We start from the raw sequence: 57,671 nt of genomic DNA, 5'->3' as shown, positions 1-57,671 counted from the left end.
CTACTTCAGTTAGTGTTCCAAATAAAGGATTCACACCAAAAAAAGGAGTTAAGAATAAAGCCATTATGATAAGAGGGATTCCCCACTGCATGAAGCTCATATTCCATGAATATATAAATTGAGGAATCGCTTGAGTTTCTTTAATTCTCTTAAAGTTTATATTAATTCCAATTAGCATCGGTGCAAAAACGATAGCGATAAGAATACTAGCATAAGCTGACCAAGTATCCATCATTTCAACGGGCAAAAAGCCAAGCACATGGGGACCAATTAATAAGCCAATTACACCCGCAATTAAAGATGCAGGTATAATGAATTTCTTAAATATTTTAAGTTTAATACGTATAACTATTCCAATAAGCAATAGTATTCCAAGACAGGCTGAATAAAAAAGAAGGGATTCTAGGCTTTCAGATTCGATGGTTTCTAATGGAAACATAAAATCACTCCTTTAGATCAAACAATATATTCTTATACTGGTAGTAACAGCATACCTGCTCATGATAACCAACTACACCTAGAATCACGTTTTTATAAAACTTATCCTTTACTTATTTCCTTGGATTCTATAACACTCCACATATCTCTATACGCACGAGCTTTGGATTCAATATTCGAAGTTTTTTACAAGTTAGTGTCCCCACCATACATTTAAACTTCTATCCCGAGTTTGCCGACATATTTTTCTAAATACCGTAATGGCAGGATTCAGAGCATTTGTCTTCAAAATATGTAGTCACAAATTTTGAAATCACACTTCAGAAGTAGCATTGTAATAGGGTTATTAAAATCTTTTTTCATTTGTGACTACAAAGGTTATCCACAAACCCTAAAACCTTGCCTTTTATTGTAAAAAATTAGCTCCAAAATTGGCGATCATTTGTTTATATTCAGGTAGTTTAACTACTTTAGGTAGTTTAACTATTGATTTACATGAATATTTTGGTATTCCCCCATAGTTCAATCTTTTGACCCAACCCCTTTGCTTTTGCCTCTTCATAGATTATCTTTGCTACAGCTATGTCCTGTATACCTAGTCCAACACTATGAAATACTATAGTTTCATCATCACTCTCCCTTGCTTTTTTATTTCCATTCACAAGCTCACCTAAATTAGCAGAAATATCACTTTCCTGAAGATCCCCTTCCTGATGCATTATAGCGGAAGTTGCTTCACCTCTACTTTTAATTTTTTTCCAATCATCAACTATGAACTTGTCTGCTAATTGAACAACCTTAAATTCACATTCATGCGCCCCAACATGAAGATAAAGAGACCCTGGGTTTATCCACTCCTGTTTAACAATAGGCTCTGTTGTTACAGTTGCTGTTACAAACACGTCTGATCCTTCAACAGCATCCTTAGCTGATTCACTAATACTCATTTTTACTGACGGTACATAAGGCAACATCTCATCAATAAATTTCTGAGACCTTTCTGAGTTTAAATCAAAAAGCTTAACTTTCTCTAATTTTGGAAGCGCTTCATATAAAGCTAATAATATAGTGCGATTTAGAACTCCTGCCCCAATTAGTCCAATAACCTTAGTATCGTTTTTTGCAAGATACTTAGCAGCAAGTCCGTTGTTAGCAGCCGTTCTCATAGAGCTAATGAGAGTTCCATCCATAATTGCTTCAGGAAGATAAGTAGCTGAATTGTTTAAGATGATCATCCCCGCTGCACGAGGAATATTAAACTTAAAAGGGTTGCTAGGGTTACTTGAAATCCATTTTATCCCTGAAGCATTAAATTTCCCTCCAATATACCCTGGCATGCCATTTATACGCCCTTTCGTTGCTTCAGTACCTTCTCCCCACCTTAATACAGTTTTATCAGGCATGACATAATCACCTTTTTGATGTAAAGAAAAAACGTCCTCGACAACGTCCATTGTTTTTTTCATATTAGAGCCACCGCTTTGTTTCACTTCTTCTTGATTTAGAAAAACTACTGGTGCGTCCATTCCAGAATTCTCCTCTCTATAATTATAATCCAAATAAAAGTAAATGTTATATTTTCATTTATCATTATATTGGATTCAACAATCTTTAATTAATATATATAGGATTGTTAAATCCAATTATAATAATATAATGAAATTTGTCAATAGGTTTAATGTGGTTATTCAATCATAATTTATAAGTAGTAATATTATTTTACATTGTTTTCGTTATTGTAAGCGTTTTTTGATAACCTTAATAGCACCAAATTTTAATTTATAATGGCACCAGCGCAAGGAATTCGAGTTAGAAGAAATTCAGAGAATTCGAACCTTCCAGATTGAAAATACCGACTACAAGTATTGAGATTCTGAATGTATGCAGCCATCATTCGCAGGTCATTTTCTGTTTTGAACACATCCTCATCATTAACCCGTCATGCTGTCGCTGTAACTACGACACCCGCTTTTTACATTTAAAAGCCACCTTAGTGGTGGCTCTTATACTATAGCGTTGTGTTGTTAAAGGGAAGAACGAGCAGAATGTTCTTCCCTTACATTAGAGTTAGCTTTTTGCTATGAACGTTAAGTTCTGTTTGCATCCCTTTTTTTCTATACATTGAAATAGTTCTTATTTTGTTTTTTGTGCAGCCTAATCTTGCTCCCGCCTTTTTTTCATAGCAATTAAAGAAATCATTTCAAACATGACTGAAGATGCAGCAATGGCAGTAATTTCACCGCTGTCATAAGCAGGAAGCACTTCTACAAGGTCAAACCCAACCAAGTTGATACCGTCCAATCCTCTGACAAACTCCAAACCTTCATAACTGGTAGGGCCACCTGCTTCCGGCGTTCCCGTCCCGGGTGCGTAAGCTGGGTCAAGGAAATCGATATCATAAGTAACAAATACCGGTCGATCTCCTACCCTTTGATGAATTTGTTTTATCACTTCGTCATAACCTAACTGCCGCGCTTCCCTCATTGGAATTACCTGAAAACCGAGATCCCTGGCACCTTGAATATCCTCAGGACCGTACAGAGGACCACGCATTCCAATTTGTATGGAGTGATCAACATCTAGCAAGCCTTCTTCAACAGCTCTGCGAAAAGGTGTCCCGTGCATATATTTTTCTCCGAAGTAGTCATCCCAAGCATCACCGTGGGAATCAAAGTGCACGAGAGCAACGGGGCCATAATGTTTAGCAAACGCTCGCAAATGCCCGAGCGTAATAGAATGATCCCCGCCCATCAATACTGGGGTAATTGATTTTTCAAGAATTTCATCGAGTTGTTCAACGATATTGTCATACGTTCTGTGAATGTTCCCTGGAATGATATCGATATCGCCATAATCCACTCCGGAACAATAGTTAAAAATATTGATGTCCTGATCCGGATTGTAAGGTCGAAGCAATACTGAAAAATCCCGTATATGCTGAGGACCATAACGTTGACCTGTCCTATTTGAAGCAGCCGTGTCAAATGGAACCCCTGCAACTATAAAATCAACATCATCTGTCGTTCGGATATTCTCCAGTCTCATAAAAGTTCTTGGTCCGACATAACGCGGTGACCTGGATGAATCTTTTGGTTGGTACATCAATATTCCTCCCTCGTAAGAAGATACAGGCATTTAAACCTGCACCTCCTTGTGCTTCATTTTCATAAACAACTCATTTTTCTTTTTTATAGCTCAAACCTACATACTCTTCTCGCAAGGATTTAAAGAAGGAAACACACATACCTATTACAATTAAAGAAAAAGGTAAACCAGCCGCAGCTGATATGGATTGTAAAGCAGTTAGCGTGCCACTTAATAATAAAGCGATTGCCAACCCAGCAATGACCATCCCCCATAATATTTTACTCCTATTGGTGGGTGTTGTCGTCCCCTCACTATACATCCCAAGTACGTAAACAGTTGAATCTGCAGATGTAACAAAGAAAATAACCAATGAAACAAGTACCAGCACAATAATTATTGACCCTAACGGAAAAAGATCCAAGAAGTAAAACAAAGCAGTGTCCATATCTGCTAATATTTGATTAGCCAATTCATTATTACCCAAGTTAACAATGTTGTAGAGGGCACTTCCGCCAAAAGTAGAGTACCAAACCATTGTAGCTATTGATGGCACTACCATGGCTCCGAGAATAAATTCTTTGATAGTTCTCCCTTTTGAAATTCTAGCCATGAAAAGTCCGACAAAAACGCCAAAGCTGATAGCCCAGCCCCAGTAAAAGAAATCCCAACCTGCTTGCCAATCATAACCTTCAATAAATGGTTCCATATGAAAACTCATGTTTATGAAGTTTTGTAGATAATTACCTGTAGTGCTCACAAATGTTTCCAAAATATTTGTAGTCGGGCCTAATATGAAAATTAAAACCAAAACCGTCAAAGCTATTACAATGTTGATATTAGACAACCATTTAATACCTCTTTGTATACCCGAGCTTGCAGAAATGATAAACAAGACCGTTAGGATTAGAATCATAAATATTTGCGTAGTAGGTGTATTGTCAATCCCCCAAGCATAATCAAAACCGGCCCCCATTTGCATAACACCTAGACCAAGCGAAGTTGTAATCCCGCCAATCACTGCAAATATCGCTATTATATTAATGATCTGGCCTATTGGACCATGAATTCGGTCCCCTAATAAAGGCTGAAAAGCATAATTGATCAAGGGCGGGGCATTTTTCCTATATTGGAAATAAGCCATAAACAGTCCGGTTATCGTATAAGCTCCAAAGCTGTGCAACGCCCAATGAAAAAAGGAATACTGCATCGCTAAATCTGCTGCTTCTTTTGTCTCACCTTCCCCGACAGCAGGCTCCATGTACATTAATACAGGTTCCGCTACTCCCCAAAAATAAAGGCTTATCGCGAGTCCTGCACTATACAACATCGCAATCCAAGTAAACTTATTGAACTCTGGTCGATCCGAATCTTTACCAAGTTTGATGGATCCATATTTCGAAAAAGCTGTATATAAACAAATCACTACAATGAAAAAAGCAACCAGCATATAGTACCAACCAAAATATCCACCAATCAAATCGTTTAGAAGATATTCAGAGAAAACACTTAATCCTTCAGAATTTATAACGCCGATAATTACCAATAGAAAAGTGATCATAAGAGCACCAACTAAGACAATATATCTTTTCAATGTGATCCTCCTTTCCATATGAATGTATCACTAATTAATGTCATTACACTATAAGTCAAAATGTTGCGGATCATTGATCGCCCTTTGCCGGAATTACCCAATGGTCCTCTCCACGAGGGGTAGTGACATATTCAGGCCAACGGTAATCAATAGGAGGATCATAATCGCAAAGCGGGGGTATCCACTGGGTGCCTTTAATACCACCACCGGTACGCTCATTAAACTCTTGTTTTGCTTCTTCAAGTAGGTGATCATCAGTTAGCAGATCAATGATCGTCAAACCTACTGTTTTAGAAGCACTAAATATCATTGGGTTGATACATTCAGGGATTCCCCCCATTGCATTCATTACCCAATCAGGATAAACATAACCTGACTTCGGTGATTTTAGTGCCGGTCTACCTATATAGAGTCTAACCGTGGGAGCATGCCAGCAATACTCTGTGTAGTCGTCAGAGGTAAAATGTTGTTGCCAAGCAGGTAACATTTCACGCATTTTCTCCTCTGCTTCTTGTGGAGGGATTAGGGTTTCAATCTCATCCAAGTAAGGATCCTCCAACGGTTGCAGTCCAAGATTTTCTTGAATTTCTTGTGCCTTTTTAATGGCGTTCCCTTCAAATTTAGGGGCGCCCACAAGTTCAAGATTTTGATAAGTTGCTTCTGCCAACGTGTGATTCGCAAGGCCTGCCCGTGATTTTGTAATCCATTCTCGTTTCCAATTACAATGAGCAGCTGAAGCAGCGCTTTCTGCATTTTGATCGAGTACTTGAATCACCTGTTCAGCTTTTTCAATATCCGGAACCCGAATAAAATAGTAAATTTGCGACATTTGCGCTGGGATATTATCAGCAGTCGCCTGTCCAGTATTTAAAATTGTTTCATTGACAGACCATCCCATATTGTTTGATAGCATGTGTTCCTTATACATTTTGGACAACGAATACATAGTAACAACAGCATCCGTTGCGCCTGGGGCGCGTGCAGCCGCATGTGCAGCAGGAATAGGAGAGTCTTTTCCTGAGGATAGCCATGTTTCCGGTTCATCACAAGTGAACGTATACATGACAGAATATGCGACCGCACAATGCGTATCCCATCTGGTCGTATTACATAGAGGCAGCATATAAAAAGGGTGAAAGCTTATTGCAGCATCGAGGTCATCATAATAACCTTTCGCTGCATGAATAGGCTTTGAGCCTCGTAATTTTTCTGCAGGTTCGCCAAAAAACTTTAATGTCCCCTTAATGTCATGCTTTTCCATCATTGCTTTCGCCGCTAAAAACCCTCCAAGGGAACCTATGCCTAGTGCAGAATGAGGGTCCGTATGCCCACCGGCATATGGACTTAATCCCTCCCTGGGTCTTTTGACAGTATCAGCTGCCTGGTTATTCCCGGGGACAGCATCATACTCCGCATAGCCGCCAATGACAGGCCCTGTGCCGTTTTTCCAAGTTGCGCAAAAAGCGGTAGGCATGTCGCCACTTTGCTCTTCAACCTCAAACCCCTCTTCCCTTAAGCGATGGACATACCAAGCTGATGATTTGTATTCTCGCCAAGCTGGTTCTGCATAGTTCCAGATCGTCTGATTCCAATCAGATAATGTTTTTTTATTTCCGTTAACCCATTCTATGATGTCCTTCTTTTCATTTGTCAGCATAAAATGAATAACCTCGTTTCTTTAATAAACTTGCTCTCCCGAAATCCATGTCTCACTTACTTCAATATTAGGGATCTCTTCTACTGATGTGTCATACGGGTTTTTATCCAATACGACAAAATCAGCTAGTTTGCCTTTTTCGATGGATCCAATAGAATCTTCACGATGTATGGCTTTAGCCGCTTCAATCGTATAGCCTTTTAAAGCTTCAGTAAGAGAGATTCGATGTTCAGCACCTACAACGTTTCCTTGTAATGTGGACCGCGTGACGGCTGCATAAATAGCCTGCAATGGGTTTGGAGGAGCGACCGGCGCATCTGAGGACAATACGAGAGGTATATTTTGATCTTTAAACCACCCATACGGTGAATAGTTTTCACCATGGTCACCGACTGCTCGTACAACCCCTTCACCAAACTGATACACGTGTTGTGGTTGGGGAACAGGCCACATTTTTAATTCAGAAATATCCTGGATCTGAGCCGGATCCGGTAATCCACAATGTTCAATTCGATGTCGCACATCACTCCGTGGTGATTGCTCTTGTGACGCTTTCACACCATCAATGACTAATTGAATTGCCCCATCGCCCTGAGCATGTGTAATGGTCTGAAAACCTTGTCTATGCGCTTTCACAAGTATTTCTTTAAAACGTTCCGGTTCATGATATAGATATCCTTGTTTACGGCTGCTGTCTAGATAACCAGAAGACAAGTATGCGGTACCGGAATTTAGGGAGCCATCTGCGTACAATTTAATGGAACCAATCGAAAGTTGGTCATCACCAAAGCCGGATCTAAATCCAAGTTGAGTCAATTCATCCAAGTACGTAGATAGAAAAGACATCACAATACGCATTTTTAGCAGGTCATTATTTCGAGCTTCCTGAAAAGATTCCATCTCCTGTTTTGTAACCTGAGGATCATTGATTGTTGTCACACCCGCTAAAAAGCATTGTTCTTGACCAACAGCAACAAGGTTTTGTAAATTTTCAGGTGTATCCGGCATATGAATGTTAGGACCGTTGCTTCCAATCACGACACCAGATTTTTTAGCAAAATGATCATTGGCACTATCGAACAGCTGACCATTTGGAAGTCCGTTCTCATATCTTCCTATGGCTCCACCTACAGGATCCTCTACATTCTTATTAACTCCTAGTTCTTGAAGTAAATAATTATTAACCACATTATTGTGCCCGCTTACATGCATAATTTGAACAGGGCAATCTTCAGCAACTTCATCCAGCTCATCAGCTGTCGGATATCGTTTTTCCTCAAGGTTTCTCTGATCGAGTCCAAATCCACGAATAATACTACCCGCAGGTGTTTTCTCCTTTTGTTCCCTTAAAACAGCAATGATATCAGCGATACTTTTAACTTTAGGGTAACTAATATCTGCCCAACTATAAGCCATACCCAACATCATTAAGTGCGCGTGAGGATCAACAAATCCAGGGAGCAGAGATTTACCCTTTAAATTTATTTCTTTTATTTCTCCTTGTAAAGAAGCTTTACACTCTTGGTATGAGCCTACAAAAAAAATTTCATTTCCTTTCACAGCTACTGCTTCCGCACTTTCTGTTCCATCGCTCATTGTTAGTATTTTTCCGCCATAAAATAATAGTGACTGTTTACTCATGGTTACTCCTCCATTAATCTATAACCTGCCATATCTTTTAGGCACTTATACTCCCAAAGAAATATATTTCACTTCCAAATACTCCTCAATCCCATGGTGTCCGCCTTCTCGTCCTATACCGCTTTCTTTCATTCCTCCGAATGGCGCCTGTGGTACAGAAGGAAGCCCGTCATTAACACCTACAATGCCGTATTCCAAAGCTTCGCTTACACGGACAGCTCTCCCGATGTTTTCCGAGAAAACATATGCCGCTAAGCCATAAGGGGAATTGTTCGCGCGTTGGATAACTTCTTCTTCTGTTTCGAAAGAAGCAATGGGTGCGACGGGGCCGAAGGTTTCTTCATTCATGCAGAGCATATCGTCGGTAGCGCCGGTTATAATGGTCGGTTCAAAATATTGGCCTCCGTTTTTCACGAAGCTATTTCCGCCGATTGATACCTCTCCGCCTTTTGCTGTCGCGTCATCGAGATGGCTCTGGACTTTTTCAATGGCTTGGTCGTTAATCAATGGTCCCAGATCAACATTTTCTTCTAATCCATTTCCGGTCTTTAACTCCGCAACAGCCGCTTTGAATTTTTCGCTGAAGGCTTCCAGAATCGTTGCTTGTACGTACACGCGGTTCGTACAGATGCATGTTTGTCCGGAATTACGGAATTTAGAGCCGATTAACTGTTCCACGGCTTTGTCTAAATCCGCATCTTCCATGACGATAAACGGGGCGTGTCCGCCGAGTTCAAGCGACACCTTTTTAACCGTTTCAGCAGCCCCTTTCATCAACTGTTTTCCTACTTCAGTGGAGCCTGTAAAAGTAATTTTTCGTACGCGGTCGTCCTGAAGCCATGCATCTCCAATTTCTTTAGGTTTCCCGGTAATGACATTGACGACCCCTGCCGGAATGCCTGCTTCCTCTGCAAGCTCCGCCAATTTCAGAGCCGTCAGCGGTGTTTCCTCAGCCGATTTAATGACGGCTGTACACCCCGCTGCGAGGGCCGGCGCGACTTTACGGGTAATCATCGCGGCCGGGAAGTTCCAAGGGGTAATGGCTGATACCACACCGACCGGTTGTTTTTGGACGAATATTCGTTTATTCGTTTGAGAAGCGGGGATGGTATCGCCGTAAATTCGTTTGGCTTCTTCGGCATACCAAGAGATAAAACCGTTGGCGTAACCGACTTCCCCGATCGCCTCTTTTAAAGGTTTCCCTTGTTCCATCGTCATGATTTTTCCAATTTCTTCCTTGTTTTCTTCGATTAATTGATGCCATTTAGCCAAAAACCCGCTGCGTTCTTGAGCCGTAAATCCGGACCACATTTCAAATGCGGTATGAGCAGCCTCTACGGCTTGTTCGGCTTCGTTCTTGCCGCCGTTAGACACCGCCGCGATCACCTGCTTCGTTGCCGGATTTACAACGTCGAACTGATCATGTTCTTCCCCTTGCCATTTACCATTTATATACAATTTTTTTCTCATGGAATCTCCCCTCACTGCTGTTTCAATACGTCTTCAAGGATTTGAAACCCTTTCTCCAATTCTTCATAGGTGATCACGAGCGGCGTGAGAAAGCGAATCACGTTGCCATACACACCGGACGACAACAACAATAATCCCGATGCATTAGCCGCCTTCAAGATAGAAGCTGTTTTTTCCGGAGCCGGTGTCTTCCCGTCTTCTTTAACTACTTCAAAAGCGACCATGGCTCCCAATCGGCGAAATCCTTGAATAAAGCCAAGTTCTTGTTGCCACTCGTGTACTTGATTTTCCAATTGCTGGCCTATAACTTCCGCTCGCTCATTCAAGTTCTCTTCCTCAATAACATCCAGGACGGCAAGGGCTGCTTTGCAGGCAACGGCGTTTCCGGCAAAAGTACCCCCTATTTCACCAGGATTAGCTGCGTCCATCACGTCAGCTGTTCCTACCACAGCGCTTAAAGGGAATCCGGCCGCTAGCGATTTCGACAACGTCATTAAATCAGGCGTGATGCCGAAATGTTCGCTGGCAAACCAAGCACCGGTGCGTGCGAATCCGGTTTGAATTTCATCGGCAACGAAAAGAATGCCGTGTTCTTTGCAACGCTCGGCAACGTGTTCAACGAACGCCTTCGGCGGTACAACGAAACCACCCTCACCTTGAACCGGCTCCATGACCACACACGCAATTTGTTCCGGTGCGACTTCGGTTTTAAAAAACAGATCAAATTCATCAATAACAGACTGTACATAAGCCTCGTCACTTTGTTCTTCCGGCTTACGAAACACATACGGATATGGGGCGTGATAGACTTCCGGAGCAAAAGGACCAAACTCATACTTATAAGGTTTCACTTTCCCTGTCATCGCCATCGTCATATTCGTCCGGCCGTGAAATCCGCGGGTAAATGTAACGACCGCTTGTCTGCCTGTCGCCTTCCTCGCGATTTTCACCGCGTTCTCGATGGCTTCGGCGCCGCTATTTAACAAAAGTGTTTTCTTGTCAAAATCACCCGGGGTAAGCTTACTAAGACGCTCAGCCAGTTCAATATAACTATCATACATGACGACGTTAAAGCCCGGGTGCGTCACTTTATCCATTTGCTCTTTGGCAGCTTCCACGACTTTTGGATGCGAATGCCCCACGTTCATGACGCCGATCGCACCGGCGAAATCAATATAGGCATTGTCATTTTCATCATATATGGTGGCCCCTTCACCACGATCGGCAATTGCCCGATTGCCGTTCCCCAATCCTCTCGGAACATAGCGATCCCTTTTTTCTTGCCAATTGGTTATTGCCAACATAAAAACCTCCCTTTGTTTTAGTCATTGTAAGCGTTTTATGATATGCTTAATAGGCCCAATATAAAAATAATAATGGTACCAGTTGGAGGTTCACATGCTTCATATTCCCATTGATCGAGGAGGTTCACTCCCTGTCTATAAGCAAATCTATCAGTGGATTAAAAATGAAATTTTGCAAGGAAAGTTGGAGGCGGAAACGAAGATTCCTTCAAAAAGAACACTGTCTACGTATCTTAATGTCAGTCAGAATAGTGTTTTATCCGCTTATAACCAACTCATCGCAGAAGGATATATATACACAAAAGAACGTAGCGGTTATTTTGTAGAAACGATTCATCCGATCAAGCCACGAAAAGTACAGAAAAAGCTTGACGCTCATTTAGAGGAAGGCACTCCCAAAAAATATCGCTACTCCTTCTCGCATATGAGTGTGGATGCTTCGCTTTTCCCCTTTCAAATTTGGCGACATTGTGAGCAAAGAGCCATCCTTGAAGAAGGAGAATTACTTTCAGATATTAACCATTCCCAGGGGATATACAAGTTGCGAGAGATACTTGCTAATAAAATTCGACATACTCGCGGAGTCATCTGTGAACCCGAGCAGATTGTGATCGGCGCGAGTACCCAATGGCTCTTGCAGCTATTCTTGCTGGCAATCTCGAATAATAAACATTTTGCCATGGAAGAACCAGGTTATTATCGTCTGAGTTTAATGTTAGAAGCGATGAATCATACTGTTTATCATGTTCCTGTGGATCACCTTGGAATGCAAGTTGAATCTTTACGGGAAACACCAGCAACCATCGCCATCGTCACCCCTTCCCATCAAATGCCGACAGGGTCAATTATGCCCGTCTCTCGCCGCACCGAGTTGTTGCATTGGAGCTATGAAAATAAAAAAAGATATATCATCGAAGACGACTACGACTCCGAATTCAAGTATGAAGGAGGAATTATCCCATCCTTGCAAAGCTTGGATGAACAGGAAAAAGTCATTTATATCGGGACTTTTTCCAAATCGCTGCTGCCCGATCTTAGAGTGAGCTACATGATCTTGCCGTTGACATTATTACAGCAATATAAAGACACAGGGATGCGATTTTTACAGACGTCTTCGACGCTTATACAACTGACGCTGAGCCGGTTTCTGGAGAGCGGCGAATATGATAAACATATTAAACGTATGAGCAAGCACTATAAAGATATCAGGGAAAAATTGATGGCCGCTTTACAGGATCGTTTTGGGGATCGGATCCAAGTCGAAGGGGAGAAGGCAGGTCTCCATTTTCTGTTGCATCTTGATACAGAGGAATCTGTCGACGCTATATTGGCACGGGCAGAACAGATGGATATCGAATTATATTCGATCCAACGTTTTTTACAGGATTCATACACGAGGGTGCCTCCCACGTTAATTATCGGTTTTGCGAAATTAAAAGCGGAAGAGATTACCCAAGCCGTAGATGAGCTGTATAAGTGTTGTTTTCCCAATCAATAGAACAGGTAAGATCGGACACCTCCTGCCCGGTCTTGCCAATGTCTAATCGTCATGGGTCAATTTCTTGATCGTATCAATGGGTAATCCCGTTGCTTCCGCAATATCTTCCAAGGAAATTCCTTTTGCGAGCAGCTTTTTGGCTACTTCTTCTTTTCCTTCTTCCTTCCCTTTTTCAAATCCTTCTTGTAACCCTTTTTGTCCCATTCAAACTCTTTGACGACCTCGTCGATCTTTTTTTGGGCCTCCGGGTCAAGATCCAGTTTTTGCATCGTTTGGATCACCTCCGTAAATAATTCGGGATTGGCATGAAAAACCGCATGAAACATAAGCAAGTACAGATCCTTCTTACTGTCTTGAAAATAGTCCATCAGGGCACGTTGAAGTTGTTCTTTTTCCTGTAACTCATTCGTCAATAACGTCAGGTACTCGTTTTCCTCGGTGGGGAGATCATCTTGAATGAGAAGCTGGATAGGTACATCCATCCCTTCGATGTAGTATACCCCTTCATGCTCTGAATAGACATGTTTTTCCCGCTTCTGTAGATGATCCAGAAGTTTCACCGGCTTATACAAACTGACCAAAGTTAGCGTCATATCACGGATATCTATCGTATCTGTGCCTTTGTCGCCGGTGTTTTTATACAGATACACGTACGCTATGGTTTTGTCCCGGTGATAAGCGCCCGTAAATCTCCCGCTGCAACCCCGTAAGCGGGAGATAACGGGCGACTAACACCCCGATTGGTTCAACTAACCATCAGAGGAAAACCACCTCTGATGGAAGTTTCACTGTATAGAAGTCATCGATCGAGACATAATCTCTGGGTGATTTATACTCGACAATGTTATAATGACGAAAGATTCTGCCAATATTTTTATGGATGATCGTTTGCCTGTCTTTTAAAATAAGGACATCGACTTTCAGAGGCTCACTCGTGAGCTCATATTCGGTTTCAAGCTCCAGTTCGTCAGAATAAGCTTGCAATCCCAATTGCAAGGCCGCCGCAAATGACGGATGCCAGGCAATCGCTTCATTTTCTTTCACCGCTTCACCTCTTTTTTAACGAACCAGGGTATTTACAGCCATTATAGCAAACGGCGGATAGAGTGTACATTTTTTCTTCCTCTTAGGGCACTGTTTCGTCAAATTTCAAATATTAATTACAGGTGTCCGGTCATGGGGATTTCTCCAGAACGCTTCGCTTTTCTTATCCCTCTCGAGGCGGATCCACTGGCGTTTGAGGGATTACTTCGCTCTTCTTGTTCCTCTCGCAGTCTCTCGATCTCCGGATGAGGGATTACTTTGCTTCTCTTGTTCCTCTCGTAGTAGCTCAACCTCCGGCTGAGGGATTACTTCACTTTCCTGATCCCTCCGGAGTGCTTTAGGGCACATGGAAAGACCGGGCACCTCCTGCCCGGCCCTTTTTCCACACCTATTCCAACAAATCATTCTCCTCAAAATAACGTTCCGCTCCCGGATGAAGGGGCAGGCCTTCCGATCCGGTTGTGATCGCCTCCAGGTCTTGCATGTGGGTGGCCTGTTCATGCGTCATCTCATCTACATTTTCATATAGCCCTTCGACAATGTCATAGCCAAGCTCTTCATCGATATCTTCGGTGGAGCCGATCAAAATCGCGTAGGCGCCAATCGCATCAACATCTTCATCCAAAAAATCATAGACGTCCTCTTCAATGACGATATGTTCGTACATCGTTTCCTCTTCGATTTCATCCAACATATCCGGTTCGATCGATAACAAATCAATATTCATCTGCGCATCAAGTTCCATAATACTTCCTGTCGGCAAACCCAATAATCCGGAAACGGCGTCCACATTACCATCTTGCAAAAAGCTCGCGGCATCGCCAAATCCTTCTTCATAAGCCTCGTAATCATCGATTTCCAACCCATACGCTTCCAGAACCGTCTCTGAAGCCTCCTGAGAGGTAGAATTCGGCAAACCGGTGTTAATTCTCATGCCTTCCAAGTCTTCAATGGATTCGATGCCGGCATCGGCATCAACAGCGACTTGATTGGTTTCCGGATAGATATACCCCATGAAGCCAAAATCATCGAACACTTCCCCCTGGAATGGTCCTTCCCCTTCCAATGCCTGTAATGCCGGAATGTGTACAGCCATTCCCAATTCCAGATCCTGGTCGGATACGCGGGAGATATTTTCGACCGAAGCGTCTGTGGCAACGGAACTGACGTCCAGTCCATCCACGTGCTCATTCATAACATTTGCCATCTCTTGCCCAAGTGTATAATAATCACCGCCTGTAGAGCCTGAGCCTAACTGAATCGAATCACCATTTTCGTCACCGCTCTCCATCTCACCGCCTTCGCCTCCAGGCACATCCTCGTCCTCCACTTCAGGTGCATCTGCATCTCCATTACAACCAACGACAAACACCAAAAGTGCCGAACTCAAAATCACTCGTAATTTCAAGTGTATCCCCCTCCCCTTTTTCAACGCTGCCCTCCCGAACTCACATGGCCATTGGTATAGCTTTTGACCATTCTCTGCAATTCCTTGTGGGATTCCCTTACTTCCAATGTTTGCTCGAGGATTTCCTGCAAACCTTCAATGTCCTTATCCGATGCATTTAACAATGACTTCGGGATGCTTTCGGCAATTTCCTGGAGTGTTAAGTCATGGCTCATAAACAACCGACACCCTTTCTTTGATTTCTTCCTTAACTAAATTGGCGAAAGGAGCTTTATTTTCCTGCTAAAATATAAAATTTACATATTTTCTTTGTTAAAGAAAACTTGGCTTTTCGCCAAGTATGGCGAAAGCCTTAGTTGCACTTATGCAGGATAAGAAAGTGGTTTTATACTTTCTTACCTGTGGACATAAGACCTATGGGCATAGGTCTAAGCTGTCGATTTGTCTCGACAAGCAGGAATTTCCATACCTTTTATGGAAGATTAAACCAAAAGAATGGAGGGGATGTTTGTGGCCGGCATTGAGACAATTATTCTGGAAGCTATGGACCGGTTTCCCGATTGGATCTATGCCATCGCCGGTGTGATCTTTATTGCTGGTGGCGTCATTCTTATTTTTCAAGTGACAAGGATCTCCAACAAATTTGCTAAAGCTGTCGGGCGGGAAGATCGCATTGGGACGCTGGCGGAAAAGAATGCGCAATTACAAACAGAACTTAAATCGCTGGAAAATATACAAAGTCAATACGACTCATCACTTAACGAATGGAGCATTTACCTTCAGGAACTTAAAAATATCAAGGAGACAGATGACGACAAATTCCACCTATCGGTCCATTTGATTAAGAAGCTTGTCAACGCGGTCCCTAATAATATGATATCAAACTCGGGTTCGAATCATCGCTGTGCATTATGGATGTATAATTCGACGACGGAAACATTGGAATTTTTCACGGGGAGTGCACAGTTTCCCAATGATTACAAGGACGGCGGGCGCGCGTTGGATATAAACAACACAGCCGGAGGGAGGTGTTTTCGAAAATCGGAGAGTTTGTTTATCGACGATGTCACCGAAGATGACGACTGGATCCCCAATGAAGATTCAAAGAGTCATTACAATAGTTTAATTTGCATACCCATATTGAACTGGGGAATCATGACGGTAGACTCCGTCTCTCCCTTTACATCTGAATCACGTGACATTATAAATGTCTATACAGATTTGCTTACACTTGTTATTATTGAGATGTATGATGGAGCTGTTCAATCTACATCTACTCATCGACTAAGGTGGCAAATATGAATATCGAAGAGGTAAACATGCGCATCAGTATTTTGCAGGATGCATACCAGCGAAAGATGGTTGATCGATCTGTCTACCGGATAAAAATGGATGATTTAATTACCCAACGAAAAGCGCTAACACAGAAAAAACTGGACAGAGACCAACGGATGGAACAGTCCATTAGATGGATGAGCCAGATGTTGACCAACAAAAGCCAGGAACACGTATAGGTGTCCTGGCTTTTGTCGTCTTACGCCATGGCCGGAAAACGAACATAATTAATCGCGTCAACCGACAGGAAGACTTGATTTCCATTTCCGTATCCGTCATTGACATCAACCGTTACCACGAGATCTCCGGAAACGTTCACGAGGATACCTTCAAACAGATTGTTGTCGGTCGCGATCTCCACTGTCGTCCCCACCCGATTCGCCAACTCGTCACGAAACAGATTTTCAAACAAAATAAACCCTCCTTTACAGTTCGCTGACTGCTTCAATAACGTCGATACGCACCAGGACTTGTGTGCCGGTGTCATCGACCATCACAATATAATCATCTCTCACCGCGATCAGCGTTCCGGCAACTTCCCCGAACGGAGTCGTCACTTGTACTTGATTGCCTACCAACGTACACAACAGATCTCGCAGTGTATTCGGTTGATCGGGTGGACAAGTCTCCCTGGTTGGCCCACTCATATTGGCATTCCCTCCTCTGGAAAGTCTCAGGTCGAGAAGACTTGTATTTAAATTGGAAAGCTGGTTGAACAAACGCATGGATAACTCATTTTGATTACTGTTCGCCATCATAACCCTCCTTTCCTAATCTCAACCATCATATTGCAGTCATTTTTTTCATGTATGGGATCATTCCTATCTTTTAGCCCTATTTCTTAAAAAATCCTCAGTTGTCCACTAGATTAATATTTATTTTCCCCGCCAGCGAGCAACTTCCGGAAGACGTTGAATACGTTACGGATATAACTCAATTTAGGGGACATTCACATTGAAGCCACCATGTTTAAAAACAGCAAGCCAAAATAACGCACCACTAGCTGCTCTGCCCTCCCCCACCGTCTCCGTTATGACTTCCTGTTATAATATGGCCTCTTACGTGGGAGCAGCGGTCGCTTCCTGCGTTTTTCAGCATACGTCACCGGAGCAGATTCTCATCATCGATGATGGTTCGGAAGATGACGCCTGGCAGCACATCAAAAAATGGCAAGACCAGCCGCATGTGGAAATTTTTCATAAAGAAAATGAAGGGAAAGCGCGGGCGCTCAATGATTTACTGCCCCATGTGAGCAGTGACTTTGTTATGGAAGTAGACGCCGATGACTGGTTGGATCCCGACGCCCTTTCCACTATTAAACGAAAACTGAACCATCTCCCAGAAGACGTTTCCTTATTGTACGGAAATTTTCGCAAGTGGAAACAATTGGCGGATGGAGATGTGTTGTATAAATCCATCGCGAAAGGCAAACCCGTGCAAACGCAACGTGACTTGCTCTCCTACCGCTTTCCTTTAGGTCCTAGGGTTTATCGTACGTCTTCGTTACGCCAAGCGGGAGGATTTCCGATCGTGCCTTTTGAAAATGGCCGTCTCTATGAAGACGTGAGTGTATTACTCACATTAATCAAGAATACACGCTTTTCCTATCAAAATTTCACCGTCTATAACGTGCGTGAGCATGAGGCAAGTATCACTCGAAAAAACCGGAACAAGTGGCCTGCATTCAAAAACCAACTATTTTCAGACTAGCTAAATGCCGTTTCCTATCCCCATGTCAATTAATAAGATAATCAAGCTTAACAGTAGATTTAGAAAGGGGCTAACCATTGAATCATTCAAATAGAAGGATCGGTGTGATCGGTTTGGGTTACGTAGGTTTGCCACTCGCCTTGCTATTCGCACGCAAAGGTTACGAAGTGACAGGTATCGATACTGATCAAGGCAAAATCACCGATCTGGAAAATCACAATAGTTATATTCCTGATATCAGCGATTCGGTAATAAAATCAGCCTTGTCCTCGGGAAAACTTACGCTTACGACGAATGACGAAGCAGTAACATTTTTGGATATTATTGTCATTTGTGTGCCTACCCCTTTAACGAACGACGGGGATCCTGATTTACGCTTCCTGTCAACGGTAAGCGAAGACCTTTTCCCGAGATTGCAAAACGGGCAACTCGTTATCCTGGAGAGTTCAACTTATCCCGGAACGACTCGTGACGTTATCCAACCCATTTTGGAAAAAAGCGATTTACGCGTTGGAGAAAATCTTTATTTGGGTTATTCTCCGGAACGCCTCGACCCGGGCAATCAAAGGCTGAGTGTTGAAGAAATTCCGAAGGTCGTGAGCGGCATCAGTGATCACTGTCTCACATACACCGCTGACTTTTATCACACGATTTTCGAGGAAATTGTTCCGGCTTCATCCGTGGAAGTTGCCGAGCTTTCCAAGCTTCTGGAGAATAGTTACCGGTTTATCAATATCTCGTTTATCAATGAAATCGCGATGTTATGTGACAGATTGGACATTAATGCCTGGGAAGCGATCGATTCTGCCGCCACAAAACCGTACGGATTTACACCTTTTTTTCCCGGTCCCGGGATCGGCGGCCACTGTATCCCCGTCGATCCATTATATTTGTATTGGGTCGGGCAAAAGCACGGATTTCAAAACCACTTTCTCGCTTTGTCAGAACAAACGAACCAGCACATCCTCACCTATGTCACGGAGCAAGTGAAACAGGAAATCGAAAAAAAGAAAAACATCAAGGACGCGAACATTTTACTATGCGGGATATCCTATAAAAAAGATTCCAATGATGTCAGACATTCGCCGTCGCTACAAATGATGCGCAATTTCCGGCAAATGGGTGCGGAAGTTGGCTATCATGACCCTTATGTACCGGAAGTCGTGTTGGGCGGGCAAACCTTTAAAAGTCTCCCCCTTACAAACGAACGACTGGCACAAACGGATGGCGTCGTGATTGGCACCGACCACTCCACATGGCCGCTGCAAAAAATGCTGGATCACGCCATGTTCATCTACGACACGAGGAATCAAACGAAAGATCTCACAGGCAAAGCCAAGGTCATCGTGCTTGGCGGAGGTGACACCGAAAAATAATCTTCACCGTTTATGACTTGCAGCGCACCCCATTTTGGTCATTTTTCCATTTTGGGGGGTGCGGTGGGTCACCAGCGCACCCCACTTTGATTATTTTTTTATTTTGAGGGGCACGGCAACCACCAGCGCACCCCATTTTACTCAATCTCTCATTTTAGGGTGTGTTGGAGCGCTATCCCCCATCTTGAAAGGATGAAAATCAATGATTTCCGTGCTCACGTGCACCAACCGCCCCCACATGATGAACAATATTTTTGCCAATTATGCTCAACAAGAGCTTGAACAAAAAGAACTCATCCTGATCCTTAATCAAGATGAGATGGATATTAACATCTGGAAACGGGAAGCGAAAAAATATCCCAATGTTTCTGTTTACCAATTGCCCGCGCGTATGTCCGTGAGCGCGTGCAAAAATTTTGGGGTACAAAAAGCCACGTACGATTATATGGCCAAATTTGATGATGATGACTACTACGCCCCTCGCTACTTAACGACGGTTCGGGACGCTTTCACCGAAAAACAGGCGGATATCGTTGGCAAAAGCAGCATTTACTATTATTTTACAAACCGAAACGCCTTAGGTTTATTTCCGTCAAACAGCGAAAATTCATATACCACGCGCGTCGCGGATTCAACCTTGGCGTTTAAAAAAGACGTGTGCAAACACGTCCGTTTTACGCCTATGAAAATGGGCTCAGACAGCAAATTCCAGAAAGATTGCCGGATGAAGGGATTTACAATTTATTCCACTGCTCGCTATGATCATGTCGCGATCAGAGGGGGCGCTTCCCATACGTGGAACATAACCGACGAACAACTTATGAAGCAGTGTACGGCGTTGGTGTATACGAAAGACTACCACATAGATAAGAAAAAATTTTCCCAATCGCTCTGACACGCTTCCAACGTCCAGCGATCCACAATCGTTTGGCGAATATTCTTGGAAACCTCCCTTCTCTTTTCAGGATGATTCATCAAGGTTTGCACTGTATCCCGAAAGGCGTCGCTCTTTCTCGGAACGATAAAACCTTTCGATGAGTCGCTGATTAATTCCGGGACAATGCCGACGTTTGTGGTAATGAGCGGCACCCCACAGGCGGCCGCTTCCAACACCGGCAGTGGAATGTGCTCGGAGGCACTCGAGCAAATAAAACAATCGAGTCCCTGATAAAAGCTCACCATATCCTCTCGCGGGACTTTCTCCTGAAACGTGCGGATATCCAATTTTACATTTATATTCTTGAGCGCGGAAGTGACGAGGTCATACCCTTTCAGCTTTCGATAGCCTTGTTGATCTATTCTTCCCACCCAGCCAACAACGAAGGGGCCCGTTTCTTTTTTCCCGGTCGCAGGTTTGAACAACTGTTCATTGATGCCGACCCTCGTTTTATAAATGGGAAGACGCGATTGCAACATTCGAGTGATCTCATCCGAGGCTGTGTTGAGCCCTCGAAATGATTTAAGAAAGCTCACGCTATATTTATCAATCACCCGTAGTGATGTAATACCGACCGCCATTTTCTCGCGGGGGATCCCCGTTTCTTCATTTAATTTTTTTGCGATGTTTACGGACATGGGATAAATGAGGTCATAATGATGCTGGTCGCTCGTCTTTACTTTATTTACATATTTCAGGTGCAGGCGAATGTGCTTAAAGGAAAGGGTGCAAAGATCGCGCGCCCGATGATCAAAAGCCCACCCCCGGCTCCCCGGAACTAAAAGAATTTTCATAACCATCAGCCTCCCGCTATCCGTTTGAAATATTCGATGTGCCTCGCGATTAAGCGATCGATGTTTTCATAATACGCTTCGTTTTTGTTGATCTCGGTTGGCATGGGAATTTTTTTGATCCAGTTCGCCTCTCTTTTAATCGCCATCACCGGCATGCCTGCTTTTGCCGCCTTACAAGCGACGACAGCATCGCGCATATTTTTATGGGGATAAAAATCGGTGGGGCTTAAACTAAATTTTTTTGTGGACATGGCACTCGTGCCAACACCGGGGATCATAACACGAGCGTGGTCGTCCAGGCCTTGGTAGGATACATGGGCATTCGTTTTATTTTTGAAAACGTTTTTGCTTGGCTTGTAAGGGTCAAAATCGGATCCGTGAACACACGCGATGATTTCATCATCATAATCAATCATTAACGCGACCATTTTCTCCACGTAATCATCCGGGTACATGAGATCGTCGTCAACACAAAAATAATAGCCGCTCGTTTTGGGAAAACCCTTGAAAGCCATTTGTCCTCCTTTATTTTTATGGGAAAAAGTAAGTTTTATCTTGCTTTCTTTTTTTAAAAATGAGGGCGCATCCGTGGCTCCGTTCACATGCACATACATGCGGTCGCACTGGTTTAAGAGTGTCGGGATGGTGATTGCTAGGTTCTTGAAGCGACTGGGCATCGTCGCCATACCGATGCTGATCATCTCTGCTTCCTCCTTTAGTACGGCCTCAACCATTGCTGTAATCTGCGAATCTCCTTAACATCGACGATGTTTTTCATATCCGTGAACAGGGGATCCGCAAAGTATTGCAGCAATTGTTTTTTCAACGTTGCATAGTCCGGAAGTTGATGAAAAGCATTTTGGGGGCCATTTTTAACATAGTCTTTAAATCGCGCCGACCCGCTTCTCAAAATCCCCAAGTGAAAGCCGTGATGAGGGCGATAGTGGTGAACGTCCATGCGCCCGAAACCGATCGTTTCTTCCATCAGTCTATATAAAAATTCTTCATCCCTTTTGATGGTTTGAAAGGCTGCTGCCAAGTCGCCGTGATGATGTAAATAGTGTTTGATCCGGTGCTCCACCTGCTCATAATACGGCTGCACCTTGAAAAAATGTAATCCCGTCAACCGTTTGGAGTTGGGCCGAATTTGATTGCTATATGGCAAACCGATGTTTTCACAGTGCTGCAAATGGGATGCCAAAAGCGACGGACTTTCTCTAACGAGCAGAAAATCAACATCGCCCACGTAAACATTTTCAAAATGTCTAAATTCATGCCGGGGGATTAAAAATCTTCTCGCTTTCCCTTCCGCGATGCTTCTTACTTTAAAATCCGCGAAATCATTTTCCTTGACCTCAAAGCGCTTGGATAGCCGTTGTTTTATCATGCGCAGACATGACTGCTCGCGAGCCGAGAGCGGGGTATCCGTAAAGATTTTCACATAGTAATCAGGGTAGCTTTTTAAAATGCTATAGATATAAAAGGGAATGTATTTCGTGTAAATGCCATAGACAAACCCCGTGATGCATATCGGTGCAAGGCTCATTTTTTCACCTTCTTGTTCGTTGGACTGACTCTATATGATATGGCCGGGGTGAATAGTTTGCCCTAGGTCCGTTTCATTCCTTTGGGAAAAATGGGCTAACATTAAATAATGTTTTCAGCCAAACGCCAATAGCCTTCTCTACGGTAAAATGATTGACAATATGATCTCTCGCTTCTTTTTTCAACGACGCGTGTAAATCCTGATCTTTGCTTAGTTCCTCGATTTTTTTTACAAAAGGCTTGGGATTTTTACTGTTTAGGATGAGGGATTTATTGCGGGGGCCGGCCACGGCTTGCACATACCCGACATTCGTGGACAGGACAGGCACGCCACAGGCATAAGCTTCCAGGGCAGGCGCCGGTCCCCCTTCATTCGAGGACGTAATTAACAGCAGGTCGAGGTTTCTGTAAAAGCCCGGCATCTCGTGTGTCTGGACGGGCGAGGAACGGGTGGCTTCCACAAATGTGACGTGGGGATGATTGCGAAAAGCTTTGACGATCGCGCGGTATAATGTGTGGTAATTTTTTACTTTTCGATGTTCGTTCCCGACCCAACCGATGACCATTTCTTTTGGCTGTTGCCGGGTCGCGGCGGGATGAAAACGGTCGCTGTCGACGAAGGGACGAAGATAGGTGACATTTTTATGGGGCAGTTGTTTCTTTACTTCAAGGGCTAAGTTTGGATTAATCGCTCCCAACTGGTCAGGTTTCGTCATGACTTGTTTGCTGAAGGAATGATTGGGCTTGGCGACATCTTGCCATTCCCGAAACGTTTGATGGTTTTTCGTTATGTAATTGTAAGATCCAATCTGGGAGGCATCGACGCGAATGTGCAGCCGTATAAGGATTTGCGCAATCCCTAAACCGAGCGTTGCGATTTGCTCGTAACGCGTATTGATATAGTTGGCGCCTCTTTTGTTTGTTAACGCCGTGATTTCTTTTATCGACATAATATCAAGGTCCGGATGAAAGCGTTGGATGATCTTCGCTTTTTGCCCAAGAACCCACCAATCGTAATCATACACGAGCAAGTGGCTACCCATGATCAACGCCTCCTCCACTGCTAATGATATGAACTTTTCCCCAAATCGTGCGATTTTCCATCCTTGTCTATTTCACCAGGGGCATAGCGACATACGATACCCGGAAAGGAGGTTTGTTCAGGGTGGTACGTTATCTCGTCACCGGCGGGGCCGGGTTTATTGGCTCCAATCTCGTTCAAGCGTTGGTTTCGCAAGGGGCAAACGTCAAAGTTCTTGACAATTTCAACACAGGTAATGGGGATAATCTACGCGTCTGCCATGATGACATCGAACTCATCGATGGCGATTTCACCGATCCTCATGTCGTTAAAAAAGCAGTTAAAGATGTCGACATCATCTTTCATCAAGGGGCGATCCCTTCGGTTCCAAAGTCCATCGAACATCCCATCCAAACGAACCATGCCAATGTAACGGGAACGCTGCAGCTTTTACAGGCAGCCGTTGCGGAAAACGTTGATCGCTTTATTTATGCTGCTTCGTCCTCCGCATACGGGGATGGCGAAGAACTTCCGAAAAAAGAGAAGCAGGCGGGTAAACCTATGTCTCCTTATGCGGTTAGCAAATACGCGGGCGAGCATTATTGCAAAGCCTTTTATGAAAGCTTCGGACTGGAAACGGTGTCTCTACGGTACTTCAATGTTTTCGGCCCCGGACAGGATCCGCAATCCGAGTATGCAGCGGTTATCCCCGCGTTTATCAGCGCGATATTACAGGATCAACCGCCTACGATTTATGGTGATGGCAAGCAATCACGGGACTTCACCTATGTTGATAATGTCGTGGCAGCGAACATGTTGGCCGCAAAAGCACCGAAATTGCAAGGGGAAGTCATCAACATTGGCAGTGGTAAGCGTTGGACTTTAAATCAGCTCGTCAAAAAAATCAATGAAAAACTGGGAAAGGATGTTCAACCCATCTATACATCTGAACGTACGGGAGATGTGAAACACTCGTTAGCCGATCTTCAACGCGCCGAGGCGTTAATCGGTTATCGCCCCACCGTCTCTTTTGACGAAGGGCTTGCGCGGACAATAAACTGGTTTTCATAAAAAAATGAGTGATACGCTGTCCGTCAGGAGCCGCCCCTTTTTGTCCACCCCTTTCATATATAGAGATTGAAAGGGGTTGTCTTTTTTGCAAAGAATCTATATTGACCCGGGACATGGCGGTAATGACACGGGAGCGACCGGGAATGGATTGGCCGAGAAAGATATCGTGCTCGATATTGGCTACCAGATGAGCGTTTATCTGCGTCAAAATTACGAGGGCATGTATCGGCGAATGTCCCGGACCGATGATACGTCTGTTTCCCTACAAGCGCGGACAGATAACGCGAACAACTGGGGGGCTGACGTGTTTATATCGATCCATGCCAATGCCTTTAATGGGAACGCGCGAGGATTTGAGACGTACATTCATAATAGCATCCCGACGGGAGCGAATAATCTCCAGGCTGATATGCATCCGCAGATTTTAAATGAGATGCTGGGATACGATGCTTCTATCCCCGACCGCGGCCAGCAATCGGCCAACTTCCATGTCTTAAGGGAGACGCAAATGACCGCGATTTTGACGGAAAATTTGTTTATCGATCATGCCGCAGACGCCGAGTTGTTGCAAGATCCGGCTTTTATTTCAGCCGTAGCCGCGGCACATGCTGAAGCCGTTGCCGACTATTTAGGTTTAACGCCGATTGATAATGGTGACGGTGATGGCGATGATGAGAACGGAAACGACGATAACGGTGATGATGGCTTTACGTTCCAACACTGGAACGGAGCGATCATCGGCGATGGCGATCAAGGTGATCACGTCGAAGAAGTACAGGAACGCTTGGTTAACCTCGGTTACAGTCTGCCGCAGTTCGGAATTGACGGTATTTTTGGTTCCGAAACGTCCGGAGCGGTGCGAAGGTTTCAGCAAGACGCCGGCATCGGCGTGGATGGCATTCCGGGGCCGGAGACGCATGGCGCATTAGAAGGCGATGTTGACATGGCTTTTCGCTTTCAACACTGGGATGGAGCGATCATCAGCGCTGGCGATCAAGGCGATCACGTCGAAGAGTTGCAACAACGCTTGGTTGATCTCGGATACAGCTTGCCGCAATTCGGGGTTGACGGTATTTTTGGTTCCGAAACGTCCGGAGCGGTGCGCAGGTTCCAGCAAGACGCCGGCATCGGCGTGGATGGGATTCCAGGCCCGGAGACGCATGGCGCATTGGGCGGATAAAGCGGGTACGTGAATGCTTCCAACCACTGGTTGGAAGTTTTTTATGGCCGAAAACAATTGAGCGGGCTGGCTGCAATTTCCAAACCTGCTTTTAACTTTCTTTAATTCTGATGCTGAATTTCATCTAGCTCATCTTCATTAAGACCTGTCACTTTAATAACTGTTGCAATCGGAAGTCCTTCCTGTAACATTGCTTCAGCAATTTCTTTTGTATTTTGTCTTTTTATTTCCTCTTCTTCCCTTCTCAGCTTTTCAAATACAGGTTTGAACGTCGGTGGGTCGGGAAATGAAGTATTATACATGAGGCTCACCTCCTCTTCGGCTATGGGTTTTCAGGAGTGAAAAGAAGCAGGCTGGCTGCAATTTCCAAACCTGCTTTTAACTTTCCTTAATTCTGATTCTGAATTTCATCTAGCTCATCTTCATTAAGACCTGTCACTTTAATAACTGTTGCAATCGGAAGTCCCTCCTGTAACATTGCTTCAGCAATTTCTTTTGTATTTTGTCTTTTTACTTCCTCTTCTTCCCGTCTCAACTTATCAAATATGGGCTTTAATGTCGGGGGCTCGGGAAATGAAGTATTATGCATGAGGATCACCTCCTCTTCGGCTCTGGATTCGAACTCTTCTTGCAGCTTTTGGTTCATTTCCTCCGGCACGGTCAATAAATAATCAACAAACGAAAACAACGAATAGGTATACGCTTCTGAGTAGTTCTTGTGACGGATGATCAAATCGAACAGCCGGCGTTTGAATTGATAGCGGTCATCGGCGTTTTTTTCGCTTTTTAGCGCGTATTTACCGGCTAATACGACGAGGGCAAAAGGGTTGCTTGAATGCAGTAGCGTTTCTTCATCCTCATGCCAAATCTTATAGGTGTTGTAGGCGTAGGTTAGATTCGTTCCGTGGAAATGGTAGTCGTAGGATGTGGGATGGAACGACCGGTCAGCATCGGTGAGGAGAGCAATGGCATAGATCTTTTGGTTGTACTTGTCGAAAATACGGTAAAAATATTGAAACATTCGTTCCGCAAAATCATCTTCTTTGTCGCGTTGGACCTCAACATGAACAAGAATCCACTGTTCTTTACCGTCTTGCAGTTCCTGTTCCAGTGAGTCCGGTTGCTTGCTCCAATCCAGTTGTTCGTAAAGATCGGGAGCAAAAAATAGCATGAATGGTTCGAACAGATCGGTGATCACTTTTTTCCAAAGGCCGTCATGGTCCAAATGCTGGGCGGGTTCTTCCCGTACGAGCACTGGCATCGTATTTGTCATTATTTTACCACATCCTTCTTTAATTATGAATATCCACGATGTGGTCGCCATGGAGTGAACAACTGCGGGATATCTTAATCCATAGTATACCACGCTTCGCATAATAAAACAAGTGTTCTCATATTAAAGTTCGGACAATTTTTGCGAGAAAGCATGATGATTAATTATCCCGTAATCAGGGAATACACACATGCAGACAAAAACAATGGGGGAATGATGATGACAAAACGTGCCGTTGAGATTGAGGACTTATTTTCATTAGTACAGTATTCCGATCCACAAATTTCGCACACGGGAAACATGTATGTGTTTACCGGACGAATCATAAACGAGAATCAAGACTACAATGAACACATTTATACGCAAGGTCTGCATGAGGGAGATCCTCGGCAATGGACATTCGGGAATGTCAACGACCGCTTCCCGCGGTTTTCCCCGGACGATCAATCGATCATCTTTTTATCCAATCGCAGCGGCACCGATCAGCTTTGGAGCATGTCCACAAACGGAGGCGCTCCCAAGCAGTTGACTTACTTAGAGCACGGAGCCGGCAAACCCCACTGGTCGCCGGATGGTCGTTACATTTTGTTCGCGGCCAATGTCGATCCGGATGTTGCCTTCTCGGAGCAAGTGGAAAAAACAAAGCATGAGCGACAAAAAGAAAAAAACCCGCTGAAAATTGAACGTCTTAAATACAAATCAGACGCCGCGGGACTCCATGATCATAAAAGTAAGCAACTGATCCTTTTTGATGTCGAGAACAAAACGAGTACACCACTCACGGAGGACGCGGTGGATCACACGGTGGGCGGCTGGTCCCCTGACAGCCGCGCGATTGTCTTCACAGCGAACTTTCAGGGCGATAGCCACATCGGACAGGATATCTTTATCCAGCCGCTGCAAAACGGTGAAAAACCACGCCAGCTCACGGCCTCTGAAGGCACCTATCATGGGATTTCCTGGTCCCCGGACGGCACGCAAATCGCCTGTTTCGGCCATACGTATACCCATGACGGTGCGACGCAAAATCAATTATGGACTTTTGATGTCTCCAGCGGTGAAAAAAAGCTGCTCACCCCGGCGTTTGACCGTGAAATCGGAGATGTCATGATCAGCGATTTTCAGTCGGGACAGCATAATCCGGGACCTGTGTGGATCGACGATCATTCGATCGTATTCACGTCAAGCCGTCTCGGTCGTACGGGTATTTTTAAAACGACGGGCGACGGGGAGATACAAACCATTTATGAACACGATGACCATGTCTACACCTTTTCGTTACATGCAAAATCGTCCATTCTTATCGTGGGGATCAGTCATCCCGCCGATCCAGGAAACTTTTATACCCTCTCGCTCGAGGATGGTTCGATAACTCAGCGAACGTTCGCAAATGACGCCTATCTTTCTGAGCTCTCGCTTCAGACACCCGAAACCATCCACGTGACAGCCAGTGACGGCTGGACGCTTGAAGGATGGCTCCTTTATCCTTACGATTTCGATCCGAAGAAAAAATACCCGCTCATTCTGGAAATCCATGGCGGCCCGCATGCCATGTATGGTTATTCTTTCTTTCATGAATTACAAGTGCTGGCGGGGAAAGGGTATGCTGTCCTGTATACGAATCCGCGCGGCAGCCACGGTTACGGTCAACCGTTTGTCGATGCCGTACGCGGGGATTACGGCGGCAAAGACTATTCCGATCTCATGGCATTCCTCGATAACACACTGGACCGGTATTCTTTTATAGATGACACGCGTTTAGGGGTGACAGGCGGAAGTTACGGCGGGTTTATGACGAATTGGATCGTCACGCACACCAATCGCTTCAAAGCTGCTGTGACACAGCGCTCAATAGCCAATTGGCTCAGCTTCTACGGCGTAAGTGATATCGGCTATTATTTTACGAAATGGGAAATCGGCGCGCATTTACTTGATGATCCGGAAAAATTATGGGATCATTCACCGTTAAAATATGCGCGGGACGTAGAGACACCGCTGCTCATTTTGCACGGGGAAAATGACCTGCGCTGTCCGATTGAACAGGCGGAACAGTGGTTCACGGTACTCAAGTATTACGATAAAGAAGCCGTTTTCGTTCGTTTCCCCGAAGCGAATCATGAACTGAGCCGCAATGGCCCTCCGCGCTTGCGACGAGCGCGTCTCGAGGAAATCGTTCAGTGGTTCGACCACTATTTATAAAAAAATAAAGCGTTGTGTACGGCACATTATTCGCACACAACGCTTCCTCCTATTCCGAGATAGAATCATCTTTTGACTTTCGCTTATCTTTTTCCTCGCGTTCGTTCTTTTTCACTTCTTCATCGGGAACCGGATCGTTACGGGCATCCTCCTCGAGGTCGTTATCCGCTGGCTTGAATTTCACTTTCGCTTCCCCCTGAACGCGCAAACGGTCCTTTTCTTTGCGGCTGCGTCTCATTGCCATCACCTCTGTGGATCATAATTCCACAAATCGACGGATTTTAAACGCTTAAAAATGCTAAACTATAATTAAAGGGGTGAACGTGATCATGTCTGAACAAATCAATCAAGTATTTTCGTTTTTAAAGCGACGGGAACCGGGCATCATTGGTGAAAGCGAAGCGCAGCAATCCGCAGTGGCGGTGCCGATTGTGCACGAAGATGAACAGCCATCCATCCTTTTGCAAATTCGCAGTCAAGCGTTGAAAGACCAGCCCGGGGACATTAGTTTTCCGGGCGGGAAAATGGAAGACGATGATTTAACCTCGGTGGAAACAGCCGCGCGGGAATTGTGCGAGGAAACCGGTATCAAGCGCTTCAACGCCGCTCATATCTCGGCGCTGGATAAATGGATGACGCCATACGGGATGATTATTTATCCCCATGTTTTCTCGGTTACGGAAACGTCATTTACGCCCAATGAAGAGGTTGAAGAGTTGTTCACAGTCCCGCTTAATACCCTCATGAAGCAAACGCCGGAAACGTATCATATTTCCTCCTCGGCCGATATACCGGAAGATTTTCCATTTGAAAAAATCGAGGGAGGGAAAAACTATCAGTTTCGACGGACCGTCTTCCCGGAGGTTTTTTACGAATATGAAGGCAAGCACATTTGGGGACTCACCGCTCGTATCCTCCAGCATTTTCTGCGCATGGTCGAGAGGTCAAGTTTAGAAGTGAAAGGTGGGAAATAAAGAAAACTTGGCTTATCGCCAAGCCTTTAAGGCGATAAGCCTTAGTTGCACTGATGCAGGATAAGAAAGTGGTTTATACTTTCTTACCTGCAGAAAAAAGCCCAAGCCCTCTCGGGATAACATCCCACTTTTCCCTTGGCTTTAACCTATGATTAGGAATTTTCCCATTCCCGCCTCCACTTGAGACTGAGCGATAAACAGAAGACCGACGCACCAACCAATCCAAACCAAAGGAAGAGGGCAGGCATCGACCTCATCCGGTCGGCTTGTTCGGGGATCAGCCAGCCGATGGACATAAAAGCGGCTAACAATAAAAAGATATGGGCAAACGAGCGGTAGTCGTTGATTTTCGTTAAAAACTTCTGCTCTTGCTTCGTTTGTTCCATCTCAGGGGCCCCTCCTTTACCGCCATTCTATCATGAGGACGAGATTGATAAGGAAGGTAAATGTTTCATCCCTGGGCAGTTGTTTCATGGAGAAAAGCGAGCGCGAGACGCGCCGACTGCTCGGCGACCTGTTCCATAAATGTCTCGTAGGATTCATGGGTATCTCTGCCGACAATATCGCTGAGAGCCCGCACGATCACAAATCGCGCCCCAAAACGATGACAAACCTGGGCGATCGCGCCGGCTTCCATTTCCGAACACTTCGCATCGGGAAAGGTCCGGCGAAGGTCCGCAAGCAGGGATTCGCCACTCATAAAAGAATCCCCTGACAAAACGGGGCCTATCGTCGCCTTCAGCTCTGAATGGTGGGCAGCTGCCTGGGCATGTTGGATTAAGCGCTGATCGGCCGGATACACCCTTGGCATTCCGGGAACCTGGCCAAACGAATATCCGAATACGGTCGCGTCCACATCGTTGTAGCCAACCTCCGAGGAAATCACGACATCGCCTACCTCCATTTCCGGATCCAGACCACCTGCCACTCCGGTATTCAAGACGATATCCGGACGATATGTATCCAGCAGTAAGGTGGTGCCGATCGCAGCGTTAACTTTCCCGATCCCCGCCTGCATGAGCACGACGTCATGGCCGTGGAGGGTGCCTTCATAAAACACGCAACCCCCATTCTCGGTCACCGCCCGCCTGTCCATTTGGTTAGCGAGCCAGTTCACTTCTTCGGCCATCGCGCCGATAATTCCGTATTTCATTGTCTTATATCCCCTTAAATGCGTACGCCAAGCCCGAGGCCATCCGATCCCGGGCTTAAAGCTGGCACTTTCTAGTTTTCCTCAACATTCGTCGGCATCCAGCCTTCATCATCGACCCATTCCATCGTCACCACATATTCGGTGCCATCGTGCTCAATCGTTCCTTCTGCCTCATCGGGACCGTCACCGCTGCCTAACCAGTGAAGCGTTGACCATTCGTCTTCCGAAATGCCGGTGGCATACTCAATCGCCGCTATCATTTCGCTCCAGTTTTGACTATCAGAATCAAAGTTAGGTTCGAAATCTTCCTGCTCGGTACCGATCGGTTCAAAGTCTCCATCTTCCGGCGGAGACAACTCGTCGCCGTTATCTCCTTCTTCGTCAGTTTCTGTGTCATTGCCCCCATCTTCGTCTTCGCCGTCTTCACCGTCTTCGTCATCCAGGCCATTGTCCGGGGATTCTTCCGGTTCCGTCGCTTCTTCATCGGGCGCTTCCTCTTCGTCAACGTCTTCTTCGACGTCTTCTTCCACATCGGGTTCATCTTCCTCAAATTCATCATCGGCCACCGGTTCATCGTCGTCCTGAAACACGAGCGCGAACAGGAAAAATCCAATCAGAACCACGACGACGCCAATAGCTGTATTCATTAGTCGGTTCATCGTTTTACGTTTGCGTAATTCTCTGCGACTTTCCCCTCGAAATTGATTTGGATCGTCCATTACAATCACCTTTTTGCGCTATGCCGCCAACCCTAGACATAGCTATTATTGAATATTCACGATTTCAACATCCATATCTCCGCCGGGTGTCGTGACGGTCACCTGTTCCCCGATACGTCGGCCTAACAGGCTCTTCGCCATCGGGGAATCGTTGGAAATTCTCCCTTCCAATGGGTCGGATTCGGCACTGCCCACGATCGTATAGATCTCTTCATCTCCGTCCGGCAATTCTTTAAAGGTTACAGAATTGCCGAGGTTGACTTCATTCGTATCGCCATTGTCTTCAATAATCAGGGCATTGCGGATCATGTTCTCGATTTGGACGATACGTCCTTCGACAAAAGCCTGATCGTCCTTGGCGGCATCGTACTCCGAGTTCTCCGACAGATCACCAAAATCCCTGGCAATTTTTATGCGTTCAACGACTTCCTGGCGTCTCGTTGTTTTGAGATATTCCAATTCTTCTTCCAGCTTTGCCAGTCCATCCTGGGTCATGTAATATTTTTTTGTTTCCGCCATTTTCTTCACTCCTCGAAACCTCCATCCGACGCTTATCGCCGAGATGGGTTATCGTAAGAAGAAAGCAAGGGTTAACCGCCTCGCTTTCTTTGCTCTATCATACGCACGTCATTTAAAAAATACAATTCTTTTTTCAGTAAAACTTAAAACTAACCGCCAGTCCATCGCCCACCGGGTGAAACCACGTATCTAAGTGCGGATGATCCCGCAGCCATTGATTAAAGTCATGCACTTTCTTCGCGATATTTTGTAATCGCTCCGGCGCATTGTCCGGCTCGGCCGCCCAGCCCCGCAGGAAAACATTATCGACAATGATCACGCCCCCTGTTTTCACAAAAGGAGTGAATGTTTCGATGAACGCTTTGTTATGGCCTTTGGCGGCATCGATAAACAAAGCATCATAGGGCTGCTTCTCGGCGAGCGTATCCACATGGTTAAACGCATCCCCGTAGAGCAATGTGATCGACCTATTATAACACGAATCGGCCAAAAATAAATGGGCCTGTTCGTAACGATGCCGGTCACGCTCAATCGTGGTCACGTTCCGTCCTTTGTCGCTTGCAGCCATTCGCAGGGCGGAATAGCCGATCGCACTCCCGATTTCCAGCACATGCCTGGCAGCGGTCAACGTCAAGACTTGCAATAACAGCTGCATACTGTCTTCTTCCAGAATCGGGATGTTTGCTTTTTCTGCATACGCACGCATACGTTCCAATTCACTAAGGTCCGGTTTATTTTGCAATGTGTCCAGGTAAGCCTTCATTCTTCTGATTCCTCTTCTTCCTCGGCTTCAATCCATTCATCACGGTACGTTTCATGAATCTCTTCGTGCTCTTCGAACGTTTCGGAATAGATGACTTCTCCGGTTACACGGGCATAGAAAAAGAGATATTCAGTCTCTTCCGGCTCGAAAATGGCTCTTATCGCGTCTTCACCGGGACTCGCGATCGGGCCGGGGGGAAGCCCGCTGTTTTGGTACGTATTAAACGGATGATCGATGTCGATATCTTCAAGGGATGTCATATATAAATGTTCGCCCTGCGCGTAGGCAACCGTGGGATCCACTTCCAATTGCATGTCGTCTTCAAGTCGGTTGAAGAGCACACCCGCGATCAGCCTGCGATCTTCTGCGGTTTGCGCTTCCCGTTCCACAATGGAAGCCAACGTCAGGACGTCGTGGGGATCCAGATCGTTTTCACTGCCCGTTTCTTCCACGACCTGATCATAGACTTCCGACGTCCGTTGCAGCATCGAATCCACGATGACTTCAAGGGATGTGTCTTCTTCAACAAATTCATACATGGCCGGGAAGAGATATCCTTCCAACGGATAGCGTATATCATCATGTAAAATATCTTCCGTTAAAAAGTCGTACTCGTCCACCAAGTCTTCAGCATAGTCTTCGCTTTCGAGGAGATTCATCACATCATCCTCATCATGATCCGTCTCCTGCGCGATCGTCTCGGCAATATCTTCGATCCACAAGCCTTCCGGAATCGTAAACGATACGGAATAAGCTTCTCGATCAGGGCCTTCTTGCAGCGTTTCCAGGATTTCATCAAGATTCATCGTTTGGTCCAGTTCATAGATGCCGGCCTGGAATTGTGTCGCATTTTGAAAACGAGCATAATAGCGGAAAAATGTGCCATTAACAATCAGATGTTCTTCTTCCAAAATCTCCCCAATGCCTCCGACCGTTGCACCGGATGGGATTTCGACCTCAACAGGTGTATCATCAGTCTCATCCATTGGCGCCATAGCCGCGCGCACGTAAAAATAACCGGTGAGCAGACCGATGAGTACAAGCACGATGAATGCAAGCACGATCCATAAGACAATCCGACGTACTTTCCGCGCATCCCGGGCCTGATTTTTCTTTGGTTGATTCATTTCCTGTTTCTCGCTCAATCAAACCCTCCCTCTCCCAGAAGGTCTTTTCAGATATCATAAGAAGACCCGGGCCGCGGGAGGCCACGGTCCAGGTTGCTGCCCGTCAGAGAATTAACCTTCGCGGTTATCTTCGTCAACGTAGAGCGTTTCGTCATCATCCAACATCGTAGCGATCATTTCCTCGACCATTTCCCATTCTTCATCGGATTCGATCGGATACAGGGAAAATCCGGAAGGGTCTTCATTTGTCTCTTCATACTGGAAAGCAAAAATTTCAACCTCTTCGTCCTCGCGGTCCTCATCCTCATTGACGACCGGCGTCACGACCATATAGGAGCGCTCGGTTTCATCAATGTTAAATGTGAACAGGACCTCGAAGACATGGTCATTTCCATCTTCATCAGGAATAATCACACGTTCGTTTTCTTCTTCTTCCGCCATTTTTTCACCTCATTTTGTCGAGTGAGCATGATCAAGATACCCTTGCAAAATCAACACCGCTGCGAGCTTATCGACGACTTGTTTGCGCTTTTTTCGACTCACATCTCCGGAAATTAACGTTCTCTCTGCAGCTTTGGTCGTTAATCGTTCATCCCAAAACTGTACAGGAACATCGGTACCTTCTTCAAGGGCTGCCGCAAACGTTTGGGTGATTTCGGCACGCGGCCCGAGGGTTCCGTTCATATTTTTCGGCAAACCTACGACGATTTTTTCGACGTCTTGATCATGAACGATTTGTAAAATCATGGCCACCGTGGCTTCCTGCCCTTTTACCATGACGGTTTCAAGGCCTTGCGCCGTCAGTCCCAAGGCGTCGCTGATCGCGACTCCGATGCGTTTGTCTCCTACATCAAGCCCGAGTATCTTCATGTCAGCTCCTCGTTTTCTGTAAATACGTGCGCACAAGTTCCTCGATAAGCTCGTCTCTTTCAAGGCGACGAATCAAGGTGCGCGCATCATTATGCCGCGGAATGTAAGCCGGATCTCCCGACAATAAATAGCCGACGATTTGGTTAATGGGGTTGTACCCTTTCTCTTCAAGGGCGTGATGAACGTTAATCAGTACCTCTTTGACGTCTCCTTCAGGTGGTTCTTCCGGTACATTAAATTTCACCGTGTTGTCTTTAGAGCTCATAGCTTGTTCACCTCGCTAAGCACATTCGTACCTGATTTGCTCCTATTGTACACGATATGGGGAAATTATGAAATGGAGGCGACAATTTCATCAACCGTTGCCAGCGCTTCCGGGAGTTTTTCCGGGCTTTTGCCTCCCGCCTGGGCCATGTCGGGGCGACCGCCCCCGCCGCCATCGCAAATGGCAGCGACTTCTTTCACAATGTCACCGGCCTTGTAGCCGTCGGAAACCAAATCTTTGCTCACCGTGGCCACGAGGTTGACTTTGCCGTCTTTGGCGGTGCCGAGGACGATGATTCCGGTGGGAAGCTTTTGCTTTAATTGGTCCGCGGTCGTCCTGAGCTTATCCATATCACTGTTATCCAGCTGCCCGGCCAAAACGGGAACGCCATTTATATGACGGACGTCATCGAGCAACTGCATAGCTTCCATATTTCCCAATTTAGCGGAGAGTGATTCATTTTCCCTTTCTGTTTCCCGAAGCGTTTGCTGCAGCTGCTCGACTCTGCGCGGAACATCTTCGGTCGATTTGGCTTTTACCTGCGCTTGCACTTGTTCCAGCAATTGCAGTTTTTCATTCAAAAACTGATACGCACCCTGGCCGGTCACGGCTTCGATTCTGCGGATGCCTGCGCCGATGCCTGCTTCGGAGACGATTTTACAGACGCCGACTTCGGAACTGTTGTTCACATGCGTCCCTCCGCATAGCTCAATGCTGAAATCACCGATATGGACGACACGCACACGGGCGCCATATTTTTCTCCGAACAGCGCCATCGCTCCCTTTGCTTTGGCGTCTTCAAGGGTGGTTTCTTCCGCGTACACGTTTGTGGCTGCGGCTACTTTTTCATTGATGATCGCCTCAATCTCGCGCATTTCTTCGCTCGTGACTTGTCCAAAATGGGAAAAGTCAAAGCGCAGGCGATCGGGGCCGACATATGAGCCTGCCTGGTTGACATGATCGCCGAGCACGTCTTTCAACGCTTGATGGAGCAAATGCGTTGCCGTGTGATTTTTGGCGATCGCGGCGCGGTCTTGCTCGTTAATGCTCGCTGTGAGCGTTTGGCCGTTCGTTAACGTCCCGTCGAGAACGACTACCTTGTGTAAGGGCTGGCCGTTGGGTGCCTGTTGGACGTCGGTGACTTCCGCTTTGAGGGCGTCGGCGTAAAGTAAACCTCGATCCGCGATTTGCCCTCCACTTTCTGCGTAAAACGGGGTTTCTTTTAGAATCACAAGCGCTTCTTCGCCGGCGCGCGCTTCTTCCGCGCTCGTATCCTCTTGCACCATCGACTGCACGGTCGTCTCCGTTTCCGTCTGCTCATAGCCGACGAACGTGCTCGCGGCGTGCAACGAGCGAAGGGTCTCATTTTGGGTTTGCATGGAATCGCCTTCTTTGCGCGCGGCGCGTGCCCGTTCCCGCTGCTTTTCCATCGCCTGCTCAAAGCCGGCGAGATCAACGGACATGCCGGCATCCACGACATATTCTTCCGTCAAATCGACAGGAAAGCCGTACGTATCGTAGAGGCGAAACACGTCGTCCCCGTCGATTTGTGTTTTTCCGGATTGGTCCGCCGTTTTGATCAGGTCATTTAAAATCGCGAGGCCATCGCTTAACGTTTCGTGAAAACGCTCTTCTTCATTGCGGATCACCTTTTGTACGAACGCTTCTTTTTCCTTCACATTCGGGTAGTATGGTTCCATAATGTCGGCAATCGTCGGCACGAGGCGATACATAAACGCGCCCTCAATGTCGAGGGAATGGGCGTAGCGAACCGCGCGCCGCAACAAGCGCCGCTGCACGTAGCCTCGCCCTTCATTCGAGGGTAGTGCGCCGTCAGCGATGGTGAAAGCAACCGTGCGGGCATGGTCGGCGATGACTTTAAATGCCGTGTCGTATAGATCAGCTTCCCCGTACGCGGCTGATGTTAAGTTTTCCGTCTCCTTAATGATCGGCAAAAACAAGTCCGTTTCGAAGTTTGTCGGTGTGTCCTGAATGACCGATACCAAACGCTCTAGCCCCAGGCCGGTATCGATGTTTTGTGTCGGCAGTGGGGTGTAGGTGCCATCGGGGTTATGATTAAACTGGGAAAATACGAGATTCCAAATCTCCAGATAGCGATCGTTCTCCCCGCCCGGATAGAGCTCGGGATCATTCGGATCATCCCCGTATTTTGGCCCGCGATCATAAAAAATTTCCGCGTTCGGTCCGCTCGGTCCTTCGCCGATGTCCCAGAAATTTTCTTCCAGGCGAATAATCCGCTCCGTCGGCAAACCGATATGATCTTTCCAAAGCGAATACGCTTCATCATCCTCGGGGTGGACGGTAGCGGACAAGCGCTCCGGCTCGAAGCCGAGCCAGCGTTCATCCGTGAGAAATTCCCACGCCAGCTCGATCGCGCCTTCTTTAAAATAATCCCCGATCGAGAAGTTGCCGAGCATTTCAAAAAACGTATGGTGCCGGGCGGTTTTGCCGACATTTTCAATATCATTGGTGCGAATCGCCTTTTGCGCGTTAACGATGCGCGGATTTTCCGGCACGACGCGTCCATCAAAATATTTTTTGAGCGTCGCCACCCCGCTGTTGATCCATAGCAGTGAAGGATCCTCATGGGGGACGAGGGACGCGCTCGGCTCAATGTCATGGCCTTTTTCCTGAAAAAAATCGAGAAAAAGCTGGCGCACGTCAGCTGATGTTAATCGATTCATCACTGGTCCTCCTTTATTAGCATGAAAGCATGAAAAACCCCGCCCCCGGAAAGGGACGAGGTTGCTTGCTCGCGGTACCACCCTTGTTAACCATTAGCCTGGCCAATGGCTCGCTTCATAGCCTTAACGCGGCGGTACGGCAGGGTTTAGCTGCACTCCGGAATAGCGTTCAATCCATCCATGTTCGGACCCTCTCAGCCGCGGGATCCTTTTCTGTAAAACTGGGCCGGATCTACTCGTTCCATCATCGTATGATCGTCTCTTTGATTTCTTCTTTTATATCGAATTTGGGCTGTGATGTCAAGGGTGAGGTTAAAACCGCAGTTTCGTTTTCGTCAAAGTCCGAATAATTAGTCATGGATACCCTTACTATAGATGCTATTTCCTTTGGTGATGTCATTGGATGCTAGAATTAGACGGATTATGGCTTCACTTTCCGCGGATGACGCCATCGCCTAACCAGTATCAGCGAACGCGTCAATTTATCAGCGATCTCCCGAATTTATCAGCTAAGTCTCACATATATCCCTTACCGCTCCCGACGCGATATAATGGATCCAGGCGTGCATCGTTAGGAGTGACCGAAAAATGAAAAAGAAAATATTCCTTTTTGCCGGTATTTTTACCGTGATTATGATCATTGCCCTAATATGGGCGAGCAACTATTTTTATCGGGAAAGTGTGCAGCGGGGTGTCGCTGTTGACCTACATAGTGAAGATACAGACGCGGAGGCGCTGGCTGATCCGGAAGATGAGCGCTTAATGGAAGAGGCACAAGACTGGTATGACGAGCAGGAACAAATCGAGGTAGAGCTCACCAGCTACGATGATCTGCAGCTGGCCGCAAGTTACATGCCTAACGGAGATTCCGATGGCAATGCCGTCATCCTCGCCCATGGTTACCGCAGTCAAAAAGAAAATATGGATGAATACGTGGAATTTTATCACGACCAGGGGTTTGATGTCTTAAAACCGGATGCACGCGGTCACGGAGAAAGTGAAGGGGATTATATCGGTTTTGGGTGGCATGACCGCTTCGACTATCTGGATTGGATCGATATGCTCATCGACGAGCATGATGCCGAAAATATACTCCTGCACGGAGAATCGATGGGAGCCGCCACTGTATTGATGGCGAGCGGGGAAGATCTCCCCCACGAAGTCCGGGGCATCGTGGCTGACAGTGCCTACACGACTGTGGAAGAGGAACTGACGCATCAACTACAGCATTTATACGGCCTGCCTGCTTTTCCGCTTCTGAATATCACCAGTCTCGTCACCAATATTCGGGCCGGATATACGTTTACGGAAGCTTCGACGATTGAGCAAATAAAAGATAACACGCTCCCTTTATTTCTCATCCATGGCAGTGAAGATGAGCTCGTTCCCACGGACATGGCCTATGAACTTTACGAGGCCGCCGGGGGCAAACCGGAATTATGGATTGTTCCGGACGCCGGGCATACCGAGGCGCATACGGTAACGACGGTGGCATTTCAGGAACGGCTGCAGGCTTTTATTGCAGATATCGGCCTGTAAATCTGCAAAATTTTTTGCTATCCTGAGCTTAGAAGGGAGGCGAATACGTTGGCTAAGTCCATTTATGAGCAATTGTTCGACAAACTCGACCTCGGCATACGAGTCATCGACCAGGAAAGGAAGCCGCTCATTTATAACGAAAAAATGCGCGCGATCGAATCGATGACTTTTTCCGATTTTACCGATCGTCCATTTATGGACGTCTTTCAGTTTCAAAATGAAAAAGAAAGCCGGCTCATACAGGCCTTAAAATACGCGCGTGTCGTTGAAAACAAGAGACAGACGTATTTTAATGCCAAAGGTGAGGTCATCACGACGATCAACCACGTTTATCCATTAATGGACAATGACAAAGTGATTGCCGCCGTTGAAATCGCCAAGGATGTCAGTCAAATGGAACAAATTCTGCGCGACAAACGCACGAACGAAGAAGGGACGCGTTTTCAATTCGCGGATTTACTCGGGGAATCCCCCAACTTTATGGAGGTGGTCGAGCAGGCGCGACGTTCCTCTCGCACGGCCTCTCCTGTCCTGATTATCGGTGAAACCGGTACCGGCAAGGAACTGTTCGCGCAAAGTATTCATAATCGGGGAGAACGCGAAGGAAAAGCATTCGTCACCCAAAACTGCGCCGCCCTCCCGGAAAGTCTTGTGGAAGGGATTCTGTTCGGAACGGCCAAAGGCGCGTTTACAGGTGCGATTGATCGCCCCGGCTTATTTGAACAAGCCGACGGAGGTACATTGCTTCTGGACGAGGTGAACGCTCTGCCGCTCCATTTGCAGCCTAAGCTTTTGCGCGTCCTGCAGGAAAAGAAAGTGACACGCATCGGTGAGGCGAAAGAACGCCCCTTTGACGTTCGTCTGCTGGCGACGTTAAACGAAGACCCGCTGGAGGCGATTGCTGCCGAACGCTTGCGAAAAGACCTTTATTACCGCTTAAGCGTCGTCAGCCTGTTTATTCCCCCGCTGCGGGAACGCGGCGATGATGCAACAAAGCTCGCACGCTTTTTTTTACGAAAATACAATAACCGCTTTCATTTAAAAGTACAGAAATTTTCCGATGAGACCCTTACTGTGCTGCAAGCCTATCATTGGCCGGGCAACGTGCGTGAGCTGGAACACATCATCGAGGGGGCGATGAATTTTTTAAGCGATGAAACCGTTTTCGATATTCAGCATTTGCCGCGCCACATCCGCGAGCAGCCACACCGCCCTCATGCTGAAGGCTCTAAACCATTGCAACAGAAAGAATCCTTACCCGAGCGTCTTGCCCACATCGAACAAAACCTGGTCGCTGAAGCGATGGACGCGAGTAGGGGCAATGTGACTCAAGCGGCGCAGTTGCTCGGCATTAGTCGGCAAAACTTACAGTACAAACTGGACAAATATAATCGCAAATAATTTTGCGGAAATGAAAATTATTTTGCAGTTTTCGCCTACTCACCCCGATCACAAACGCCTTTTTATTTTGGCACATAAATTGCATGATTTTAGTGTGCACATTATTTTAAGGAGTGATCGCAATGGTCGTTTCATACACCCACGAACCATTTACGGATTTAAAAGAAACCAGCAATCATGCCGAGTATGAAGCTGCGCTCAAACTTGTCAAAAGCGAACTCGGCAAGGAATATCCGCTCATCATCGGCGGCGAACGGGTAACGACGGAGAAAAAAATAACGTCCGTGAACCCTGCCCATAAGTCGCAAGTGGTCGGGACGATTTCCAAAGCCTCGCAAAGCCACGCCGAAGAAGCGATGGAAAAAGCACAAGCCGCCTTCCAGGATTGGAGCAATTGGGATCCGGAAGCACGGGCGAATGTCCTGTTCCGGGCGGCCGCGATTGCCCGCCGCCGCAAGCACGAATTCTCCGCCTGGATGACTTATGAAATCGGCAAAACCAGAAAAGAAGCAGACGCCGACTCCGCCGAAGCGATTGACTTCCTGGAATACTACGCGCGGCAAATGGTGGAACTCAAAGACGGCGAACCGGTGAACAGCCGCTGGTTTGAACACAACCAGTATACGTATCAGCCCCTCGGCGTCGGGCTCACCGTTTCCCCATGGAATCTGCCGTTCGCGATTATGGCGGGGACAACCGTTGGCCCGATGGTAGCCGGCAATACGATCTTGCTCAAACCTGCCAGCCTCACCCCGGTGATCGCGTATAAATTCATGGAAGTGCTCGAAGAGGCCGGCATGCCCGCAGGTGTCGTCAACTATATCCCGGGAAGCGGCGGTGAAATCGGCGATTATCTCGTCGAACATCCGAAAACGCGCTTCATCAATTTCACCGGCTCCAAAGACGTCGGCATCGGCATTTACGAGAAAGCGGCCAAAGTGCAGCCGGGGCAAAACTTCCTGAAAAAGACAGCGATTGAAATGGGCGGCAAAGATACGATTATCGTCGACGATGATGCCGATCTCGACCTCGCTGCCGATGCGATCGTGCAATCGGCGTACGGTTTCAGCGGTCAAAAATGCTCCGCCTGCTCGCGTGTCGTCGTTCACGAAGACGTCTACGATGACGTTCTCGACAGAGTGACGAAAATAACCGAAGAACTGACCGTCGGCGACCCGGAAAGCGCAGAAACGTACATGGGTCCCGTGAGCGAACAAGCCGCTTATGAAAAAATACTCGATTACATTGACATCGGCAAACAGGAAGCACGCCTCGTCACCGGCGGAACGGGAAATAACGACGAAGGCTACTTCATCCAGCCGACGATTTTTGCAGACGCGGATCCACACGCGCGCATCATGCAGGAAGAAATCTTCGGACCAGTCTTGGCTTTCGCGAAAGCGAAAGACTTTCAGGAACTTATCGATATTGCCAACAACACCGATTATGGGTTGACCGGTTCGGTCATTTCCAACAACCGCGCGAACCTCGAGAAAGCCCGGCGCGAGTTCCATGTCGGCAATCTCTACTTCAACCGCGGCTGTACGGCAGCAATCGTTGGCTATCAACCCTTCGGCGGTTTTAAATTGTCCGGCACCGACTCGAAAGCCGGAGGACCCGGCTATATCCTGCACTTCATGGATCCGAAAACGGTTTGCGACCAGTTTTAATTTTATATGGCTCTGTCCCAGTGACGGGGCCCTTATTTGAAAAATATAGTGAGGGATCACCATGATTCAAAAAATTTCCCGCAACTTCTTTAGTTCGTTATCAAACAATAAAGTCCTGAATAAAGGGGCGAGGCGATGGGGATTGAAACTCGGAGCGTCGAAAGTCGTGGCCGGTTTGACCGTCGAGAGCGCGATTGAGAAAATCAAGGATTTAAATGACAGTGGCCGCATGGTCACCCTTGATCATCTTGGCGAGTTTGTCAGTGACGAACAGGAAGCGCGCGAGGCCCTGCAGGAAAGCCTGCACACGCTTGATGTTCTCCATGAGCATGGCGTCCATTGCACCCTGTCCGTTAAACTCACCAAACTCGGGCTCGATGTAGACGAAGCGCTTTGCTGGCAACAGATCTCTACACTTTGCGAGCACGCCGCCAACTATGGCAATACGATTAACATCGATATGGAAAATTACGCCCGTTATGACCAGACATTGGAATTTTTACGCGCGTTGCGGAAAACATACGACAACGTCGGCACCGTTTTACAATCCTATCTCCACCGGGGCATCGCGGATACCGAACAGTTGGCGGGCATCCCGCTGCGCATCGTCAAAGGGGCGTATAAAGAATCGCCAACCGTCGCTTATCAAGACAAAACAGACATTGACGAAAACTTTGTAAAAATGGTACAAACACATTTACGCAATGAAAGCTACACAGCCATCGGCACTCATGACCACAAAATCATCGCTGAAATTAAAGCGTTTACAGAAAAAAATCATATCCCGAGAGAGATGTTTGAATTTCAAATGCTTTACGGTTTCCGCGATGATTTACAGCAGACGCTCGTCGATGAGGGGTATCGCTTTCGCACGTACGTCCCATTTGGCCACGATTGGTACGGGTATTTCATGCGCCGATTGGCGGAACGGCCGCAAAACGTCACGTTTGCTTTGCGAGGAATGTTTTCAAAATAATTCAGGAGGGATATGATGACCGCACCAAAAGCCATCACTTTCGACTGTTACGGCACGATCATTGACTGGGATCGGGCCGTGCAAAATTATTTTAGGAATATTTTGGCTCAATATGACATAAATAATGCTGATGTCGTCGCTCTCCAGAGACATTGGGAAAACATTCAGTTTACCTATATCCAGGATCACTATCGTCCTTACAAGGAAGTTCTGAAGCATACGATGGCGATGGCGTTCCGCGAATTTGGCTATCCTTTTAGCACGGATGACTGCATCGCTTTCTCTGAATCCATGGGGAGCTGGGAACCTTTCCCGGATGCCAAAGAAGCTTTGCTGGAACTAAAAAAACTCACCAAAATCGCTCTGATCACGAATACGGACGATGCCATCATTAATGAAACCGTCACACATCTGGGGGTTGATTTTGATGAGATCATTACGGCTGAACAAGCCGGTGTTTATAAGGCCAATCATCAAGGGTTTCACTTGGCGCTTGAGCGCTTGGGTATCGAACGATCAGAGCTTCTCCACGTCGGGTTCGGTTTCAAATACGATGTCGTTCCGGCCACTGAATTAAACATTAAATCCTGCTGGGTGAACCGTTACGGAGAAACTCGGCCGGCCAATGTAAAAGAAACGTTTTTAGTCGGAGATATGTCGACACTGGCTTTATTAATCAAGGGAATGGCTCATTCCACATAGGGAGGGATATAATGTCGTTTGCCACCTGGTTCTGGTTACTCGTTCCGATGTTAGCTACGGTCGTTCTGTCTTTGATTAGTTTGTTGAGAGCAAGGAGGGGCATAAATGGATCTTGATATTCCTACGTTAATAACCTTTATCATCTACATCGTCGGTATGCTCATCATCGGGATTATCTTTTACCGTACGACCACGAATTTGTCTGACTATGTCCTGGGGGGCAGAAGATTAAGCAGTGGCGTAGCCGCTTTAAGTGCGGGCGCCTCCGACATGAGTGCTTTCATGATCCTCGGACTTCCCGGTGCCGTCTACTTGTCGGGGATGAGTGAAATGTGGCTGCCGATAGGGCTCACGATCGGTGCTTACCTAAACTGGCAGTTTCTTGCCAAACGGCTGCGCCGCTACACAGAAATCGCCCGTAATGCGATTACACTGCCCGACTTTCTGGATAAACGTTTTCGTGATGAAACAAAGATCGTGCAAACGAAGACGTTGCGTATTGTGTCTGCTTTTTTTATTCTGTTGTTCTTTACATTTTATACCTCTTCGGGGCTGGTCGGCGGAGCGACGCTTTTCGCCAGTACCTTTGGCTGGGAGTATCAAACCGCCTTGTGGGTCGGTGCGATCGTCGTTATCTCCTACACGTTTTTAGGCGGTTTTCTCGCGGTCAGTTTCACCGACTTTATACAGGGTATTCTGATGTTTCTGGGTCTTATCATTGTTCCGATTGTTGCCGTGATCGAAATGGGCGGTTGGGACAGTACGGTTTCCGGTATTGCCGACGTTGATCCTGTTTATCTGGATGCTTTCGCGGGGACATCGGCGATCGCGATCATTTCCCTGCTCGCCTGGGGGCTTGGTTACTTTGGCCAACCGCACATCATTACCCGCTTTATGGCCATACGTTCCGAAAATGACATCCCCGCGGCCCGTTTTATCGGTATGACATGGATGACGTTTGGCCTCCTTGGTGCCGTTTTTGTAGGATTCATTGGCATCGCTTACTTTGAAGGGGTTGGCGCGGGCTCGCCGTTGGCGGATGAAGAAACGGTGTATATCCTGTTCACACAAGTGCTTTTTAACCCCTGGGTCGCCGGGATTTTACTCGCTGCCATATTGGCGGCGATTATGAGCACGATCGATTCACAGCTGCTCGTGTCATCAAGCGCGCTTACCGAGGATTTTTATAGAGGGTTCCTTAAACCGAACGCTACTGCCAATGAACTCGTCTGGGTCGGCCGTGTCGGTGTCATCGTGATTGCGCTCATTGCCACCTTTTTGGCGTACGATCCGGAGAGCACGGTGCTGGAGTTGGTGGAATATGCCTGGGCAGGCTTTGGCGCCGCCTTTGGGCCGGTGATGTTATTCAGCGTCTTCTGGCGCCGCATGACCGCTTGGGGAGCTGTTGCCGGCATTGCCACCGGAGGGCTCACTGTTATCATATGGAATTTCTTTGAAGGCGGCTTGTTCGATCTTTATGAAATCCTCCCCGGATTTGTGCTCGGCAGCCTGGCGATTATCATCGTGAGCTTGCTCAATCAACGACCGGCCGATCATATTCTGGAAGAATTCGATTTCGTCGATAACGCGACTTATGATGAGGAACAGCAAAAATATGTTCGTGAAGACTAATCAAGCGGGAAAATGAGGAGGTTAATACGCTTCCTCATTTTCTTCTTTTTTACGGAAAACCCGTACGACTTCCCCGATAATGACAAACAGCGGCACGGCGATGAGTAAGCCGATAAAACCCGCGAATTCATAGCCGATCAGTAACGCCAGTAAAATCAACAGTGGGTGAAGGTGGGCGCTTTTTCCCATGATATAGGGCGAGAGAACATTGCTTTCCAATTGTTGGACAATGGTAATCGCGATGATCGTAAATAAAACCGTTTGCCAGGAAACCCCGAGCGCGACGATGACAGCGGGAACCGCGCCGATATAGGGCCCGACATAAGGGATCAAGTCCGTCATTCCCATGAAGATCCCGAGGATCAAAGGATAAGGCAGCTGAACGATCCACAACGCGACAATCGAAAGCGCCCCTACACAAAGGGAGACGACAATCTGTCCCCGAATGTAAAAACCGAGCGCGTGATCGACGGCCTGTACAAATTTTTTTCCATTTTCCTGCCATCGCTCCGGGATGATATAGGTGGCCGCTTTTTCAAAGGCATACAAGTCCTTCAACAAATAAAAGATTAAAAAGGGGAGCAAAAAAAGCATGACAACCCCTTCTACGATCGCGGGCCATTGTTCCATCACCCTTTCCACCATATCTTCCCCGTTGGCCTCCAATTGTACGACGCCCTCTTCCACCTGATCGTGAATGATGGGAGGCAATGTATCGATCTGGCGGTGAATGGACGACCATCCGGATTCGAAGGCTTGAATCCATCCCGGCAACTCGTTGACAAACTCGCTATATTGACGTACCAACACGGGAGCCATTTCGATCAATAACCAGATGCCTCCGCCAAAAACGACGAGATAAATAAGCAGGACAGAGGCCCAGCGTGGAAAGCCATATCGCTGCAAAAATTTGATGACCGGGTGCAACAAGTACGCAAATAAACCGGCAAGCAAAAAAGGAAGGATGATTTTTCCCATGCTGATTAACACCGGTTTCCAGACAGGTGTAAGTAAATAAAGAAAGTATACGCAGGCCAATAGAATGAGTACAAACAGAGACCGAAGCAACCATTTCCGTGAATCCATGCTTACCTCCAGGTGCATATTTCTATTAGCATTTACGAATCAGGTGGAGTTATCCAAACCCGGGGTATGATTTCGGGATTTTTATACCTCTCGGGGTGCCCTATATAACTCCTGAGGTATGATTTCCGGCTTTCCATACCTCTCGGGGCACCCGTTCTAACTTTTGGGGGATGATTTCAGACTTCCCGTACCTCTCGGGGCACCCGATCTAACTTTTGGGGGATGATTTCGGACTTCCCGTACCTTTCGGGGCGCCCGATCTAGCTTTTGGGGGATGATTTCAGACTTCCCGTACCTTTCGGGGCACCTGATCTAGCCTTTGGGGTATGATTTCCGGCTTTCCATACCTTTCGAGGTCCCCTATCTAACCCCCGGGGGATGATTTCGGACTTCCCGTACCTTTCGGGGCACCTGATCTAGCCTTTGGGGGATGATTACGCCCATCCCTGAAACACAAAAATCGCCCGTCTCATGACAACGGGCGATTTTTGCTCTAGAAGGCACGCCGGTAAGCTTTTCGAAAAGACTTGTAGTACTTGTTTTTCTTAAGTCTGGACATCAAGTTGGCATTTGAGCGTTGAGTGGTCATCATATAAATGGCTGTGCCGACAGAGCCAATCCCTGCGATCAGCAGTGAAGAGGCGGCTTTATTATTCATGAGCGACCCTCCGTTCATACGTATTTACCGTCCTGACGCTTTTTGCATGAGCTGAGGATCCGTATGCAACTGACGTTCCTCGCTGCTAAAGAGATCATCCAGAGAGCTCAGCGATCCGTCTTCTTCAACCTGAAAAACAGACAGCTCTTCACCCTGTACGATCACTTCGATATAGCAACGCCAACAGTAATATTGGTTACTGCCAATTTTCCCTAAATCCTTAAATTGACAGTTTGGACAGTGAACCATATCATCCCTCCTGTGAAAAACTTCTTTTTCACAAGAATGGCCGAATCATCCCCATGCTATACGTAAAAGAGTCAGGATTGTTAGTATTGTCCTTCTGCGGGGCTTTCATGATTGGAACTTACTTCCTCTCCTGCTAAACGCAGATGCAAATGAGAATAACGGCTATTCTGGTCGTTATTTTGGGCAGCCATTTCAAAGGCGCGGCGTTCGCCGACCATGATTAAAGAATCACGAGCCCTTGTAATCGCTGTGTAAAGCAAATTTCTTTTTAACATGCGGCGGTAAGACATCGACAACGGGACGATAACGATGGGAAATTCACTGCCCTGGGCTTTATGTATGGAGGAACAGTAAGCGAGGGTGATTTGTTTTAACGCCTGTTTTTCATATTCGACTTCCTTACCGTCAAAACTGACGACGAGCTTTTCTTTGCCATCTTCCGTTTCTTTCTGCCTCTGAATCGCGACGATTTCTCCCCTGTCGCCGTTAAAAACGTTGTCTTCGGGATTATTGACGAGTTGTAAAACGATATCGCCATGACGGAATTCAACGTCACCATATTTCACGGAACGTTTTCCTTGCTGCGGAGGGTTGAAAAGTGCCTGTAACCGTTCGTTTAAGCGATGAATGCCGGCGCTGCCTTTATACATCGGGACGAGGACCTGAAGCTCGCGGGCAGAATAATTCTTTTCCAACGCTTTTTCGCACACCCGGAGGACGACATCTGGCATATCCGCTCCTTGGCAAGGTATAAAAGACCGATCCGGTTGTGCTTCGGTAAAGTCGGCAGACAGCCGTCCTTCCTTGAGCTCATGGGCCAGGTCAATAATGGAAGAGCCCTCCGCCTGCCGGTAAACGAGCGATAATGAGATGGCCGGAATCGTCTCTGACCGCAGCACATCCCCCAGCACCTGGCCGGGGCCTACCGATGGCAGTTGGTCTTCATCGCCGACGATGACGACTTGCATCCCGTCGGGAATGGCTTTAAACAATTGATTTGCCAGCCAGATGTCAACCATCGACGCTTCATCGATAATCAAGAGTTCCCCTTCCAGAGGATTGTCTTCATCGTGTTCGAGAAATTCTTCGCCTTCCCCGCGCCAGCCGAGCCATTTATGAATCGTATACGCGCGTAGCCCGGTCGTCTCGGCCATCCGTTTCGCCGCCCTGCCCGTTGGCGCGGCGAGCAGGACCGGGAGCTTTTTTTCTTTGCGCTGATCCCAGCCGCGCGTCCGTTTGAACATCTCCACGATTGCGCGAATAACCGTCGTTTTCCCTGTGCCCGGGCCCCCGGTTAAAATCATGAGCGGCGATTTAAGCGCAAGCTCGACGGCTTCTTTCTGACGCTCGGCGTAGGTGATTTTGAAATCGTCTTCCAATTCGCCCAATGTTTTCAAAAAAAGATCCTGGGAAAACGTTTCCTGGTCTTCCCTGCCTAGAAGACGCTTCATGTTCGTCGCCAGCCCTTTTTCCGCGAAATACAGCGACAACATGTAGCCCCGATCGTCGTGAACGACGACCGTGCCTTCTTCGGCAAGTTCTACGATACTGTCCAACAACATATCAGTATTGACCGTCCGGTCACGATAATTCAGGACGCCCAATGTCTCCTCGACCCATATGTTTTCCGGCAAATACACATGCCCGACCGTCTGCGAGATCTGGGTCAGTGTAAAAAGTAACCCTGCCTTCACGCGCTTGCGAGATGTCGAAGCAATGCCTAGCTGCTCACCGAGGGTATCGGCCTTTTGAAAGCCAATGCCTTCGATATCCTGAACGAGTTGATAGGGGTCATCCTCCACGACTGTCAACGTCTCCCCTTCGTATTTCTGAATAATTTTGGTGGCCAATTCAGTACCGAATCCATAGCCGATCAAGCGGCTCATGACACCGGCAAGCTCTTGCTCTTCCATAAGGCGTGTGGTGAGGATGTCTGCTTGTTCGCGTTTAAGTTCGGAGAGGTCGTATAGACAGGTGGGATCGTTGATGATTTTTTCAATAGCCGCTTCCCCGAGGGCTTCGACGACACGAGTGGCTGTTTTCTCGCCGATGCCGGGGAACCGTTGGCTCGATAAGTATTGAATCAATGCCGGGCTGCCTTGCGGCACGTACGGTTCGTAAAGTTCCATGTTGAACTGCTGCCCGTAACGCGGGTGCTCGTGGTAATGACCGAAAAACGTCAGCATCTCCCCTTCAGGCGGCGCGGGGAAATGACCGACGATAGCGATCGAGGAGACAGCAATGGCCGGCTTGGCTTCATCGATGTGAATGTTCAGGACCGTATAACCATTATTGTCGTTACGAAAAATGATATGACTCACCGTCCCGGAGATCCAGGACAGCGACGCCTTCCATTCGTCATTCATGCTTTGCCTCCTCTTCGGTCACTCCAGGGCTTTAAGGACACGCTTCTTCCCGTGTGCCGCCAGATAATGATCGGGCTGCGCCGCGAGCGCCCGTTCAAAATGAGCCAGCGCCTTGTCGTTTTCTTCCCTGGCGTGATAGGCAATACCGAGGTTATAATGCGCATCCGCATGCTGTTCATCGTTTTGAACGATCACCTCAAACGCATCGATCGCCTCATCCACGAGCTCCAGCTTCGCCAATGTTAAGGCAAAATAAAAACGGGCTTCATCATCGTCCGTGTCCAACTCGACCGCTCGTTGCAAGCGTGCGAGCGCGTACGGATGGTTGCCGAGTTGATATTCGCACATCCCCATCATCAGGTGCAGGCTTTGATCGTCCATGCCGAGCGCTTCGGCTTGCCGGTAAAACTGCAGGGCTTCCTGGAATTTTTCAATATTGTAGGAGATATTTCCGGCCCCGTAGTAGGCAGCTGCCTGCCCTTCATCGAGTTGGATCGCTCGTCTGTAACTCTCCAGCGCTTGCTCATATTCCCCCGAACGGGCAAGCAGACTGCCAATATTCGTGTATACCAACGGGTTGTCCGGATCGGAGGTCAGCGCTTCGCGAAAATACGCGATCGCTTCTTCGTATCTACCTTCTCGCATTGCGTCCGTGCCTTTTTCGTACGCACTCACCTTAACCACTTCCCGAAACCAGTTCTTCACGGGCCACGGTTGCTTCAATCGTTCCCCCACCCAGGCAGACATCGCCGTCATAAAAGACGACGGCCTGGCCTGGGGTTACCGCTCGCTGCGGCTTGGCAAAGGCCACGTAGAAATGGTCTTTATCGTCAACATGGAGGGTAACCTTCTGATCCGCTTGCCGGTATCTGAATTTCGCCGTGCAGGTGACCGGGCGCTCAGGGAGGGAAGAACGGAGCCAATTCAAGCCGGAACCGTAAAGCCCGGCCGACATCAGGGCGGGATGGTCGCTCCCCTGGGCGACGATCAGTGTATTCTCATCGAGGTCTTTATCAACGACGAACCACGGCTCGCCGGCACCGCCGATGCCCAGCCCCTGGCGCTGGCCGAGCGTATAATACATCAACCCTTCGTGGCGGCCTTTATAGACGCCTTCGGGCGTGCGCATCTCTCCGGGCTGGGCGGGCAAATACTGCTTGAGGAAGGATTTAAAATCGCGCTCACCGATGAAGCAGATGCCCGTACTGTCTTTTTTCCGAGCGGTGGCGAGTTCGCGTTCTTCGGCCATCGTCCTGACGTCCTTCTTGTCATAACCACCGAGCGGGAACATGACGCGCGCGAGCTGGTCCTGGCTCAGCTGATTCAAAAAGTACGTCTGGTCTTTATTGTTGTCAACCCCCCGCACAAGATCGACCGAGCCGTCTTCGTGCCGGTGAATACGCGCGTAATGGCCCGTCGCCAAATAATCAGCGCCGAGGAGCAGTGCGTAATCGAGGAAGGCCCTGAATTTAATTTCCTTGTTGCACACGATATCCGGGTTGGGGGTACGCCCGTTTTCGTATTCATCCAAAAAATACGTGAAGACACGGTCCCAGTATTGCTGTTCAAAGTTGACGGAGTAATAAGGGATGCCGATTTGATCACAGACGCGGGCGACATCCTGATAATCGCTCGTCGCCGTGCAGACGCCCCATTCATCGGTATCATCCCAGTTTTTCATAAAAACGCCGACGACGTCATAGCCTTCTTCCTTGAGCAAGACGGCGGCCACGGAGGAATCAACCCCGCCGGACATGCCAACGACGACACGAAGGTCGCTGTTGTTCGTTGTCATTTTTTCACCTCAATTCTCTGTCAATATCTTCCGTTGCCGTTTTGCGATATTGGCGATCGCCTGCGCGGCTGTCTCCATTTGGTCTTCATCATTGCCGAAGCCGACACTGATGCGGATCGAGGCGCGAACCCGAGGATCCTCCTCGCCGTACATCGCCTTTAACACATGGGAAGGCTGGAAACTACCGGCCGTGCAGGCCGATCCACTGGCCACCGCTACGCCCTCCAAGTCCAGCTGTGCGAGGAGCGGTTCTGTCGATGTGCCGGGGAAATGAAGATTAATGATGGAGGGAAGTCTTTTTTCCTCGATTCCATTTATTTCATACGGAACATCCTCAGACGCAAGTGTCGTTAAGAGATGCGCCACGAGCTGCCCATACGTTTTCGCCCGCGTTTCCCTCTCCTTTTGCAAGGATTGCACGGCTGCACCGAAACCGACGATCGCGGGCACATTTTCCGTTCCCGGCCGCAGACGCCTCTCCTGTTCCCCGCCAAAAATGAGGGGGTGAAGGGTTGTTTCTTTTTTGACATACAGAAAACCGGCGCCCTTGGGGCCGTTGATTTTGTGGGCCGAAGCGGTGAGCATATCGACTTGAAGCGACGCCACATCGATGGGGAGCATGCCGTAAGCCTGTACAGCGTCCGTGTGGAAAAGGGCCTCGTGCCCCCGCAAACATTCACCGATTTCGGCTATCGGGTTAATGATGCCCGTTTCATTATTGGCATACATCATCGTGACGAGAATCGTGTCTTCCCGCAAAGCTTGCTGCACGGTTTCAACACGAACGGTTCCGTCTGCGGTCACAGGCAGATAGGTAACGTCAAATCCTTCTCGCTCCAATTGCTCGCAGGCGTGGAGAACAGCGTGGTGTTCGACTTCTGTCGTGATCACGTGCCTGCCTTCATGTTCACGGGCACGGGCGGCACCTGTGACCGCGAGGTTATCCGCTTCCGTCCCCCCGCTCGTAAAAATGATCTCTTCGGTGCCTGCTCCTACGCTCTCAGCGATGGTCATTCTTGCAGCATCCACCGCTGCGCGCGCCTCGCGGCCAAAACGATGAATACTCGATGGATTGCCTTGATACGTGCCATCAAGAAAAGGCTTCATCTCTTGCCAGACCTCCGGACGCACAGGGGTAGTCGCGGCATGATCCAAATAAATATCCGTCAAGAAAATCACACCCACCTCAAATGTAAAACATATAGTCTTCCAGCTCACCCGTATCTTCATAATTCGCCAAATCATGAAGCGTCGTGGAGTCGAGAACATTTTTTACAGCATCCCTGATCTTAATCCAAAGATCACGCTTAGCCGGTTCTTCATCCTCGACGATTTCCACCGGAGAAATCGGGCCTTCCAGCACGCGGATAATGTCTCCGGCCGTGATCTCTTTGGGATCTGTCGCCAACATATAACCGCCATAAGCGCCGCGTACACTTTTCACGTACATGGCGTTTCTAAGCGGGGCAATCAATTGCTCGAGATAGTGCTCGGAAAGTCGATAGTCTTTCGCGATCGATTTTAATGAAATCGGGCCATCCCCGTGTTTTTTAGCTAACGCGATCATGATGGTGAGCCCGTACCGACCCTTTGTAGAAATCTTCATATCTGTCCCTTCTTTCTAGCCAATCATTAAACAGCCGTTGACAGTAAGGCAATGCATAGCCAACGACAGGACCAATCGTTAATGAAAAAATAATCGTTCCGATAAATACAGGACCGCCGAGGATCCATCCCATCGCGAGGACGCTCAGCTCCATAAACAACCGGGCACGGCCGACCTGCATGCCTGTTCGGTTCGCAATCGATAACATGAGCGTATCACGCGGACCGGCACCGCACTTCGGTGCGATATAAATGCCAATACCTAAGCCCATGATGAGAATGCCGCCGATGAGCATCGCAAACCGCAGCCATAAGCTATCCGGTGTCGCCATGATAAGCAGAAAAAGATCAAGAAAAACACCGACAAATATCATGTTAAGAACGCTGCCCACCTGCGGGCGCTTTTTATCCAGGATCGCCGCTACACCGATAATGACGATGCCGACGATAATACTCCAGCTTCCCACCGTTAAACCGGCGTTCATCGTCAATCCAATGTGAAACACGTCCCAGGGAGCAGCGCCAAGATCGGCCCGGATCATAAGAGCAATCCCCACGGCTACGATCATGAGCCCGATCGTAAAAATGCTCCAGCGTACAACGTCTCGCTTTACTCTCCCATATTGGTGTTGCACATATATTCCTTCTCTCTTTTCAGTCGCGCAGATGACCTGCGCAAATCCGCTGCTATTATAGCACATTTTGCATTCCCTTGCATTCGAAGCGCTTTTCTTGTAGATGGCTCGTATCTGTGTTATTTTTATAAAAAAGAACGTATATTCCCAGGAGCTGAAAAAAAATGAGTCCCACACCACTCGCCTATCGCATGCGACCCGAAACGATCGATGAAGTATATGGCCAGGACCATCTGTTGGCTGAAGGCGCCCTCATTCGCCGCATGGTTGAGGCGAACAGGCTCCATCCGCTGATTTTGCACGGCCCGCCCGGAACAGGGAAAACCTCCCTGGCGATTGCGCTCGCAGGCAGTACAAACATTCATTACAAATGGCTGAATGCCGTTCAGCATCAGAAAAAAGATTTACAGATCGCCGCTGATGAAGCACGGATGTACGGAAGCATGATCCTGATTCTCGATGAGTTCCATCGTCTCGATAAAGGCAAACAGGATTTCCTGCTCCCTCATCTGGAAAGCGGCGAATTGCTCGTGATCGGCGCCACGACCGCCAATCCCTACCATTCGATTAACCCGCCGATCCGCAGCCGTTGCCACGTCTTTGAACTTTATAAACCGGAAAAAGAAGACATCAAAAAAATGCTCGTCGCTGCACTTGCCGACGAGGAAAAAGGCTTGGGCACGTACCGGACCAACGTGAATGAAGAGGCCATGGAGCACATGGCCGCTGCTTCCGGCGGGGATATGCGCACAGCCCTGAACGCGCTCGAGCTCGCGGTTTTGTCCACCCCGGCAGCTGAAGACGATACGATTTACATCGATTTGGCGATCGCAGAAACATGTACGCAAAAGAAAAATTTTGACCATGACAAAGACGGCGATCACCATTACGACGTGCTATCTGCTTTCCAGAAATCGATACGGGGAAGCGATGTGGATGCCGCGCTGCATTATTTGGGCCGCTTGATCACGGTGGGCGATCTTACGAGTATCGGACGCCGCTTACTCGTCATGGCGTATGAAGATATCAGTCTTGCCAACCCGCAAGCCGGGACGCGCACGCTCGCCGCCATCGAAAGCGCCGAGCGCTTGGGCTTTCCGGAAGCGCGCATCCCGCTCGCCAACGCGGTCGTCGAATTGGCACTGTCCCCGAAATCAAACAGCGCTTATCGCGCGCTGGATAATGCCCTCGCGGATATTGACAAACACGGCTCGCCGCCGATTCCCGCCCATATCCGCGACAGCCATTATCAGGGCGCAACGGCGCTAAACCGCGGGGTCGGTTATTTATACCCGCACGACTATAAAGACGCTCTCGTCGCGCAACAATACCTGCCCGATGCGTTAAAACAACACCGTTATTTACGCTTTAACGGCAACAGCAAATTTGAGCAGGCGTTTCAGGATGCACAAACGAAAATCAACCACGTCCTCAAACCGACCAACAAACGGTAATTTTGTGGTTATTTTACTTCTTCCTGCTTTCTGGAAGTATAGAGATTATGAATATCGTCCATATTAATACCAGAAAGATATACTATGAACCTCAGGGAAGAAGGGATAGCGATGACAAAAGTACGCCAGGACGCCTGGTCGCATGAAGACGATGTCTTACTCGCGGATACCGTATTAAAACACATTAAGGAAGGCAGTACACAGTTGAAAGCGTTCGAGGAAGTCGGTGACATTTTAAACCGCACAGCCGCGGCCTGCGGCTTTCGCTGGAATGCCGTCGTTCGCGATCGCTACGAAGGAAACGTCAGTGATGCGAAAAGAGAACGAAAGACCTTCCAGCGTCGCGATGCTGCCAATGCCGTCCAACGCACGTTCGGGATGAACACGACCACCACGATGTCAACAACGACAGACAACCAACCCATGTCCTCCGGTAACGAAGACTTGCCATTGGAGCAGGTCATTGCCTTTTTGGAAACATTGAAAAGGCGCGAAGGCGAATCCGGCATGAACGATCAGAAGATAGCTACACTGGAAGAAGAGAAACAAGAGCTGCAGGAAAGCGTTGATGCCTGGCGCCATAAACACGAGGAACTGGAAAAAGAATATCAGTCTCTGTTGAGCGTCATTAACCGCGCCCGCAAAATGATGTTCATGGATGAGACGAACCCTGAAACATTTATGGCGTCCAACAATTTTCGTCTGGACAACGACGGCAATCTCGAAAATATCGCGAAAGATTCAGTGTAAGATTTCTCTTACGCTGAATCTTAATGTTAGAAAGAACGACAAAAAGACTGACCGGTTCGGTCAGCCTTTCTTTGCGTGTGTTCTCATGAAGAAGCCCCGTTGTGCCGTAGTGATCACCAGGTTTTCAAGCCTGCAATGGCAGGTGGGTGCCCTGCTCAAACTTCCGTAAGTCCCTGTGAGGGCTTTTACTTCCGGTTGAAACGTCAGGCTCCCTATCAAAAAGTGTTGGCTTTAAAACAAATAGTGTCATACGTACACTACAGGACCTCTTTGCATATGATTATAGCACGATTTGCCTGCCCTCGCAAGCAGCGCTTGCAGATTGCGCGCGGTACGCGCGGTATCGGTAAAGACCAAGTATCATCACAGCTCCCCGGAGGACGGAACAGCATCTGTATTACCTTGATCATACCTCACGGAGCGTTTCGTTTGCCATTTGGGGGATGACTTCGGCTAAATCATACCCCGCGGAGCGTTTC

At 47.4% G+C, this 57,671-nt stretch carries 58 protein-coding genes and 1 other RNA gene (1 of these 59 running past the window's edge); 18 read left to right on the top strand and 41 right to left on the bottom strand.

Annotated features, from left to right (window positions below; translation table 11 throughout):
• The 8 genes from BLS58_RS10000 to gabT all read right to left on the bottom strand — a co-directional run.
• A protein-coding gene (locus tag BLS58_RS10000; RefSeq protein WP_090398480.1) for a sodium/glutamate symporter crosses the window boundary here: on the bottom strand, positions 1–439 show its beginning. The gene continues 971 nt to the left of window position 1, outside the view; 439 of the gene's 1,410 nt are visible here — the first part of the coding sequence; the start codon lies at positions 437–439; its stop codon lies off the left edge, out of view.
• A 490-nt stretch (positions 440–929) separates the two neighbouring features.
• Positions 930–1,964 carry an ornithine cyclodeaminase family protein gene (locus tag BLS58_RS09995; protein ID WP_090398478.1) on the bottom strand — a complete coding sequence of 345 codons (1,035 nt, stop codon included), beginning with the start codon at positions 1,962–1,964 and terminating at the stop codon, positions 930–932.
• Between the two features lie 628 nt (positions 1,965–2,592).
• Entirely contained in the window at positions 2,593–3,540 is a 948-nt protein-coding gene (speB, locus tag BLS58_RS09990; RefSeq protein ID WP_090398477.1) for an agmatinase, read from the bottom strand.
• Between the two features lie 73 nt (positions 3,541–3,613).
• Positions 3,614–5,116, bottom strand: coding sequence for a BCCT family transporter (locus BLS58_RS09985; RefSeq protein ID WP_090398476.1), 1,503 nt, complete (start codon positions 5,114–5,116; stop codon positions 3,614–3,616).
• Positions 5,117–5,186: 70 nt separating this feature from the next.
• Positions 5,187–6,773 (bottom strand): zinc-binding metallopeptidase family protein, encoded by a 1,587-nt coding sequence (locus tag BLS58_RS09980; RefSeq protein ID WP_090398474.1) that lies wholly within the window; start codon positions 6,771–6,773, stop codon positions 5,187–5,189.
• 21 nt (positions 6,774–6,794) lie between these two features.
• Positions 6,795–8,414 carry an amidohydrolase gene (locus tag BLS58_RS09975; RefSeq protein ID WP_090398472.1) on the bottom strand — a complete coding sequence of 540 codons (1,620 nt, stop codon included), beginning with the start codon at positions 8,412–8,414 and terminating at the stop codon, positions 6,795–6,797.
• A gap of 45 nt (positions 8,415–8,459) precedes the next feature.
• Complete coding sequence (locus tag BLS58_RS09970; RefSeq protein ID WP_281241003.1) at positions 8,460–9,872, bottom strand: NAD-dependent succinate-semialdehyde dehydrogenase; 1,413 nt, start codon at positions 9,870–9,872, stop codon at positions 8,460–8,462.
• Between the two features lie 23 nt (positions 9,873–9,895).
• Positions 9,896–11,185 (bottom strand): 4-aminobutyrate--2-oxoglutarate transaminase, encoded by a 1,290-nt coding sequence (gene gabT, locus BLS58_RS09965; protein WP_245723131.1) that lies wholly within the window; start codon positions 11,183–11,185, stop codon positions 9,896–9,898.
• 97 nt (positions 11,186–11,282) lie between these two features.
• Between gabT and pdxR the strand changes: the two genes are divergently transcribed.
• Positions 11,283–12,686, top strand: a complete 1,404-nt coding sequence (gene pdxR, locus BLS58_RS09960; protein WP_090398466.1) for a MocR-like pyridoxine biosynthesis transcription factor PdxR — start codon at positions 11,283–11,285, stop codon at positions 12,684–12,686.
• A gap of 140 nt (positions 12,687–12,826) precedes the next feature.
• Here pdxR and BLS58_RS17230 read toward each other — a convergent pair whose 3' ends face one another.
• The 4 genes from BLS58_RS17230 to BLS58_RS09945 all read right to left on the bottom strand — a co-directional run bounded on the left by BLS58_RS17230 (position 12,827) and on the right by BLS58_RS09945 (position 15,353).
• The gene (locus tag BLS58_RS17230) at positions 12,827–13,336 is read right to left on the bottom strand and encodes a hypothetical protein (RefSeq protein WP_143018899.1); all 510 of its coding nucleotides are present in this window, start codon (positions 13,334–13,336) and stop codon (positions 12,827–12,829) included.
• A 106-nt stretch (positions 13,337–13,442) separates the two neighbouring features.
• Positions 13,443–13,730: a hypothetical protein gene (locus BLS58_RS09955; RefSeq protein WP_090398465.1), complete on the bottom strand. Its 288-nt coding sequence runs from the start codon at positions 13,728–13,730 to the stop codon at positions 13,443–13,445.
• A gap of 388 nt (positions 13,731–14,118) precedes the next feature.
• Positions 14,119–15,138 (bottom strand): TAXI family TRAP transporter solute-binding subunit, encoded by a 1,020-nt coding sequence (locus tag BLS58_RS09950; RefSeq protein WP_176764702.1) that lies wholly within the window; start codon positions 15,136–15,138, stop codon positions 14,119–14,121.
• A gap of 20 nt (positions 15,139–15,158) precedes the next feature.
• Complete coding sequence (locus BLS58_RS09945; protein ID WP_090398461.1) at positions 15,159–15,353, bottom strand: hypothetical protein; 195 nt, start codon at positions 15,351–15,353, stop codon at positions 15,159–15,161.
• 295 nt (positions 15,354–15,648) lie between these two features.
• Between BLS58_RS09945 and BLS58_RS09940 the strand changes: the two genes are divergently transcribed.
• Positions 15,649–16,440, top strand: coding sequence for a GAF domain-containing protein (locus BLS58_RS09940; RefSeq protein ID WP_176764701.1), 792 nt, complete (start codon positions 15,649–15,651; stop codon positions 16,438–16,440).
• The gene (locus BLS58_RS09935; protein ID WP_090398458.1) at positions 16,437–16,652 is read left to right on the top strand and encodes a hypothetical protein; all 216 of its coding nucleotides are present in this window, start codon (positions 16,437–16,439) and stop codon (positions 16,650–16,652) included. Before BLS58_RS09940 ends, BLS58_RS09935 begins: the two co-directional genes overlap by 4 nt.
• Before the next feature lie 20 nt (positions 16,653–16,672).
• Here the strand turns inward: BLS58_RS09935 and BLS58_RS09930 are convergent, their stop codons facing one another.
• Both BLS58_RS09930 and BLS58_RS09925 read right to left on the bottom strand, forming a co-directional pair.
• The gene (locus BLS58_RS09930) at positions 16,673–16,885 is read right to left on the bottom strand and encodes a hypothetical protein (RefSeq protein ID WP_090398455.1); all 213 of its coding nucleotides are present in this window, start codon (positions 16,883–16,885) and stop codon (positions 16,673–16,675) included.
• Positions 16,886–16,898: 13 nt separating this feature from the next.
• The gene (locus tag BLS58_RS09925) at positions 16,899–17,228 is read right to left on the bottom strand and encodes a DUF2642 domain-containing protein (RefSeq protein WP_176764700.1); all 330 of its coding nucleotides are present in this window, start codon (positions 17,226–17,228) and stop codon (positions 16,899–16,901) included.
• A 199-nt stretch (positions 17,229–17,427) separates the two neighbouring features.
• Here BLS58_RS09925 and BLS58_RS09920 point away from each other — a divergent pair, with 199 nt between their 5' ends.
• The 3 genes from BLS58_RS09920 (at position 17,428) to BLS58_RS09910 (ending at position 20,454) form a co-directional block, all read left to right on the top strand.
• Complete coding sequence (locus BLS58_RS09920; RefSeq protein WP_245723130.1) at positions 17,428–18,183, top strand: glycosyltransferase family 2 protein; 756 nt, start codon at positions 17,428–17,430, stop codon at positions 18,181–18,183.
• A gap of 77 nt (positions 18,184–18,260) precedes the next feature.
• Positions 18,261–19,559, top strand: a complete 1,299-nt coding sequence (locus BLS58_RS09915) for a nucleotide sugar dehydrogenase (protein WP_090398451.1) — start codon at positions 18,261–18,263, stop codon at positions 19,557–19,559.
• A 202-nt stretch (positions 19,560–19,761) separates the two neighbouring features.
• On the top strand, positions 19,762–20,454 hold the full coding sequence (locus BLS58_RS09910) for a glycosyltransferase family 2 protein (protein ID WP_090398448.1): 693 nt from the start codon (positions 19,762–19,764) through the stop codon (positions 20,452–20,454).
• Here the strand turns inward: BLS58_RS09910 and BLS58_RS09905 are convergent.
• From BLS58_RS09905 to BLS58_RS09890, 4 genes are all read right to left on the bottom strand, one after another.
• On the bottom strand, positions 20,415–21,290 hold the full coding sequence (locus BLS58_RS09905) for a glycosyltransferase family 4 protein (protein WP_176764699.1): 876 nt from the start codon (positions 21,288–21,290) through the stop codon (positions 20,415–20,417). The two genes, BLS58_RS09910 and BLS58_RS09905, sit on opposite strands and share 40 nt — an antisense overlap.
• Positions 21,291–21,295: 5 nt before the next feature.
• Complete coding sequence (locus tag BLS58_RS09900) at positions 21,296–21,991, bottom strand: glycosyltransferase (RefSeq protein ID WP_090398445.1); 696 nt, start codon at positions 21,989–21,991, stop codon at positions 21,296–21,298.
• A gap of 14 nt (positions 21,992–22,005) precedes the next feature.
• Positions 22,006–22,836: a hypothetical protein gene (locus BLS58_RS09895; protein ID WP_090398443.1), complete on the bottom strand. Its 831-nt coding sequence runs from the start codon at positions 22,834–22,836 to the stop codon at positions 22,006–22,008.
• A 73-nt stretch (positions 22,837–22,909) separates the two neighbouring features.
• Positions 22,910–23,878, bottom strand: coding sequence for a glycosyltransferase family 4 protein (locus BLS58_RS09890; protein ID WP_090398441.1), 969 nt, complete (start codon positions 23,876–23,878; stop codon positions 22,910–22,912).
• Positions 23,879–24,000: 122 nt separating this feature from the next.
• Between BLS58_RS09890 and BLS58_RS09885 the strand changes: the two genes are divergently transcribed.
• On the top strand, positions 24,001–24,927 hold the full coding sequence (locus tag BLS58_RS09885; protein WP_090398439.1) for an SDR family oxidoreductase: 927 nt from the start codon (positions 24,001–24,003) through the stop codon (positions 24,925–24,927).
• A gap of 85 nt (positions 24,928–25,012) precedes the next feature.
• Positions 25,013–26,107: an N-acetylmuramoyl-L-alanine amidase gene (locus tag BLS58_RS09880; RefSeq protein WP_176764698.1), complete on the top strand. Its 1,095-nt coding sequence runs from the start codon at positions 25,013–25,015 to the stop codon at positions 26,105–26,107.
• 101 nt (positions 26,108–26,208) lie between these two features.
• Here BLS58_RS09880 and BLS58_RS09875 read toward each other — a convergent pair whose 3' ends face one another.
• On the bottom strand, positions 26,209–26,409 hold the full coding sequence (locus BLS58_RS09875) for a hypothetical protein (RefSeq protein WP_090398435.1): 201 nt from the start codon (positions 26,407–26,409) through the stop codon (positions 26,209–26,211).
• A gap of 86 nt (positions 26,410–26,495) precedes the next feature.
• On the bottom strand, positions 26,496–27,380 hold the full coding sequence (locus BLS58_RS09870) for an RpnC/YadD family protein (protein WP_090398433.1): 885 nt from the start codon (positions 27,378–27,380) through the stop codon (positions 26,496–26,498).
• A 219-nt stretch (positions 27,381–27,599) separates the two neighbouring features.
• Between BLS58_RS09870 and BLS58_RS09865 the strand changes: the two genes are divergently transcribed.
• Positions 27,600–29,579 (top strand): S9 family peptidase, encoded by a 1,980-nt coding sequence (locus BLS58_RS09865; RefSeq protein ID WP_342705599.1) that lies wholly within the window; start codon positions 27,600–27,602, stop codon positions 29,577–29,579.
• A 49-nt stretch (positions 29,580–29,628) separates the two neighbouring features.
• Here BLS58_RS09865 and BLS58_RS09860 read toward each other — a convergent pair whose 3' ends face one another.
• On the bottom strand, positions 29,629–29,817 hold the full coding sequence (locus BLS58_RS09860) for a hypothetical protein (protein ID WP_090398431.1): 189 nt from the start codon (positions 29,815–29,817) through the stop codon (positions 29,629–29,631).
• A 91-nt stretch (positions 29,818–29,908) separates the two neighbouring features.
• On the opposite strand from BLS58_RS09860, the gene BLS58_RS09855 reads away from it, so the two are divergent.
• Complete coding sequence (locus tag BLS58_RS09855) at positions 29,909–30,553, top strand: NUDIX hydrolase (protein WP_090398429.1); 645 nt, start codon at positions 29,909–29,911, stop codon at positions 30,551–30,553.
• 152 nt (positions 30,554–30,705) lie between these two features.
• Here BLS58_RS09855 and BLS58_RS09850 read toward each other — a convergent pair whose 3' ends face one another.
• From BLS58_RS09850 to alaS, 10 genes are all read right to left on the bottom strand, one after another.
• Complete coding sequence (locus BLS58_RS09850) at positions 30,706–30,939, bottom strand: YrhC family protein (protein WP_090398427.1); 234 nt, start codon at positions 30,937–30,939, stop codon at positions 30,706–30,708.
• 65 nt (positions 30,940–31,004) lie between these two features.
• Positions 31,005–31,706 carry a 5'-methylthioadenosine/S-adenosylhomocysteine nucleosidase gene (mtnN, locus tag BLS58_RS09845; protein ID WP_090398424.1) on the bottom strand — a complete coding sequence of 234 codons (702 nt, stop codon included), beginning with the start codon at positions 31,704–31,706 and terminating at the stop codon, positions 31,005–31,007.
• A gap of 71 nt (positions 31,707–31,777) precedes the next feature.
• Entirely contained in the window at positions 31,778–32,425 is a 648-nt protein-coding gene (locus tag BLS58_RS09840) for a YrrS family protein (protein WP_090398422.1), read from the bottom strand.
• Positions 32,426–32,470: 45 nt separating this feature from the next.
• Positions 32,471–32,944 (bottom strand): transcription elongation factor GreA, encoded by a 474-nt coding sequence (gene greA / locus BLS58_RS09835; protein WP_090398420.1) that lies wholly within the window; start codon positions 32,942–32,944, stop codon positions 32,471–32,473.
• A 133-nt stretch (positions 32,945–33,077) separates the two neighbouring features.
• Positions 33,078–33,707 carry an O-methyltransferase gene (locus BLS58_RS09830; protein ID WP_090398418.1) on the bottom strand — a complete coding sequence of 210 codons (630 nt, stop codon included), beginning with the start codon at positions 33,705–33,707 and terminating at the stop codon, positions 33,078–33,080.
• On the bottom strand, positions 33,704–34,852 hold the full coding sequence (mltG, locus tag BLS58_RS09825; protein WP_245723129.1) for an endolytic transglycosylase MltG: 1,149 nt from the start codon (positions 34,850–34,852) through the stop codon (positions 33,704–33,706). The genes BLS58_RS09830 and mltG overlap by 4 nt, the downstream gene beginning before the upstream one ends.
• 93 nt (positions 34,853–34,945) lie before the next feature.
• Entirely contained in the window at positions 34,946–35,275 is a 330-nt protein-coding gene (locus tag BLS58_RS09820) for a DUF1292 domain-containing protein (protein WP_090398417.1), read from the bottom strand.
• Positions 35,276–35,284: 9 nt separating this feature from the next.
• The gene (gene ruvX / locus BLS58_RS09815) at positions 35,285–35,704 is read right to left on the bottom strand and encodes a Holliday junction resolvase RuvX (RefSeq protein ID WP_090398414.1); all 420 of its coding nucleotides are present in this window, start codon (positions 35,702–35,704) and stop codon (positions 35,285–35,287) included.
• Position 35,705: 1 nt separating this feature from the next.
• Positions 35,706–35,969: an IreB family regulatory phosphoprotein gene (locus tag BLS58_RS09810; protein ID WP_090398412.1), complete on the bottom strand. Its 264-nt coding sequence runs from the start codon at positions 35,967–35,969 to the stop codon at positions 35,706–35,708.
• 65 nt (positions 35,970–36,034) lie between these two features.
• Positions 36,035–38,674 carry an alanine--tRNA ligase gene (alaS, locus tag BLS58_RS09805; RefSeq protein ID WP_090398410.1) on the bottom strand — a complete coding sequence of 880 codons (2,640 nt, stop codon included), beginning with the start codon at positions 38,672–38,674 and terminating at the stop codon, positions 36,035–36,037.
• A gap of 588 nt (positions 38,675–39,262) precedes the next feature.
• Here alaS and BLS58_RS09800 point away from each other — a divergent pair.
• From BLS58_RS09800 to putP, 6 genes are all read left to right on the top strand, one after another.
• Complete coding sequence (locus tag BLS58_RS09800) at positions 39,263–40,213, top strand: alpha/beta hydrolase (RefSeq protein WP_090398408.1); 951 nt, start codon at positions 39,263–39,265, stop codon at positions 40,211–40,213.
• 48 nt (positions 40,214–40,261) lie between these two features.
• A complete protein-coding gene (locus BLS58_RS09795; protein WP_245723128.1) occupies positions 40,262–41,614 on the top strand; it encodes a sigma-54 interaction domain-containing protein in 1,353 nt (450 codons plus the stop codon).
• A 122-nt stretch (positions 41,615–41,736) separates the two neighbouring features.
• Entirely contained in the window at positions 41,737–43,284 is a 1,548-nt protein-coding gene (gene pruA, locus BLS58_RS09790) for an L-glutamate gamma-semialdehyde dehydrogenase (RefSeq protein ID WP_090398405.1), read from the top strand.
• 61 nt (positions 43,285–43,345) lie between these two features.
• Positions 43,346–44,260, top strand: coding sequence for a proline dehydrogenase family protein (locus tag BLS58_RS09785; protein WP_090398403.1), 915 nt, complete (start codon positions 43,346–43,348; stop codon positions 44,258–44,260).
• A gap of 15 nt (positions 44,261–44,275) precedes the next feature.
• Positions 44,276–44,962 carry a haloacid dehalogenase type II gene (locus BLS58_RS09780; protein ID WP_176764697.1) on the top strand — a complete coding sequence of 229 codons (687 nt, stop codon included), beginning with the start codon at positions 44,276–44,278 and terminating at the stop codon, positions 44,960–44,962.
• 105 nt (positions 44,963–45,067) lie between these two features.
• Entirely contained in the window at positions 45,068–46,594 is a 1,527-nt protein-coding gene (gene putP / locus BLS58_RS09775; protein WP_090398399.1) for a sodium/proline symporter PutP, read from the top strand.
• A gap of 21 nt (positions 46,595–46,615) precedes the next feature.
• Here putP and BLS58_RS09770 read toward each other — a convergent pair whose 3' ends face one another.
• The 9 genes from BLS58_RS09770 to BLS58_RS09735 all read right to left on the bottom strand — a co-directional run bounded on the left by BLS58_RS09770 (position 46,616) and on the right by BLS58_RS09735 (position 54,988).
• Positions 46,616–47,680 carry an AI-2E family transporter gene (locus BLS58_RS09770; protein ID WP_176764696.1) on the bottom strand — a complete coding sequence of 355 codons (1,065 nt, stop codon included), beginning with the start codon at positions 47,678–47,680 and terminating at the stop codon, positions 46,616–46,618.
• Positions 47,681–48,173: 493 nt separating this feature from the next.
• Complete coding sequence (locus BLS58_RS17550) at positions 48,174–48,338, bottom strand: hypothetical protein (protein ID WP_176764695.1); 165 nt, start codon at positions 48,336–48,338, stop codon at positions 48,174–48,176.
• Positions 48,339–48,362: 24 nt separating this feature from the next.
• Entirely contained in the window at positions 48,363–48,587 is a 225-nt protein-coding gene (locus BLS58_RS09765) for a hypothetical protein (RefSeq protein WP_090398395.1), read from the bottom strand.
• A gap of 80 nt (positions 48,588–48,667) precedes the next feature.
• Positions 48,668–50,953 carry an SF1B family DNA helicase RecD2 gene (gene recD2 / locus BLS58_RS09760; RefSeq protein ID WP_090398393.1) on the bottom strand — a complete coding sequence of 762 codons (2,286 nt, stop codon included), beginning with the start codon at positions 50,951–50,953 and terminating at the stop codon, positions 48,668–48,670.
• An 18-nt stretch (positions 50,954–50,971) separates the two neighbouring features.
• Positions 50,972–51,676 (bottom strand): tetratricopeptide repeat protein, encoded by a 705-nt coding sequence (locus BLS58_RS09755; protein WP_245723127.1) that lies wholly within the window; start codon positions 51,674–51,676, stop codon positions 50,972–50,974.
• Complete coding sequence (mnmA, locus tag BLS58_RS09750) at positions 51,630–52,748, bottom strand: tRNA 2-thiouridine(34) synthase MnmA (RefSeq protein ID WP_090398389.1); 1,119 nt, start codon at positions 52,746–52,748, stop codon at positions 51,630–51,632. The genes BLS58_RS09755 and mnmA overlap by 47 nt, the downstream gene beginning before the upstream one ends.
• Before the next feature lie 9 nt (positions 52,749–52,757).
• Positions 52,758–53,918 carry a cysteine desulfurase family protein gene (locus BLS58_RS09745; protein ID WP_090398387.1) on the bottom strand — a complete coding sequence of 387 codons (1,161 nt, stop codon included), beginning with the start codon at positions 53,916–53,918 and terminating at the stop codon, positions 52,758–52,760.
• Positions 53,919–53,934: 16 nt separating this feature from the next.
• Positions 53,935–54,354: a cysteine metabolism transcriptional regulator CymR gene (gene cymR / locus BLS58_RS09740; RefSeq protein ID WP_090398385.1), complete on the bottom strand. Its 420-nt coding sequence runs from the start codon at positions 54,352–54,354 to the stop codon at positions 53,935–53,937.
• Positions 54,299–54,988 (bottom strand): YczE/YyaS/YitT family protein, encoded by a 690-nt coding sequence (locus tag BLS58_RS09735; RefSeq protein WP_090398522.1) that lies wholly within the window; start codon positions 54,986–54,988, stop codon positions 54,299–54,301. Before BLS58_RS09735 ends, cymR begins: the two co-directional genes overlap by 56 nt.
• A gap of 164 nt (positions 54,989–55,152) precedes the next feature.
• On the opposite strand from BLS58_RS09735, the gene BLS58_RS09730 reads away from it, so the two are divergent.
• Complete coding sequence (locus BLS58_RS09730; RefSeq protein ID WP_090398383.1) at positions 55,153–56,442, top strand: replication-associated recombination protein A; 1,290 nt, start codon at positions 55,153–55,155, stop codon at positions 56,440–56,442.
• Between the two features lie 111 nt (positions 56,443–56,553).
• On the top strand, positions 56,554–57,192 hold the full coding sequence (locus BLS58_RS09725) for an RsfA family transcriptional regulator (RefSeq protein ID WP_090398381.1): 639 nt from the start codon (positions 56,554–56,556) through the stop codon (positions 57,190–57,192).
• Positions 57,193–57,281: 89 nt separating this feature from the next.
• Here BLS58_RS09725 and ssrS read toward each other — a convergent pair.
• A non-coding RNA gene (ssrS, locus tag BLS58_RS09720) (6S RNA) lies at positions 57,282–57,461 on the bottom strand.
• Positions 57,462–57,671 lie beyond the last annotated feature (210 nt).

The sequence above is a fragment of the Natribacillus halophilus genome, from assembly GCF_900100185.1.
Taxonomy (GTDB): domain Bacteria; phylum Bacillota; class Bacilli; order Bacillales; family Marinococcaceae; genus Natribacillus; species Natribacillus halophilus.
Note: the sequence above shows the minus strand (reverse complement) of the source record. Positions and strands in the feature narration are given on the sequence as shown.

Bases quoted from the DNA above. Each gene is read 5' to 3' on its own strand.
- BLS58_RS09995 (WP_090398478.1), bottom strand. From the start codon at position 1,964: ATGGACGCACCAGTAGTTTTTCTAAATCAAGAAGAAGTGAAACAAAGC.
- speB (WP_090398477.1), bottom strand. From the start codon at position 3,540: ATGTACCAACCAAAAGATTCATCCAGGTCACCGCGTTATGTCGGACCA.
- BLS58_RS09980 (WP_090398474.1), bottom strand. From the start codon at position 6,773: ATGCTGACAAATGAAAAGAAGGACATCATAGAATGGGTTAACGGAAAT.
- BLS58_RS09975 (WP_090398472.1), bottom strand. From the start codon at position 8,414: ATGAGTAAACAGTCACTATTATTTTATGGCGGAAAAATACTAACAATG.
- pdxR (WP_090398466.1), top strand. From the start codon at position 11,283: ATGCTTCATATTCCCATTGATCGAGGAGGTTCACTCCCTGTCTATAAG.
- BLS58_RS09945 (WP_090398461.1), bottom strand. From the start codon at position 15,353: ATGAGCCATGACTTAACACTCCAGGAAATTGCCGAAAGCATCCCGAAG.
- BLS58_RS09935 (WP_090398458.1), top strand. From the start codon at position 16,437: ATGAATATCGAAGAGGTAAACATGCGCATCAGTATTTTGCAGGATGCA.
- BLS58_RS09925 (WP_176764700.1), bottom strand. From the start codon at position 17,228: ATGGCGAACAGTAATCAAAATGAGTTATCCATGCGTTTGTTCAACCAG.
- BLS58_RS09910 (WP_090398448.1), top strand. From the start codon at position 19,762: ATGATTTCCGTGCTCACGTGCACCAACCGCCCCCACATGATGAACAAT.
- BLS58_RS09905 (WP_176764699.1), bottom strand. From the start codon at position 21,290: ATGAAAATTCTTTTAGTTCCGGGGAGCCGGGGGTGGGCTTTTGATCAT.
- BLS58_RS09900 (WP_090398445.1), bottom strand. From the start codon at position 21,991: ATGATCAGCATCGGTATGGCGACGATGCCCAGTCGCTTCAAGAACCTA.
- BLS58_RS09895 (WP_090398443.1), bottom strand. From the start codon at position 22,836: ATGAGCCTTGCACCGATATGCATCACGGGGTTTGTCTATGGCATTTAC.
- BLS58_RS09890 (WP_090398441.1), bottom strand. From the start codon at position 23,878: ATGGGTAGCCACTTGCTCGTGTATGATTACGATTGGTGGGTTCTTGGG.
- BLS58_RS09875 (WP_090398435.1), bottom strand. From the start codon at position 26,409: ATGTATAATACTTCATTTCCCGACCCACCGACGTTCAAACCTGTATTT.
- BLS58_RS09870 (WP_090398433.1), bottom strand. From the start codon at position 27,380: ATGACAAATACGATGCCAGTGCTCGTACGGGAAGAACCCGCCCAGCAT.
- BLS58_RS09865 (WP_342705599.1), top strand. From the start codon at position 27,600: ATGACAAAACGTGCCGTTGAGATTGAGGACTTATTTTCATTAGTACAG.
- BLS58_RS09860 (WP_090398431.1), bottom strand. From the start codon at position 29,817: ATGAGACGCAGCCGCAAAGAAAAGGACCGTTTGCGCGTTCAGGGGGAA.
- BLS58_RS09855 (WP_090398429.1), top strand. From the start codon at position 29,909: ATGTCTGAACAAATCAATCAAGTATTTTCGTTTTTAAAGCGACGGGAA.
- BLS58_RS09850 (WP_090398427.1), bottom strand. From the start codon at position 30,939: ATGGAACAAACGAAGCAAGAGCAGAAGTTTTTAACGAAAATCAACGAC.
- mtnN (WP_090398424.1), bottom strand. From the start codon at position 31,706: ATGAAATACGGAATTATCGGCGCGATGGCCGAAGAAGTGAACTGGCTC.
- BLS58_RS09840 (WP_090398422.1), bottom strand. From the start codon at position 32,425: ATGGACGATCCAAATCAATTTCGAGGGGAAAGTCGCAGAGAATTACGC.
- greA (WP_090398420.1), bottom strand. From the start codon at position 32,944: ATGGCGGAAACAAAAAAATATTACATGACCCAGGATGGACTGGCAAAG.
- BLS58_RS09830 (WP_090398418.1), bottom strand. From the start codon at position 33,707: ATGAAGGCTTACCTGGACACATTGCAAAATAAACCGGACCTTAGTGAA.
- BLS58_RS09820 (WP_090398417.1), bottom strand. From the start codon at position 35,275: ATGGCGGAAGAAGAAGAAAACGAACGTGTGATTATTCCTGATGAAGAT.
- ruvX (WP_090398414.1), bottom strand. From the start codon at position 35,704: ATGAAGATACTCGGGCTTGATGTAGGAGACAAACGCATCGGAGTCGCG.
- BLS58_RS09810 (WP_090398412.1), bottom strand. From the start codon at position 35,969: ATGAGCTCTAAAGACAACACGGTGAAATTTAATGTACCGGAAGAACCA.
- alaS (WP_090398410.1), bottom strand. From the start codon at position 38,674: ATGAATCGATTAACATCAGCTGACGTGCGCCAGCTTTTTCTCGATTTT.
- BLS58_RS09800 (WP_090398408.1), top strand. From the start codon at position 39,263: ATGAAAAAGAAAATATTCCTTTTTGCCGGTATTTTTACCGTGATTATG.
- pruA (WP_090398405.1), top strand. From the start codon at position 41,737: ATGGTCGTTTCATACACCCACGAACCATTTACGGATTTAAAAGAAACC.
- BLS58_RS09785 (WP_090398403.1), top strand. From the start codon at position 43,346: ATGATTCAAAAAATTTCCCGCAACTTCTTTAGTTCGTTATCAAACAAT.
- BLS58_RS09780 (WP_176764697.1), top strand. From the start codon at position 44,276: ATGACCGCACCAAAAGCCATCACTTTCGACTGTTACGGCACGATCATT.
- putP (WP_090398399.1), top strand. From the start codon at position 45,068: ATGGATCTTGATATTCCTACGTTAATAACCTTTATCATCTACATCGTC.
- BLS58_RS09770 (WP_176764696.1), bottom strand. From the start codon at position 47,680: ATGGATTCACGGAAATGGTTGCTTCGGTCTCTGTTTGTACTCATTCTA.
- BLS58_RS17550 (WP_176764695.1), bottom strand. From the start codon at position 48,338: ATGAATAATAAAGCCGCCTCTTCACTGCTGATCGCAGGGATTGGCTCT.
- BLS58_RS09765 (WP_090398395.1), bottom strand. From the start codon at position 48,587: ATGGTTCACTGTCCAAACTGTCAATTTAAGGATTTAGGGAAAATTGGC.
- recD2 (WP_090398393.1), bottom strand. From the start codon at position 50,953: ATGAATGACGAATGGAAGGCGTCGCTGTCCTGGATCTCCGGGACGGTG.
- mnmA (WP_090398389.1), bottom strand. From the start codon at position 52,748: ATGACAACGAACAACAGCGACCTTCGTGTCGTCGTTGGCATGTCCGGC.
- cymR (WP_090398385.1), bottom strand. From the start codon at position 54,354: ATGAAGATTTCTACAAAGGGTCGGTACGGGCTCACCATCATGATCGCG.
- BLS58_RS09730 (WP_090398383.1), top strand. From the start codon at position 55,153: ATGAGTCCCACACCACTCGCCTATCGCATGCGACCCGAAACGATCGAT.
- BLS58_RS09725 (WP_090398381.1), top strand. From the start codon at position 56,554: ATGACAAAAGTACGCCAGGACGCCTGGTCGCATGAAGACGATGTCTTA.